At 60.1% G+C, this 54,398-nt stretch carries 61 protein-coding genes, 1 tRNA gene and 1 pseudogene (1 of these 63 running past the window's edge); 31 read left to right on the top strand and 32 right to left on the bottom strand.

Features of this window, described 5'->3' with window-relative positions; translation table 11 throughout:
- The 5 genes from AC1RMX_RS29115 to minC all read right to left on the bottom strand — a co-directional run.
- Positions 1-738 carry the 5' portion of a hypothetical protein gene (locus tag AC1RMX_RS29115; protein WP_192560140.1) on the bottom strand. The gene continues 363 nt to the left of window position 1, outside the view, so the window shows 738 of its 1,101 coding nt (coding positions 1-738); it begins with the start codon at positions 736-738; the stop codon falls past the left edge of the window.
- A 46-nt stretch (positions 739-784) separates the two neighbouring features.
- Entirely contained in the window at positions 785-1,420 is a 636-nt protein-coding gene (locus tag AC1RMX_RS29110; RefSeq protein WP_085732336.1) for an RluA family pseudouridine synthase, read from the bottom strand.
- A 91-nt stretch (positions 1,421-1,511) separates the two neighbouring features.
- Positions 1,512-1,766 (bottom strand): cell division topological specificity factor MinE, encoded by a 255-nt coding sequence (gene minE, locus AC1RMX_RS29105; protein WP_003223146.1) that lies wholly within the window; start codon positions 1,764-1,766, stop codon positions 1,512-1,514.
- Positions 1,766-2,578, bottom strand: a complete 813-nt coding sequence (minD, locus tag AC1RMX_RS29100) for a septum site-determining protein MinD (RefSeq protein WP_096822931.1) — start codon at positions 2,576-2,578, stop codon at positions 1,766-1,768. The genes minE and minD overlap by 1 nt, the downstream gene beginning before the upstream one ends.
- A gap of 169 nt (positions 2,579-2,747) precedes the next feature.
- The gene (gene minC, locus AC1RMX_RS29095; protein WP_096822970.1) at positions 2,748-3,485 is read right to left on the bottom strand and encodes a septum site-determining protein MinC; all 738 of its coding nucleotides are present in this window, start codon (positions 3,483-3,485) and stop codon (positions 2,748-2,750) included.
- A gap of 117 nt (positions 3,486-3,602) precedes the next feature.
- Here minC and AC1RMX_RS29090 point away from each other — a divergent pair, with 117 nt between their 5' ends.
- Both AC1RMX_RS29090 and AC1RMX_RS29085 read left to right on the top strand, forming a co-directional pair.
- Positions 3,603-4,535, top strand: coding sequence for a lipid A biosynthesis lauroyl acyltransferase (locus AC1RMX_RS29090; protein WP_096822932.1), 933 nt, complete (start codon positions 3,603-3,605; stop codon positions 4,533-4,535).
- 35 nt (positions 4,536-4,570) lie between these two features.
- On the top strand, positions 4,571-5,743 hold the full coding sequence (locus AC1RMX_RS29085; protein WP_102622512.1) for a patatin-like phospholipase family protein: 1,173 nt from the start codon (positions 4,571-4,573) through the stop codon (positions 5,741-5,743).
- 38 nt (positions 5,744-5,781) lie between these two features.
- On the opposite strand, the gene AC1RMX_RS29080 is transcribed toward AC1RMX_RS29085, so the two are convergent.
- From AC1RMX_RS29080 to puuE, 8 genes are all read right to left on the bottom strand, one after another.
- Positions 5,782-6,567, bottom strand: coding sequence for an outer membrane protein OmpK (locus AC1RMX_RS29080; protein ID WP_096822934.1), 786 nt, complete (start codon positions 6,565-6,567; stop codon positions 5,782-5,784).
- 372 nt (positions 6,568-6,939) lie between these two features.
- On the bottom strand, positions 6,940-7,725 hold the full coding sequence (locus tag AC1RMX_RS29075; RefSeq protein WP_096822935.1) for an outer membrane protein OmpK: 786 nt from the start codon (positions 7,723-7,725) through the stop codon (positions 6,940-6,942).
- Positions 7,726-7,810: 85 nt separating this feature from the next.
- Positions 7,811-9,169: a nucleobase:cation symporter-2 family protein gene (locus AC1RMX_RS29070; RefSeq protein ID WP_085608811.1), complete on the bottom strand. Its 1,359-nt coding sequence runs from the start codon at positions 9,167-9,169 to the stop codon at positions 7,811-7,813.
- A 169-nt stretch (positions 9,170-9,338) separates the two neighbouring features.
- On the bottom strand, positions 9,339-10,652 hold the full coding sequence (locus tag AC1RMX_RS29065; protein WP_134825964.1) for a urate hydroxylase PuuD: 1,314 nt from the start codon (positions 10,650-10,652) through the stop codon (positions 9,339-9,341).
- A gap of 51 nt (positions 10,653-10,703) precedes the next feature.
- A complete protein-coding gene (locus AC1RMX_RS29060; protein WP_007960046.1) occupies positions 10,704-11,207 on the bottom strand; it encodes an ureidoglycolate lyase in 504 nt (167 codons plus the stop codon).
- A 120-nt stretch (positions 11,208-11,327) separates the two neighbouring features.
- The gene (alc, locus tag AC1RMX_RS29055; RefSeq protein WP_007960036.1) at positions 11,328-12,323 is read right to left on the bottom strand and encodes an allantoicase; all 996 of its coding nucleotides are present in this window, start codon (positions 12,321-12,323) and stop codon (positions 11,328-11,330) included.
- 87 nt (positions 12,324-12,410) lie between these two features.
- Positions 12,411-12,926, bottom strand: coding sequence for a 2-oxo-4-hydroxy-4-carboxy-5-ureidoimidazoline decarboxylase (gene uraD / locus AC1RMX_RS29050; RefSeq protein ID WP_493073844.1), 516 nt, complete (start codon positions 12,924-12,926; stop codon positions 12,411-12,413).
- The gene (puuE, locus tag AC1RMX_RS29045) at positions 12,923-13,849 is read right to left on the bottom strand and encodes an allantoinase PuuE (RefSeq protein ID WP_007960032.1); all 927 of its coding nucleotides are present in this window, start codon (positions 13,847-13,849) and stop codon (positions 12,923-12,925) included. Before puuE ends, uraD begins: the two co-directional genes overlap by 4 nt.
- A 420-nt stretch (positions 13,850-14,269) precedes the next feature.
- On the opposite strand from puuE, the gene uraH reads away from it, so the two are divergent.
- The gene (uraH, locus tag AC1RMX_RS29040; protein ID WP_011333195.1) at positions 14,270-14,623 is read left to right on the top strand and encodes a hydroxyisourate hydrolase; all 354 of its coding nucleotides are present in this window, start codon (positions 14,270-14,272) and stop codon (positions 14,621-14,623) included.
- 338 nt (positions 14,624-14,961) lie between these two features.
- Here uraH and AC1RMX_RS29035 read toward each other — a convergent pair whose 3' ends face one another.
- From AC1RMX_RS29035 to AC1RMX_RS29020, 4 genes are all read right to left on the bottom strand, one after another.
- Positions 14,962-15,153: a hypothetical protein gene (locus AC1RMX_RS29035; protein ID WP_493073842.1), complete on the bottom strand. Its 192-nt coding sequence runs from the start codon at positions 15,151-15,153 to the stop codon at positions 14,962-14,964.
- Positions 15,154-15,409: 256 nt separating this feature from the next.
- Positions 15,410-16,039 carry a LysE family translocator gene (locus AC1RMX_RS29030; protein WP_096822940.1) on the bottom strand — a complete coding sequence of 210 codons (630 nt, stop codon included), beginning with the start codon at positions 16,037-16,039 and terminating at the stop codon, positions 15,410-15,412.
- 87 nt (positions 16,040-16,126) lie between these two features.
- Positions 16,127-17,476 (bottom strand): NCS2 family permease, encoded by a 1,350-nt coding sequence (locus AC1RMX_RS29025; protein WP_085710637.1) that lies wholly within the window; start codon positions 17,474-17,476, stop codon positions 16,127-16,129.
- A gap of 198 nt (positions 17,477-17,674) precedes the next feature.
- A complete protein-coding gene (locus AC1RMX_RS29020; RefSeq protein ID WP_493073841.1) occupies positions 17,675-18,118 on the bottom strand; it encodes a MarR family winged helix-turn-helix transcriptional regulator in 444 nt (147 codons plus the stop codon).
- An 82-nt stretch (positions 18,119-18,200) separates the two neighbouring features.
- Here AC1RMX_RS29020 and AC1RMX_RS29015 point away from each other — a divergent pair, with 82 nt between their 5' ends.
- Complete coding sequence (locus AC1RMX_RS29015) at positions 18,201-19,367, top strand: aminotransferase-like domain-containing protein (protein WP_493073840.1); 1,167 nt, start codon at positions 18,201-18,203, stop codon at positions 19,365-19,367.
- A 30-nt stretch (positions 19,368-19,397) separates the two neighbouring features.
- On the opposite strand, the gene AC1RMX_RS29010 is transcribed toward AC1RMX_RS29015, so the two are convergent.
- From AC1RMX_RS29010 to AC1RMX_RS28990, 5 genes are all read right to left on the bottom strand, one after another.
- Positions 19,398-19,769 (bottom strand): glutathione S-transferase N-terminal domain-containing protein, encoded by a 372-nt coding sequence (locus tag AC1RMX_RS29010; RefSeq protein WP_493073839.1) that lies wholly within the window; start codon positions 19,767-19,769, stop codon positions 19,398-19,400.
- Between the two features lie 102 nt (positions 19,770-19,871).
- Positions 19,872-20,417, bottom strand: a complete 546-nt coding sequence (folE, locus tag AC1RMX_RS29005; RefSeq protein ID WP_003204506.1) for a GTP cyclohydrolase I FolE — start codon at positions 20,415-20,417, stop codon at positions 19,872-19,874.
- A gap of 77 nt (positions 20,418-20,494) precedes the next feature.
- On the bottom strand, positions 20,495-21,052 hold the full coding sequence (locus AC1RMX_RS29000; protein ID WP_085732349.1) for a Smr/MutS family protein: 558 nt from the start codon (positions 21,050-21,052) through the stop codon (positions 20,495-20,497).
- Positions 21,053-21,126: 74 nt separating this feature from the next.
- Positions 21,127-21,447, bottom strand: coding sequence for a hypothetical protein (locus AC1RMX_RS28995; RefSeq protein ID WP_096822944.1), 321 nt, complete (start codon positions 21,445-21,447; stop codon positions 21,127-21,129).
- A gap of 131 nt (positions 21,448-21,578) precedes the next feature.
- Positions 21,579-22,169, bottom strand: a complete 591-nt coding sequence (locus AC1RMX_RS28990) for a cysteine hydrolase family protein (RefSeq protein ID WP_096822945.1) — start codon at positions 22,167-22,169, stop codon at positions 21,579-21,581.
- 239 nt (positions 22,170-22,408) lie between these two features.
- On the opposite strand from AC1RMX_RS28990, the gene prmB reads away from it, so the two are divergent.
- Positions 22,409-23,317 carry a 50S ribosomal protein L3 N(5)-glutamine methyltransferase gene (prmB, locus tag AC1RMX_RS28985; RefSeq protein WP_096822946.1) on the top strand — a complete coding sequence of 303 codons (909 nt, stop codon included), beginning with the start codon at positions 22,409-22,411 and terminating at the stop codon, positions 23,315-23,317.
- A 42-nt stretch (positions 23,318-23,359) separates the two neighbouring features.
- Here prmB and AC1RMX_RS28980 read toward each other — a convergent pair whose 3' ends face one another.
- A complete protein-coding gene (locus AC1RMX_RS28980) occupies positions 23,360-24,151 on the bottom strand; it encodes a hypothetical protein (RefSeq protein ID WP_096822947.1) in 792 nt (263 codons plus the stop codon).
- Positions 24,152-24,248: 97 nt separating this feature from the next.
- Positions 24,249-25,202 carry an alpha/beta hydrolase gene (locus AC1RMX_RS28975; protein ID WP_096822948.1) on the bottom strand — a complete coding sequence of 318 codons (954 nt, stop codon included), beginning with the start codon at positions 25,200-25,202 and terminating at the stop codon, positions 24,249-24,251.
- A 130-nt stretch (positions 25,203-25,332) separates the two neighbouring features.
- On the opposite strand from AC1RMX_RS28975, the gene aroC reads away from it, so the two are divergent.
- The 5 genes from aroC (at position 25,333) to mtnC (ending at position 29,551) form a co-directional block, all read left to right on the top strand.
- On the top strand, positions 25,333-26,424 hold the full coding sequence (aroC, locus tag AC1RMX_RS28970) for a chorismate synthase (RefSeq protein WP_096822949.1): 1,092 nt from the start codon (positions 25,333-25,335) through the stop codon (positions 26,422-26,424).
- Positions 26,425-26,455: 31 nt separating this feature from the next.
- The gene (locus tag AC1RMX_RS28965) at positions 26,456-27,601 is read left to right on the top strand and encodes an MFS transporter (protein ID WP_493073837.1); all 1,146 of its coding nucleotides are present in this window, start codon (positions 26,456-26,458) and stop codon (positions 27,599-27,601) included.
- A complete protein-coding gene (locus tag AC1RMX_RS28960; RefSeq protein WP_085710648.1) occupies positions 27,598-28,224 on the top strand; it encodes a methylthioribulose 1-phosphate dehydratase in 627 nt (208 codons plus the stop codon). Before AC1RMX_RS28965 ends, AC1RMX_RS28960 begins: the two co-directional genes overlap by 4 nt.
- 93 nt (positions 28,225-28,317) lie before the next feature.
- Positions 28,318-28,863: a 1,2-dihydroxy-3-keto-5-methylthiopentene dioxygenase gene (locus AC1RMX_RS28955; RefSeq protein ID WP_007959995.1), complete on the top strand. Its 546-nt coding sequence runs from the start codon at positions 28,318-28,320 to the stop codon at positions 28,861-28,863.
- A gap of 4 nt (positions 28,864-28,867) precedes the next feature.
- A complete protein-coding gene (mtnC, locus tag AC1RMX_RS28950) occupies positions 28,868-29,551 on the top strand; it encodes an acireductone synthase (RefSeq protein ID WP_096822951.1) in 684 nt (227 codons plus the stop codon).
- A 72-nt stretch (positions 29,552-29,623) separates the two neighbouring features.
- Here the strand turns inward: mtnC and AC1RMX_RS28945 are convergent, their stop codons facing one another.
- The gene (locus tag AC1RMX_RS28945; protein ID WP_096822971.1) at positions 29,624-29,902 is read right to left on the bottom strand and encodes a DUF3509 domain-containing protein; all 279 of its coding nucleotides are present in this window, start codon (positions 29,900-29,902) and stop codon (positions 29,624-29,626) included.
- Between the two features lie 389 nt (positions 29,903-30,291).
- On the opposite strand from AC1RMX_RS28945, the gene AC1RMX_RS28940 reads away from it, so the two are divergent.
- The 10 genes from AC1RMX_RS28940 to AC1RMX_RS28895 all read left to right on the top strand — a co-directional run bounded on the left by AC1RMX_RS28940 (position 30,292) and on the right by AC1RMX_RS28895 (position 39,242).
- A complete protein-coding gene (locus tag AC1RMX_RS28940; protein WP_493073836.1) occupies positions 30,292-32,130 on the top strand; it encodes a long-chain-acyl-CoA synthetase in 1,839 nt (612 codons plus the stop codon).
- A 97-nt stretch (positions 32,131-32,227) separates the two neighbouring features.
- Positions 32,228-32,746: an ankyrin repeat domain-containing protein gene (locus tag AC1RMX_RS28935; RefSeq protein ID WP_096822953.1), complete on the top strand. Its 519-nt coding sequence runs from the start codon at positions 32,228-32,230 to the stop codon at positions 32,744-32,746.
- Positions 32,747-32,836: 90 nt separating this feature from the next.
- A complete protein-coding gene (locus AC1RMX_RS28930; protein ID WP_096822954.1) occupies positions 32,837-33,367 on the top strand; it encodes a hypothetical protein in 531 nt (176 codons plus the stop codon).
- Positions 33,368-33,438: 71 nt separating this feature from the next.
- Entirely contained in the window at positions 33,439-33,630 is a 192-nt protein-coding gene (locus AC1RMX_RS28925; RefSeq protein ID WP_102622501.1) for a PLDc N-terminal domain-containing protein, read from the top strand.
- 136 nt (positions 33,631-33,766) lie between these two features.
- A complete protein-coding gene (gene speE, locus AC1RMX_RS28920; protein ID WP_085690505.1) occupies positions 33,767-34,642 on the top strand; it encodes a polyamine aminopropyltransferase in 876 nt (291 codons plus the stop codon).
- A 154-nt stretch (positions 34,643-34,796) separates the two neighbouring features.
- Positions 34,797-35,030, top strand: coding sequence for a hypothetical protein (locus tag AC1RMX_RS28915; protein ID WP_493073834.1), 234 nt, complete (start codon positions 34,797-34,799; stop codon positions 35,028-35,030).
- Positions 35,031-35,240: 210 nt separating this feature from the next.
- Positions 35,241-35,588 (top strand): ribonuclease E inhibitor RraB, encoded by a 348-nt coding sequence (locus AC1RMX_RS28910; RefSeq protein WP_096822957.1) that lies wholly within the window; start codon positions 35,241-35,243, stop codon positions 35,586-35,588.
- A 475-nt stretch (positions 35,589-36,063) separates the two neighbouring features.
- Positions 36,064-37,473, top strand: coding sequence for a circularly permuted type 2 ATP-grasp protein (locus tag AC1RMX_RS28905; RefSeq protein WP_025113343.1), 1,410 nt, complete (start codon positions 36,064-36,066; stop codon positions 37,471-37,473).
- A 12-nt stretch (positions 37,474-37,485) separates the two neighbouring features.
- Positions 37,486-38,436 (top strand): alpha-E domain-containing protein, encoded by a 951-nt coding sequence (locus tag AC1RMX_RS28900; RefSeq protein ID WP_096822958.1) that lies wholly within the window; start codon positions 37,486-37,488, stop codon positions 38,434-38,436.
- Positions 38,433-39,242, top strand: coding sequence for a transglutaminase family protein (locus tag AC1RMX_RS28895; RefSeq protein ID WP_085710657.1), 810 nt, complete (start codon positions 38,433-38,435; stop codon positions 39,240-39,242). Before AC1RMX_RS28900 ends, AC1RMX_RS28895 begins: the two co-directional genes overlap by 4 nt.
- A 14-nt stretch (positions 39,243-39,256) precedes the next feature.
- Here AC1RMX_RS28895 and AC1RMX_RS28890 read toward each other — a convergent pair whose 3' ends face one another.
- Positions 39,257-40,084, bottom strand: a complete 828-nt coding sequence (locus AC1RMX_RS28890) for a c-type cytochrome (protein WP_493073851.1) — start codon at positions 40,082-40,084, stop codon at positions 39,257-39,259.
- Positions 40,085-40,667: 583 nt separating this feature from the next.
- Here AC1RMX_RS28890 and AC1RMX_RS28885 point away from each other — a divergent pair.
- From AC1RMX_RS28885 to AC1RMX_RS28875, 3 genes are all read left to right on the top strand, one after another.
- The gene (locus AC1RMX_RS28885; protein ID WP_102622499.1) at positions 40,668-41,873 is read left to right on the top strand and encodes an acetyl-CoA C-acetyltransferase; all 1,206 of its coding nucleotides are present in this window, start codon (positions 40,668-40,670) and stop codon (positions 41,871-41,873) included.
- A 17-nt stretch (positions 41,874-41,890) separates the two neighbouring features.
- Positions 41,891-44,035 carry a 3-hydroxyacyl-CoA dehydrogenase NAD-binding domain-containing protein gene (locus AC1RMX_RS28880; RefSeq protein WP_493073833.1) on the top strand — a complete coding sequence of 715 codons (2,145 nt, stop codon included), beginning with the start codon at positions 41,891-41,893 and terminating at the stop codon, positions 44,033-44,035.
- A 94-nt stretch (positions 44,036-44,129) separates the two neighbouring features.
- Positions 44,130-44,852 carry an amidotransferase gene (locus AC1RMX_RS28875; protein WP_096822962.1) on the top strand — a complete coding sequence of 241 codons (723 nt, stop codon included), beginning with the start codon at positions 44,130-44,132 and terminating at the stop codon, positions 44,850-44,852.
- A 42-nt stretch (positions 44,853-44,894) separates the two neighbouring features.
- Here AC1RMX_RS28875 and AC1RMX_RS28870 read toward each other — a convergent pair whose 3' ends face one another.
- From AC1RMX_RS28870 to AC1RMX_RS28860, 3 genes are all read right to left on the bottom strand, one after another.
- Complete coding sequence (locus tag AC1RMX_RS28870; RefSeq protein WP_096822963.1) at positions 44,895-45,866, bottom strand: magnesium and cobalt transport protein CorA; 972 nt, start codon at positions 45,864-45,866, stop codon at positions 44,895-44,897.
- Between the two features lie 134 nt (positions 45,867-46,000).
- Entirely contained in the window at positions 46,001-46,723 is a 723-nt protein-coding gene (locus tag AC1RMX_RS28865) for a 1-acylglycerol-3-phosphate O-acyltransferase (RefSeq protein WP_096822964.1), read from the bottom strand.
- 216 nt (positions 46,724-46,939) lie between these two features.
- Complete coding sequence (locus AC1RMX_RS28860; protein ID WP_085732367.1) at positions 46,940-47,629, bottom strand: crotonase/enoyl-CoA hydratase family protein; 690 nt, start codon at positions 47,627-47,629, stop codon at positions 46,940-46,942.
- 64 nt (positions 47,630-47,693) lie between these two features.
- Here AC1RMX_RS28860 and AC1RMX_RS28855 point away from each other — a divergent pair, with 64 nt between their 5' ends.
- From AC1RMX_RS28855 to AC1RMX_RS28840, 4 genes are all read left to right on the top strand, one after another.
- Positions 47,694-47,852 carry a hypothetical protein gene (locus AC1RMX_RS28855; protein ID WP_176504912.1) on the top strand — a complete coding sequence of 53 codons (159 nt, stop codon included), beginning with the start codon at positions 47,694-47,696 and terminating at the stop codon, positions 47,850-47,852.
- Between the two features lie 84 nt (positions 47,853-47,936).
- Positions 47,937-48,026 (top strand) — tRNA-Ser (locus AC1RMX_RS28850).
- Positions 48,027-48,172: 146 nt separating this feature from the next.
- Entirely contained in the window at positions 48,173-48,991 is an 819-nt protein-coding gene (locus AC1RMX_RS28845; RefSeq protein WP_493073831.1) for a hypothetical protein, read from the top strand.
- A gap of 149 nt (positions 48,992-49,140) precedes the next feature.
- Complete coding sequence (locus AC1RMX_RS28840) at positions 49,141-49,461, top strand: YbjQ family protein (RefSeq protein WP_007959944.1); 321 nt, start codon at positions 49,141-49,143, stop codon at positions 49,459-49,461.
- 53 nt (positions 49,462-49,514) lie between these two features.
- Here the strand turns inward: AC1RMX_RS28840 and AC1RMX_RS28835 are convergent, their stop codons facing one another.
- Complete coding sequence (locus AC1RMX_RS28835; protein ID WP_102622495.1) at positions 49,515-49,799, bottom strand: hypothetical protein; 285 nt, start codon at positions 49,797-49,799, stop codon at positions 49,515-49,517.
- 243 nt (positions 49,800-50,042) lie between these two features.
- On the opposite strand from AC1RMX_RS28835, the gene AC1RMX_RS28830 reads away from it, so the two are divergent.
- From AC1RMX_RS28830 to AC1RMX_RS28815, 4 genes are all read left to right on the top strand, one after another.
- On the top strand, positions 50,043-50,231 hold the full coding sequence (locus AC1RMX_RS28830) for a hypothetical protein (protein ID WP_085701198.1): 189 nt from the start codon (positions 50,043-50,045) through the stop codon (positions 50,229-50,231).
- Positions 50,232-50,543: 312 nt separating this feature from the next.
- Positions 50,544-50,912, top strand: coding sequence for a glycine zipper domain-containing protein (locus tag AC1RMX_RS28825; protein WP_039769955.1), 369 nt, complete (start codon positions 50,544-50,546; stop codon positions 50,910-50,912).
- Positions 50,913-51,048: 136 nt separating this feature from the next.
- Complete coding sequence (locus tag AC1RMX_RS28820) at positions 51,049-51,477, top strand: glycine zipper domain-containing protein (RefSeq protein WP_493073830.1); 429 nt, start codon at positions 51,049-51,051, stop codon at positions 51,475-51,477.
- A 123-nt stretch (positions 51,478-51,600) separates the two neighbouring features.
- On the top strand, positions 51,601-51,768 hold the full coding sequence (locus AC1RMX_RS28815) for a hypothetical protein (RefSeq protein ID WP_167443766.1): 168 nt from the start codon (positions 51,601-51,603) through the stop codon (positions 51,766-51,768).
- A gap of 131 nt (positions 51,769-51,899) precedes the next feature.
- Here AC1RMX_RS28815 and AC1RMX_RS28810 read toward each other — a convergent pair whose 3' ends face one another.
- Positions 51,900-52,220 carry a contact-dependent growth inhibition system immunity protein gene (locus AC1RMX_RS28810; RefSeq protein ID WP_096822968.1) on the bottom strand — a complete coding sequence of 107 codons (321 nt, stop codon included), beginning with the start codon at positions 52,218-52,220 and terminating at the stop codon, positions 51,900-51,902.
- Positions 52,217-54,398 (bottom strand): annotated as a pseudogene (locus AC1RMX_RS28805) (RHS repeat-associated core domain-containing protein); the annotation flags it as partial. The pseudogene AC1RMX_RS28805 and the gene AC1RMX_RS28810, both read right to left, overlap by 4 nt.

The raw sequence follows: 54,398 nt of genomic DNA, 5'->3' as shown, positions 1-54,398 counted from the left end.
GTGCTGGGAGAAGAAGAACGCCTGCATCGCATGGAAGAAACGCTTTTCCGCGAAGTAGTGATAGATGTACTTGCGCGCCTCGACCACCGGCCGCTTGCGCAGGGCGAACGACAGAGCGATCTGTTCGATGGTATGGATCTCGAAACCGTCGGCCGTCCATTCGTCGATCAGACGGATCGACTCTTCGAACAATTTCCCGTCGCTGTCGGTTACGCCGCACAGCCCGCTGTTGTAGAGCTTGAAGCCGTTGTCCGGGGTTACGCCGTGGGTGCTGAGGTCGCGGCCGAGCTTCAGGTAGTCGTCGCGCTCGAAGACGTCTTTCCAGTCGTATTCGAAACGATCCATCACTGATTGCCCCGGGGTGATGTCCTGAAACAGACGGTTCGGGTCACTGGTGAACAGGGTATCGGTGTCGACGAACAAGGTCTTTTCAGCCAGCTGCAGGCCGGCGGCAATCGCGCAAGCCTTGCGTCGGTGGTGATAGCCGTTTTCGCCTTGCCAGCGGGTCAGGGTCGGCTCGTCGAGCAGCACGGTGTCGACCGGCCAGCCTTCGTAGTCCTGCGGCCGGTCAGTGAGAATCCTGATCGCCGGACGTTTGCCGGTCCTGGCCTGAGACAGGGCGGTCAGGATGCTGAACTTGGCTTCGCGCCGGTAAACATCCTGGTTGCCGTAAATCAGGTAGAGCAGTTGATGACGGGTCTTCTTGACGGGTGTTGCCAGGGAATCAGTACAACTCATCCGGAACAAAATCCTTTAAAACAGGCGGCTGCCGGTCAGGCAGTGCTTAAAACGGAGCCGGGCATTCGAAGCGCAAGCGCTCGCCGGACTGTGGGTGGGTAAAGCTGAGCATGCTCGCGTGCAGGCACAGGCGCGGCCAGGCGGCGAGGGCTTGCTCATGAGCATAGAGCCCGTCACCGAGCAGCGGGTGACCGATGGACAGCATGTGCACGCGCAGCTGGTGCGAGCGGCCAGTGATCGGCGTCAGCTCGACGCGGCACCAGTCGCCGCAACGTTCCAGCACGCGCCAGAAGGTCAGGGCGTGTTTGCCGAATTCGTGGTCGACCACGTGGCGTGGCTTGGTTGGCGGGTCGTAGCGCAGGGGCAGGTCGATGCTGCCGCTGTCCAGTTCCGGCTGACCCCAGCACAGGGCGGTGTAGGCTTTTTCGGTTTCGCGGTCATGAAATTGGCGCGACAGTTCGCGGTGGGTGTCCGCGTCGCGAGCCAGCAGAATGATGCCGGAGGTTTCCCAGTCCAGACGATGGACGATACGCGCTTCCGGGTAGCCGTTTTCCTGCAGGCGAGTGATCAGGCAGTCCTTGTTGTCGTCGGCCCGGCCGGGCACCGAGAGCAACAGGGTCGGTTTGTTCACCACCAGAACGGCGGCGTCCTGATGGATGATGTGGATGTTGGACAGCGGCATTAAAACAGCCTCGTAACAAATGCCAACGGCGGCTCAGGGCCCCTCCGGTGTCGGAAGGGCCCTGAGCCGCCGTCGTTCCTGCCGGATCGACTCAGCGATCTGGCAGGGTGATGTTGAGTTCCAGAATCGAGCAACTGCCCTGGCTCTCCAGTGCAACATGTACGTCGTCGTTGCCGATATTGACGTACTTGCGGATCACGTCCACCAGTTCCTTCTGCAAGGCTGGCAGGTAATCCGGCGTGCTGCGCTGGCCGCGCTCATGCGCCACGATGATCTGTAGACGCTCTTTCGCTACCGAGGCAGTGCTTGGCTTTTTGTTGGCACGAAAGAAGTCAAAAAGGTTCATTACCTACCTCCAAACAGGCGCTCGAAGAATCCCTTCTTCTCGACATCGAGGAACCGGTGTGCTTTGTCTTTGCCCAGCAGGCGGTCGACGGTGTCGCTGTAGGCCTGGCCGGCATCGCTCTGGTCGTCGAGGATGACCGGGACGCCCTGGTTGGAAGCCTTGAGCACCGCCTGGGATTCCGGGATCACGCCCAGCAGGGTCACCGAGAGGATTTCCTTGACGTCTTCGACGCCGAGCATTTCGCCCTTTTCAACGCGCTCCGGGTGGTAGCGGGTGATCAGCAGGTGTTCCTTGATCGGGTCTTCGCCACGTTCGGCGCGACGGGACTTGCTGGCCAGCAGGCCGAGCATGCGGTCCGAGTCACGTACCGAGGAGACTTCCGGGTTGGTCACGACGATCGCTTCGTCAGCGAAGTACATGGCCAGGTGGGCGCCTTTCTCGATGCCCGCCGGGGAGTCGCAGACCACGAACTCGAATTGTTCCTTGAGCTCCATCAGGACTTTTTCCACGCCTTCGACGGTCAGCGCGTCTTTGTCGCGGGTCTGGCTGGCGGCCAGTACATAGAGGTTTTCCAGGCGCTTGTCTTTGATCAGGGCCTGTTGCAGGTTGGCTTCGCCGTTCACGACGTTGACGAAGTCATACACCACGCGGCGCTCGCAACCCATGATCAGGTCAAGGTTACGCAAGCCCACGTCGAAGTCGACGATCACTGTTTTGTGGCCGCGCAGAGCGAGGCCGGTACCGATAGCGGCGCTGGTGGTGGTCTTACCCACACCACCCTTGCCGGATGTAACCACGAGAATCTTGGCCAAGGTGTTTCACCCCTAAGGAAGAAGGACTGTTCAGCCCCTGAAAAACATCTCTTGAAAACTACTGCAGTCGGACAGCCTTGGCTGGAATTTGGCTTTTGGCCTTTTTCCTACTTCGTTTGAGCCGTTTTCGCTACGTTTTAGAGATGCTTGGAAAATGCGGCAGTATCCGTTAAAGCCGAATGATGTTCAACACGTCGCCCGATAGGCTGACCTGTACACCCGAACCCCACATCGGATCGCGACGCAGGTCTTCGGAAACCTTGTAATGGCCTGCGATGGAGATCAGTTCAGCGCTCAATTGCTGACAGAAAATCCGCGCCTTGGTGTCGCCCTTGACCCCGGCCAGCGCACGACCGCGCATCGGGCCGTATACATGGATGTTGCCATCGGCGAGAAGTTCCGCCCCCGGGCTGACCGAGGAAACCACCACCAGATCGCCACCCTGGGCGTAGATCTGTTGGCCACCACGTACTGGCGTGGTGATGACGCGGGTCTGTTTGACGGTCGGCTCAGGCGGTTTTTCCGGCTTCTTCGGTGCGACGGGTTCAGCGGTTTCCAGCGGTCGCTCGCGGGCGCCGGACGGCGGCAGCACCGGAATGTCGATGGCGATGGCGGCGGCGATGTCTTCGATGCGGCTGGCGCGGATCGCCAGGGTGCGCAGACCGTGCTGGCGGCACACGCGCATCAGGCCCGGCAGGTCGACGGCGCCTTCGCTCGGCGGCAACTTGTCCAGCGCCAGAACCAGCGGCGCGTTGCTGAAGAAATTCGGTGCCTGGGCGACTTTGGCGGCCAATTGCCGATCAAGGCTGTCCAGGTCGTTGCGGGACAGTTCCAGCACCGTAATGGCGAGCATGCTGCCCTTCAGCTGGAACACGGGATCTTGGTCTGGCGATTCGGTTTGGCTCATGTCGGCATACAACGGCTTGTCACTAAAAGTGCCGAGACTTATAACGAGAACGCCCGCCAGCCGCAAGCCGGGTCGAACGATGTAGAATGCGCGGCCACTGTATTTACGGAAGCTTTAATGGATCGCCCGCGTTTTCGAAAAGCATTTCTTGCTCCACGCTTCTGGCCGCTCTGGTGCGGCCTGGGGCTGTTGTGGCTGATCGTGCAACTGCCGTATCCGGCATTGCTGGCCATCGGTCGCTTTCTCGGTGCCTTGATGTATCGCTTCGCCGGCGACCGGCGGCGCATCGCCAAGCGCAATCTGGAACTGTGTTTCCCGGAAAAATCCGCTGCCGAGCGCAAACGCCTGCTCAAGGAAAACTTTGCCTCCACCGGCATCGCCTTCTTTGAAATGGCGATGAGCTGGTGGTGGTCGCGTCAGCGACTGGCGAAACTGGCTCACGTCGAAGGCCTGGAGCACCTGCAACAGGCCCAGCGCGAAGGCAAGGGCGTGATTCTGATGGCGGTGCATTTCACTACCCTGGAAATCGGCGCAGCGCTGCTTGGCCAGCAGCACACCATCGACGGCATGTACCGCGAGCACAAGAACCCATTGTTCGACTTTATCCAGCGTCAGGGCCGCGAGCGGCACAACCTCGATTCGCTGGCAGTGGAGCGTGACGACGTGCGCGGGATGCTCAAGCTGCTGCGTTCCGGGCGTGCGATCTGGTACGCACCGGATCAGGATTACGGCGCCAAGCAAAGCATCTTCGTGCCGTTGTTCGGCATTCAGGCCGCGACGGTCACCGCCACCAGCAAGTTCGCCCGGTTGGGCAAGGCACTGGTGGTGCCGTTCACTCAGGAGCGTCTGGCCGACGGTAGCGGCTATCGTCTGGTGATCCATCCGCCGCTGGAAGGTTTCCCGGGCGAGACTGAAGAAGCCGACTGCATCCGCATCAATCAGTGGGTAGAAGGCGTGTTGCGCGATTGCCCCGAGCAGTACCTGTGGGCGCATCGTCGCTTCAAGAGTCGTCCGCCGGGCGAGCCGAAGCTGTACGCCAAACGTCGTTGATCCACCCAATCCCATAAGCACCACGGAGCGTTGCGATGAGCCCAGCTGAACCGGTCACAGGTTTGATTCTTTCCGGCGGCGGGGCTCGGGCGGCGTATCAGGTGGGGGTGCTGGCGGCGATTGCCGAACTGCTGCCGCTGGGCGCGGACAATCCGTTTCCGGTGATCGTCGGCACCTCGGCCGGGGCGATCAACGCGGTCAGCCTCGCCAGCGGCGCCACGGACTTTCGCGCCGCCATCGAACGCCTGACCCTGTTCTGGCAAGGCTTTCGCAGTCATCGCGTGTTGCGCAGCGACTGGCCGGGGGTGATCCGCCAGGCCAGTCGTTTCGTCAGCCACAGCCTGCTGGGTATGGGCCGGCAACTGCCGGTGGCGCTGCTCAACAGCTCGCCGCTGCGCCATCTGCTCAATGAAAAACTGCACATGCCCGGCATCGCCGAATCCATCGCCCGCAAGCAGTTGCATGCGGTGGCGGTGACCGCGTTCGGCTACGAGTCGGGGCAAGCGGTGACCTTCTATCAGGGCGGCGGCAGCATCGATGCCTGGCTGCGTCATCGGCGCATCGGCGTGCCGACGCAATTGACCGTGGAGCACTTGCTCGCCAGTTCAGCAATTCCGCTGTTGTTCGCGCCAGTGAAAATCGGCGAGGAATTTTTCGGCGATGGCGCGGTGCGGCAGTCGGCACCGATCAGTCCGGCACTGCATTTGGGGGCGAGCCGGGTGCTGGTGGTGGGCGTCAGCGGCAACCCGCGCGGGTTCGACCCGGCACAACCGCTGGAGCGCACTTACACCGGTCAACAGCCGACGCTGGCGCAGATCGGCGGGCACATGCTCAACAGTACGTTCATTGACAGCCTGGAAAGCGACATCGAGCTGCTTCAGCGTCTGAACCAGTTCAGCCATCTGATGCCCGACGGAACGCCAACGCGTGCCTTGGGTGTGGCGCCAGTGGAAGTGCTGGTGATCTCGCCGAGTCAGCCGATCGATGAAATCGCGGCGCGGCATCGTCAGGAATTGCCGGCGGCGTTGCGGCTGTTTTTACGTGGTCCGGGGGCGACCAAAACGAGCGGGGCAGGGGTGTTGAGTTACTTGTTGTTCGAGGCGGGGTATTGCAGTGAACTGATCGACCTGGGGCGGCGCGATGCACTGGCCAAGCGCGATGAGCTGTGCCGGTTTCTCGGAATCGGCGAGGCGGTGGTTCCGGCCTGAAACGGATGGCGCCCTGGCGGGCGCCATCCGCAGCACTATCAGAAGTGGAACTTCACCAGGAAGCTGGTCACGTTCTGATTGGTGGTGAAGGCACGGGTGTCATCGATCCCGTACTTGTCTTTCCAGTAGTCGTATTCAACACCGACGTACAACTGCTTCTCGCCGAAATTCAGCGCCTTGCCCAGGTCGTATTTGACCTGTGGGTTGAAGTGCAGGTTGGCGTGGTATTCGCCTTTGCTGTTGACGTCGTTGTCGACCACCCAGTCCATGTAGCCGTCGATCAGCACGTTCGAATTGCCGACCGGAATGGTGTAGGACCAGACTGGGGTGATCTGCCAGACGTTGTCACCCGGACGCGAGCCTTCGGTGTGACGCTGGTAGAAGTTCAGCTGGAAGTAATCGAAGCCCGGAATCGCCAGGTCGAAGCCCGGGCCGATCAGGTAGGACTCGACGTCACCCTCACCGAACTCGTAAGTCATCGCCAGCAGCACGTCTTTGATCGGGCCGAATTCGATCTTCTGGTCGAGGATCTTGCCGAGCGACAGGCGTGGGCTGAATTCACCGTAATAGGTGTTGTTGCCGACGCCGCCGTCTGGCTTGCCGTTGTAGAAGATCTTGTCGATGAACAGGAAGTTGTCCCCATACTTCCATGCATCGGCGTGCTCGAAGGTGACCGTCTGCTGGATGGCCGGGTTGACCTTGAAATCCTTGCCGTAAAGGTAGGTCAGGCTGTTGTTCTGCCATTGCAGCAGACCGTCGGCCATGGCCTGACCCCCGGCCAGCATGGTTCCCGCAAGCATCAGGCTGGTGCTCATACGTTTCATTCGGTTGCTCCCAAAGTAGGTGTTCCACGTTTATTTTTTTGAGTCGGCGCTCTGGTGTGGCGCCTTTTTTCGTTGCTGCAAAAATCATCCATCCGGTCAGCTTTCATGCTGTTAGCAAGAGCTGAGCCAAGGCTTTTCGAAAAGCAAAAAAACGCCCGTCGGCTGCTGAAAAACAGTCGACTGAGCGTGTTTTCGGGACGCCTCGGTACTGACCGGGGCCGGGATAAGTTGGCCCGTTGGTCAGGAATTAAATCCGGGCTTTTTTTTAGACCGAATTCAGAAGGCCGCGGAGAATACTGACTCAACGGCCAGGTCTCAAGTGCCCCGCAACAGAGCACCGACGACAGGTAGGGGGCACGGTTGCGGGTCATCTTAGAAGTGCACCTTCACCAGCAGGCTGGCGGTGTTCTGATTGGTGTCGAGGTTGTGGCTGCTTTCGACCCCGTATTTGTTCTTCCAGTAGCTGTACTCGGTGCCGACATACAACTGCTTCTGGCTCCAGCCGAGGGCTTTGCCCAGGTCGTATTTGATCTGCGGATTGATGTGCAGGTTGGCGTGATAGGTGCCGCGCGAGTTTTCGTCGTTGTCGACGACCCAGTCGAGGTAGCCATCGATCAGCACATCGGAATTGCCCACTGGAATGCTGTAGGACCAGCCCGGGGTGATCTGCCAGACGCCATCACCGGGGCGCGGGCCTTCGGTCTGGCGGCGGAAGATGTTCAGGGTGACGTAGTTGAAGCCCGGTACTTTCAGGTCGAAACCCGGGCCGATCAGATAGGCCTCGCTCTCGCCTTCGCCATACTCGTAGGTCATCGCCAGCAGCACGTCCTTGATCGGCCCGAACTCGAGCTTGCGGTCGAAGATCTTGCCGAACGAGAAGCGCGGGGTGAATTCGCCGTAGAAGGTGTGCGGGCCTTTGTTGCGGTCTTCCTGGCCGTTGTAGAAGATCTTGTCGACGAACAGGAAGTTGTCGCCGTACTTCCACTTGTCGGCGTGCTCGAACGTCACCGTCTGCTGGATCGACGGGTTGATCGCGAAGTTCTTGCCGTACAGATAGCTCAGGCTGTTGGTCTGCCACAGCAATAAATCGCCGGCCATGGCTTGCGATGCGGCCAGCAGGCCGCCGCTCAACAACACGTTGGTTTGAGTCCGGATCATCTGTTGCTCCCTCTTGTTTTTATTGTTTGAGGCAAAGCTGTCGCGAGGGGGCTGGCGTTGGCGAGCCCCTCTTTTACTCTTCGGATCAGTGCGGGTGTGCGTGACAGTCGTTGATGGCCGCGCGTTCGGCGCCGCCCAGGATGTTGAACAACAGGTTCAGCGTCAGCGCGCTGAGGGTGGCCATGGCGATCCCGCTGTGGGTGATCGGACTCATCCACAATGGCAAGTGGGCGAAGAATTCCGGGCGCACCACCGGGATCAGGCCCATGCCGATGCTTACCGCTACCAGCAACTGATTGCGCCGGTCGCCGATGTCGGCCTCTTGCAGGATCTTGATACCGGTAGCCGCCACCATGCCGAACATCGCAATCGCTGCGCCGCCGAGTACCGCCGGTGGAATCGATGCCACCAGGAACGCCGCTTTCGGCAGAAGGCTGAGGACGATCAGCAAACCGCCGGCGACGATGGTCACCGAGCGGCAGCGCACGCCGGTCATCTGCACCAGGCCGATGTTCTGCGCGAAGGAGGAGTGGGTGAAGGTGTTGAAGAAACCGGCAACGAACGATGCGCCGGCATCACACAGCAAGCCGCGACGCAGCATGCGCGGGCAGACTTCCTGGCCGGTGATCTTGCCCAGTGCGAGGAACATCCCGGTGGACTCGACGAAGATGATCACCACCACCAGACACATCGACAGGATCGGCGCCAGTTCGAACTTCGGCATGCCGAAATGCAGCGGGGTGACGAATTGAACCCATGGCGCGTTGGCCATGCCGCTCAGATCGACCATGCCGATGGCGCCGCAGAGCACGTAGCCCAGGCACATGCCGATCAGCACGGAAATGTTGACCCAGAAACCGCGCATGAAGCGGTGGATCAACAGAATGGTGGCCAGCACCAGCGCAGCGATGGCCAGGTAAATCGGTGAACCGAATTGAGCGGCGCCAGCGCCGCCACCGGCCCAGTTCACGGCCACGGGGAACAACGATAAACCGATCGAGGTGATGACCGTGCCGGTCACGAGAGGAGGGAAGAAGCGCACGACCTTGGACATGAACGGCGCGATGATCATGCCGAAGAACCCGGCGGCGATGGTAGCGCCGAAGATCCCCTGCAGACCGATGCCGGGCATGCCGGCCATGGCGACCATGCTGCCGACAGCGGCGAAACTGGCCCCCATCATCACCGGCATGCGAATGCCCATCGGGCCGATCCCTAAGGACTGCACGATGGTGGCGATGCCGGCGACCAGCAGGTCGGCGTTGATCAGGAAGGCGATTTCTTCACGACTCAGGCCAGCGGCCTGTCCGATGATCAGCGGTACCGCGATGGCGCCGCCGTACATCAGCAGAACATGTTGCAAACCGACCAGGATCAGTTGCAAAAGGGGCAAACGCTGAATGGCGGGTGCGTCGGGGATGCGCGCTTTGGACAGCTCGGACATGCAACACCTCGGATCTTTTTTATTCTTGTGATGAACAGCGGCCGGGTTGCTTGCCGCTGTCCTCTTTGCATCAGGCAGACCGCTTATGCGGCCAATCGCAGGCAAGCCAGCGCCCACAGGATCCGGATGATCCGTGTGGGCGCGAGCCTGCGCGCGAGGTTTTTGCGGCTTAGTTGGTCTGGGCTCCCTGCGCGATCCATGCACCGATCAGGTCACGTTCCTGCTGGGTCATCTGCGTGATGTTGCCCAGTGGCATGATCTGCGTGGTGATGGCTTGCGCCTGGATCCGCGCCGCGTTCTGGCGGATCTGCTCGGGGGTGTCGAACATCACACCGGCCGGTGCCGCGCTGAACAGCGGGCTGGTCGGTTTGGCCGAATGGCAGACCGCGCAGCGTTCCTGGATCACGTTGTGCACCTTGTCGAACGCAGGGCCGGCGTTGGACGCCTGAGCCGGAGCGGCGGCCGGTGCAGCAGGTGCGGCCGGTTGTGCCGCTTCAGCCGGTTTCGCGCCACCACCCAGGGCCGTTTCCGGCAGCGGCTGGTACTCGATTTTCGCAGGTGCCTTGGCCACTTCCGGCGCGGTCGGCATCGGCGCAGGGCCGGTGACGTAAGCCAGGGTGATCATGCCTACCGCTGCCACTGGCAGAGTCCAGGCAAACTTGTGGCTGTCGTGACGGGTGTTGAAGTAGTGACGCACCAACACCGCCAACACTGCGATCCCGGCCAGGATCAACCAGTTGTACTGGCTGCCGTAAGTGCTCGGGAAGTGGTTGCTGATCATGATGAACAGCACCGGCAGGGTGAAGTAGTTGTTGTGACGCGAACGCAGCAGGCCTTTGGCCGGCAGGGCCGGATCCGGCGTGCGGTTCTCGGCGATCGCAGCCACCAGTGCGCGTTGCGCCGGCATGATGATGCGGAACACGTTGCCGACCATGATGGTGCCGATGATCGCGCCGACGTGCAGGTACGCACCACGACCGCTGAACACCTTGCTGAAGCCATACGCCGCGCCGATGATCAGCACGAACAGGATGAAGCCGAGCAGGGCGGGTTTCTTGCCGAGTGGCGAATCGCAGAGGAAGTCGTAGATGAACCAGCCGGCGATCAGCGAACCGATGCCGATGGCCACGCCTTCAGGACCGGTCAGGCCGCTGCCGGGTGCCACGAGGTAGAGCACGGGGTTGGAGTAGAACACCACGCACAGCAGCGCGATCCCCGACATCCAGGTGAAGTAGGCTTCCCATTTGAACCAGTGCAGGTTCTCCGGCATCGACGGAGGGGCCAGTTTGTATTTTTCCAGGTGATAGATACCGCCGCCGTGGATCGCCCACAGATCACCGGCAAGACCGGTTTTCGGGTTGACGCGGTTGAGGTTGTTCTCCAGCCAGACGAAGTAGAACGACGCGCCGATCCAGGCCACGCCAGTGATCATGTGAACCCAGCGCACGCTCAGGTTCAGCCATTCCAACAGATGTGCTTCCACAGTCTTTACCTCTCGCCCGTCACTCTTGTTGTCGAGTGATCGGACCTTCTCTTATTGGTGGGGGGCGAGGATCAAACGCTCATCCTCTTTGAAAAAATGCTCATCGCAGTTATTGCCTGTGCCACTGCGATCAACCACCAGGAAGTCATCCCGCTTTTCGATCGTCAGCACCGGATGGTGCCAGACGCCGCGATGGTAATTGATGCCCTGCCTGCCGTTGGTGACGAAGGCGCGGACCAAGCCTGATACAGGTTCATCGCCAAGTGGCGCGACCACGATCAGAAAGGGGTTGCCGAGCAGCGGAATGAAAGCCTGGCTGCCCAGCGGATGGCGTTCCAGCATGCTCACGGTCAGCGGCATGTCCTGCGCGTCGGCGCGGAAGATGCTGATGATCGCGTTGTCCTCAGGCGTCGCGGTTTCGACCGTCGCCAGTTTGTGGAAGCGCATGGTCGAACCGTTGTTGATCATGAAGTGATCGCTGCCGTCGGTTTCGATCACGTCACCGAAAGGGGCGAAGGCTTCTTTGGTCAGCGGTTCAATCGTCAGTGTGCGCATGCTGTTCTTCTTATCCGAATTCTGTGTTGTTGGTTCTGTTGCTATCGCTGGCAGGCCAGCTCCCACATCTGGAATACATTCCCTTGTGGGAGCCAGCCTGCTGGCGATCGGGTTCAGCGCTTATTTAGCGACTTTGCCCAGTACGCGCAGGCGGCTCACACCACCATCCGGGAACACGTTCAGACGGATGTGGGTGATCGGGCCCAGAGCCTTGATCTGCTCGACGAAAGTGTGTTCGGCGTGCATTTCCAGCTTCTGGCTCGGCAGCAGTTCGCGCCAGAACAGCGACTGGGTTTCGATCTGGCTGTCGGTGCCGCCCTTGACGAACGCGCCCTGGATCGAGCAGGTGTCCGGGTAGTTGCCCTTGAAGTGCAGGGTGTCGACGATGATTTTCTCGATCTCGCCCGGGTGGCCCAGCGCGACGATTACCCAGTCATTGCCTGGCGTGCGACGACGTGCGGTTTCCCAGCCGTCGCCCATGTTGATGCCACGGCCCGGGTTGAGGATGTTGCTCATGCGGCCGAAGTGTTCGTCGGAGCAGGCGAGGGCGCGGCCACCGTTGAGGGCTGCTGCCAGGTCCACTTGCTCGTTGTCACCGACTGCCGACCAGTCGCGGAACGGAATGCCGTACACGCGCAGACGGGCAACACCGCCGTCCGGGTAGATGTTGAAGCGCAGGTGGCTGAACGCCTTGTCGTTGCTGATTTCGTGGTAGTGGTGGCTGTTGCCCTGCAGCTCGACGGCCGACAGCACTTCGGTCCACTGGGTGTTTTCGTCCGGCTCGCCCGACGCCAGGAAGCACGCTTCCAGAGAGGCCGATGGCGGGAAGTTGCCGGTGAAGAATGAAGTGTCGATGTCCACGCCTTTGATCGAACCCGGTACGCCCAGGCGGATCACCGCGCTGTCGTAGCCTTCGAAGCGCTTGCGGCGCGATTCCCAGCCGTCCATCCACTTGCCGTTGTCATCGAACACGCCCTCCTTCCACACGGCCGGGGTCGGCTGAAACAGACGATTGGCGTCTGCGAACCAGTCATCGGTGACCGAGATGATTTTGGTGCCCAGGCGGGCATCGGCCAGGTTGACGAACTTCTCGAAAGGTACGGCGTAAGCTTTCATTCTTCTTGTCTGCCTTTAAATAAGTGGCTTGGGATGCTTGCGAGGCCCTGGGCGTTCTCCGCGTCTGACACGCTCGGGCCATGCTCGCTAAAGAGTCAGTAAACGGAACAGGGCAATCTTGTTGATCTCCGCCAGCGCGCACTTGAACTCGGTGTCGACCGGGTTGTGAATGCGCGTTTCGAACGCCGCGAGGATCTGATGCCGGTTGCTGCCTTTTACCGCCATGATGAAGGGAAACTTGAACTTGGCCTTGTAGGCGTCGTTCAGCTCGGTGAAGCGAGAAAACTCTTCGGCCGTGCATTGGTGAATACCGGCGCCAGCCTGTTCATTGGTGCTGGCTTCGGTCAACTCGCCCTGGACGGCAGCTTTGCCGGCCAGGTCCGGGTGAGCGTTGATCAGTGCCAGCTGACTGGCGTGATCGGCGCTCAACAGGATGTCGCTCATGCGCTGGTGCAGGGTTTCGATCTGGTCGATCGATGGGTCCTGGCCCAGGTTGAAGGCCTTTTCGGCCACCCATGGCGAATGTTCGTAGATGTCGGCGAAGGCTTTGACGAAGGCGTCGCGGCTCAGGGTCGACGGTTTCAGGGTTTGAAAGGTGCTCATTTGGCAGCCCCTTGGTACGGGTGGGTTTCGTGCCAGTGACGCGCGATGTCGACGCGACGGCTGAACCACACCTGTTCATGACTTTTGGCGTATTCGATAAAACGCTTGAGCGAAGCCAGACGCGCCGGACGGCCCACCAGACGGCAGTGCAGGCCGATCGACAGCATTTTCGGCGCTTCAGCGCCTTCGGCGTAGAGCACGTCGAAGGCGTCTTTGAGGTATTCGAAGAAATCGTCGCCCTTGTTGAAACCCTGGACCTGGGTGAAGCGCATGTCGTTGGTGTCCAGGGTGTACGGGATCACCAGGTGCGGCTTGCCGGTCGGGTTGTTCGGTTCCCAGTAGGGCAGGTCGTCGTCGTAGGTGTCGCAGTCGTAGAGGAAACCGCCTTCTTCCATCACCAGACGACGGGTGTTCGGGCCGGTGCGACCGGTGTACCAGCCCAGTGGGCGCTCGCCGGTGAGTTCGGTGAGGATGCGGATCGCTTCGAGCATGTGCTCACGTTCCTGCGCCTCGTCCATGTACTGGTAGTCGATCCAGCGGTAGCCGTGGCTGCAGATCTCGTGGCCGGCCTCGACCATCGCGCGGATCACGTCCGGGTGGCGCTGGGCGGCCATGGCCACGGCGAAGATGGTCAGCGGAATGTCGAATTCCTTGAACAGTTTCAGGATCCGCCAGACGCCGGCACGGCTGCCATACTCGTAAAGCGATTCCATGCTCATGTTGCGCGCGCCTTGCAGAGGCTGGGCCGCGACCATTTCCGAGAGGAAGGCTTCCGATTCTTTGTCGCCGTGCAGAATGTTGCGCTCGCCGCCTTCTTCGTAATTGAGTACGAACGACAGGGCGATCCGGGCATTGCCCGGCCAGTGTGGGTGAGGAGGGTTACTGCCGTAACCGATCAGGTCGCGTGGGTAGTCAGCGCTCACTGCAGTCTTCCTTCTTATTCGTTGACAGGTTGTGTAACGGCCTGCACAGGCTGGCGTCACAGCGATGGGCTGATTGTATACAACTTTATTCTCAATTTGTAAGCCTGAATTTTCGCATTTTTCACCGGCTGTCATCTTTTACTGCTAATGGCGTGAGCCTGCAAGAAACCTGCCTGACCAGTCAGCTAATGGACTGGGGGTTCAATGAATGCATGGTGCAAGGGCAGATCACCGGGAAATCGGAGGATGGCGGGAGTAAGAGGAAAAATGTCGTTTTTATTGTGTACAATTTTTTTGAAAAGTGTCTTAATCAATCGCTCGCCGCAGCTTTTCGTGCTCCGAAACGGTGCGGTCTCCTTTTCAACTGACTTCGGGAGGCGCGAAGTCTGACTGCTCCACGCAGGCAGGCGCGCAGAATCAATGGGACGTTTGACAACACACGTTTTGGACGCTGCACACGGTTGCCCGGGCAGCTCGATCAAGGTCGAGCTGTACCGCGTTGAAGGTTCGCACCTGGAATTGGTCGCCAGTGCGCTTACCAACAGCGATGGCCGGGTCGATGCGCCGCTGCTGCAAGGCGATGACTACCGTACCGGTGTCTATCAGGTTCAGTTCCACGCCGGCGATTACTACCGCGCCCGTGGCGTCCAGTTGCCGGAGCCGGCATTTCTGGACGTGGTGGTGCTGCGGTTCGGCATCTCCGCCGAGCAGGATCATTACCACGTACCGTTGCTGATCTCGCCTTACAGCTATTCCACCTATCGGGGCAGCTGACCCCCAAGCAGCTGCCCCTACCGGGAAGCGACTGCGCATATAGCTTCTTTGGTCTTTCGCCCGCTCACACTGCGGGCTTTTTTTCGTCCCTCGTTTAGTCGGTTGCAATCACAGCCGTGCATGTCCGTCGCGCACGATAAACACCGTGTCTGTGCATCCGGTCCGATCTGCACCGTTCCGCCCTCGACAAGATCGACATAGGCATGGCGGCCCGCTGAGCGAATGCCGTTCAGCAGGTCGGGAGGTGGCAATCGGTTGACCAGTCCGGGTGCGAGAAAATAACTGCCGATCGGCCTTTGTACGGTGCTGTCCCGGACGTGCGTCTCGGCAGGGAGGTCTTAGGTTTCGATCATCTGCCGGCGGGTCACAGGTGGCTCAGGCAACTGCCAGGCCGGGTGGGTCAAGGTCGGATCGATCAAGGTGTCGGGCGTCAGGCGCGGTGGTGTTGGAGTGTCCGGCGGGGTGTCCCGTACGACAGGCGTGGTATCCGGCGTATCTGTTTTCGGTCGGGTGGGGCGTTTGGGGCTCATTGATTGTTTGGCTCTGTCAGGCAATCGATTATCTGGAGGGCACCGCCTCCGTGCGCCAGATGAGGCGCACGATGCACAGAAATGATCGTCAAGCCGGGGTTTTGACGGGTGGTACATATGTATAGCGAAGACAGATGGACCCGATCGGGCAATCGTTCATCAGAAGAGGCGGGGGGTAGCGAAGCGTTTGCCGCCCTCGCATGGCGATTCGAGGGCGGCAGTCAGTTGCAAATCTGGGCAGTCAGGACGCGATATTTCAGTGACCGCTCAGCAACGATGCCGCACCTGCGCCGCCAAACAGACCGGCGCTGATCCGGTTGAACCAGCTCTGACCCTTGCCGCTGCGCAGGTAGCGCGCCGCACCATGGGCACCGAGCCCGTAGGTCAACTTGCACAGCAGATCGAGCACCGTCCATGTGGCGATCATCACCAGCAGTTGTGGGAGGAACGGTTGTTGCGCACTGAGGAACTGCGGCAGAAACGCGGCAAAGAACAAGATGTCTTTCGGATTGCTCGCGCCCAGCACGAAGGCCCGGCTGAACAATGCGCGGAATTTCGGAACCGGCGCCGCTTGCGGAACCTCGGCGCCGGTCGATGGCTGGCGTGATTGCTGCCAGCTCTGCCAGGCGAGGTAGAACAGGTAGATCGCGCCGATGATTTTCAGGGCGCTGAACAGTTTTTCGGACGCCAGCAGCAGGGCACCCAGCCCCAGCGCCGAGGCACTGAGCAGGCAGATCGAGGCGAATACGCCACCGAGAAATGCCGGGTACGAACGGCGCAAACCGTAATTCAGACTGTTGCTGATCATCAGCAATGACAGCGGCCCCGGAATCAGGATCACCACCAGCGCAGCGCCGCTGAACAGCAGCCAGGTTTCCAGACTCATCACTTTCTCCTTTTTATCGTTATCAAGAATGTGCAAAAGCCCCACCCGCAAGGGTGAGGCTGTTTTGACGCTCGAACCGCGTGACGCTTACAAGAAGATGAACTTGGCGATGAAGATCGCGCAGAGCACCCACAGGCTGACGGAGATCTCTTTGTATTTACCGGTGCCGGCCTTCAGCGCGACATAGGTAATGAAGCCCAGCGCGATACCGTCGGCGACCGAGAAGGTCAACGGCATCATGATCGCGGTGACGATGGCCGGAATACTGTCGGTCGCTTCGTCCCATTCGATGTGCGCCATGCCGCCCATCATCAGCATCGCTACATAAATCAGCGCGCCAGCGGTGGCGTAGGCGGGAATCATGCCGGCCAGCGGTGCAAAGAACATCGCGGCTATAAATAGCACACCGACGGTGACTGCGGTAAGACCAGTCCGACCACCAGCCGCTACACCGGCGGCACTTTCCACATAGCTGGTGACCGGCGGAACGCCGACGACCGCACCGAATACGCTGGAGGCGGAGTCGGCTTTCATGGCGCGGGAGAGGTTTTCGATGCGGCCGTCAGCGCCTACCAGATTGGCGCGCTGGGCAACGCCCATCAGGGTGCCGGCGGTGTCGAACATGTGCACGAAAAGGAAGGCGAGCACGACGCTGATCATGCTGACGTTGAACACGCCGGCGACGTTCATGGCCATGAACGTCGGCGCCAGGCTTGGCGGGGCGGACATGATGCCCTCGTAGTGCACCAGACCGATGCCCCAACCAGCCAGGGTCACGGTGATGATGCTGATGAGGATTGCACCGAACACCTTGTGGTAGCTGAGGATCGCGATCATCAGGAAGCAGATGGCGGCGAGCAGCGGGCCCGGTTCACGCAGCGAGCCAAGCTTGATCAGCGTGGCCGGGCTGTCGACGACAATGCCGGCGGTCTTCAGGCCGATCAGCCCGAGAAACAGACCCACACCGGCACCCATCGCAAAGCGCAGGCTGACCGGAATGCTGTTGAGCAGCCATTCGCGAATCCGCGAAAAGGTCAGGATCATGAACAGCACACCCGAGACGAACACCGCACCCAGCGCGGTTTCCCAGTTGTAGCCCATGGTGCCGACCACGGTGTAGGTGAAGAATGCGTTGAGGCCCATGCCCGGCGCCAGGCCCACCGGCCAGTTGGCGTACAGACCCATCAGCAGGCAGCCCAGCGCGGCGGCGATACAGGTGGCGACGAAGGCAGCACCGTGATCGATCCCGGCATCGGCCATGATGTTCGGGTTGACGAAAATGATGTAGGCCATGGTGATGAAGGTTGTCAGACCGGCGATCAGCTCGGTCTTCACCGTGGTGCCATGCAAGCTGAGTTTAAAGAGGCGCTCAAGCAGGCCATTGCGTAACGGCGGCGAGAGTTCCAGCGTCGATGCTTCGGATTTGCGGCTTTCCACAGCGAGTACTCCTCAAGAGTTTTATTGTTATTTCCAGGGCCGGACCCTATGAGGGGGTGGCAGCGGCCCTTTGAGGCATACGCGAATTTGTTGACCATGCGGTCAGGAACTCGCACGCTGTGGATTATGCTTTTGTATACAAATAAAGCAAATAATGTTTTTGGTTTTGTCGACGAAAGTTTTGAGGATCGGGCTATATCACTCGGCCGCGCGGTTTTTTGCCAACGCCAGATTCACCGCCAGCCAGCCGTTGACCGCCGTTTCGCCCGCTTCGGCAAACACCCGCTCCAGCAATTTCACCTGCTCGCGGCGCAATGCCTGTTCAAATCTCGCGCCTTCGACGGTCAACGTCAGAAGCCGCTTACGTTTGTCTTCTTCGGACGCCACGCTGTCCACCAGGTGCATTTCCTGTAACTGACGCAACGGCATGTTCAACGCTTGTTTGCTCACACCGAGTAGCGCGAGCAACTCCTTGACGCTCAGGTTCGGGTAGCGGGCGATGAAAAACACGATGCGCTGATGCACGCGGGACAGGCCGCGACGCTCAAGCATTTCGTCAGCCTTGGCGGTGAACGCCTGGTAACCGAAGAAGAACGCTTCCATGGCTTGCTGTTGGCTGGCGCAGTTTTTAAGGTCAATCATATTGACGTTTCCGCTGAGGTTGTCGTAATTTCAGTCAACAAGTTTGACTCATTTTTCTCATGCCTCGCTAGCGGTGACTTCCATGGCTTTTTCCGAACGTGTCTCGCGTCTCAAAAGTTCTCTGATCCGTGAAATCCTGGCCGCAGCTCAGCGCCCGGAAGTCATGTCCTTCGCGGGCGGTTTGCCTGCTGAAGCCATGCTGCCGAAGGTCGAATGGGCCGACATGCCGCTGTCTCTCGGCCAGTACGGCATGAGCGAAGGCGAGCCCGCGTTGCGCGAAGCCCTGGCGGCAGAGGCGAGGGCGCTGGGGTTGCCGTGTGAGGCGAGTCAGGTGTTGGTGGTCAGCGGTTCCCAGCAAACTCTCGATCTGGCGGCCAAGCTGTACATCGACAAGGGCACCGAAATCCTGCTGGAAGCGCCGACTTATCTGGCGGCGTTGCAGATCTTCCAGCTGTTCGGCGCCGATTGCCTGACCGTGCCGCTGGAGGCCGATGGACCAAATCTGGCACAACTGCGTCAGCGCCTGGAGCAGCATCGCCCAGCGTTCATCTATTTGATTCCGACCTTCCAGAACCCGTCCGCCGTGCGCTACAGCGAAGCCAAGCGCGAGGCCGTCGCAGCACTGCTCGACGAATTCGGCGTAACCCTGATCGAAGACGAGCCTTACCGCGAACTGACCTTCGACGGCGGCAGCGCCCAACCGATTGCCGGTCGTTTGAAGAAATCCAACTGGATCTACACCGGCACTGTGTCGAAAACCCTGTTGCCGGGTCTGCGCGTCGGCTACCTGATCGCCAGCCCCGATCTGTTTCTGCACCTGCTCAAACTCAAACAATCGGCGGATCTGCACACCAACCGCATCGGTCAGTGGCAGGCGTTGCAGTGGATCGGCAGCGAGAAATATCAACAGCACTTGAGTGAATTGCGCGGCTTCTACCGTCAGCGTCGCGATGCTTTTCAATCAGCGCTGGAAACTCACTTCGCCGATCTGGCTGACTGGAATACACCCCAGGGCGGGCTGTTTTTCTGGCTGACGCTGAAGCAACCACTGGACACACGTACCTTGCTGAACACCGCGCTGGCCAACGATGTGGCGTTCATGCCGGGCGAGCCGTTTTTCCCCGACCCGGATCGCAACCACGGTCATCTGCGCCTGAACTTCAGTCACATCGACCCCGCCCGGCTGGACGAAGGCCTCAAACGTCTGGCAGCGGTGGTGCGCCAGGCGCAGGCCGCACAGGCGGCATAAAAAAACCGGCCATCAGGCCGGTTTTTTTATTCAGACTGTGGCGAACCGCTTGTTCAGGTATTCGATGATCGTGTTGGACTCATACATCCAGGTGGTCTGACCGTTCTCTTCGATGCGCAGGCACGGCACCTTGATCTTGCCACCCTGTTCCAGCAGGGTCTGGCGATCCTGCTCGTTGTTCTTCGCATCCTTCAGGGCCACCGGCACATTCAGGCGACGCAGGCTGCGGCGGGTCTTCACGCAGAACGGGCAGGCGTGGAACTGATACAGGGTCAGGTCTTTCGCGGCGGTATCCACCTGAGCCTGGGCAGCGGCGGGGCGCTGTTTCTTGCCCGGACGGGTCAGGAAATCAACGAAGATGATCAGTTGGCCGAGGCCGACACGAAGCGCTTTGACGAACACGTTACAAGCCTCACAGGGACATTGAAGAAGGCGCGCAGCTTACCCGATTTTTCACGGACGAAAAAAAACCGGCGATCAACGCCGGTTTTTTTGTGTCACGAATTACTTGATCAGGCTGAGAAACTCGCTGCGGGTCGCCGCGTTTTCGCGGAACTCACCGAGCATCACCGAGGTGATCATCGACGAATTCTGCTTCTCCACACCGCGCATCATCATGCACATGTGCTTGGCCTCGATCACCACGGCCACGCCCAGCGCGCCGGTGACCTGCTGGACCGCATCGGCGATCTGGCGACTTAGGTTTTCCTGTATCTGCAGGCGGCGGGCGTACATGTCGACGATTCGTGCGACCTTCGACAGGCCCAGCACTTTGCCGCTCGGGATATACGCGACGTGGGCCTTGCCGATGAACGGCAGCAGGTGGTGTTCGCACAACGAGTAGAGCTCGATGTCCTTGACCAGCACCATTTCGCTGTTGTCGGAGCTGAACAGGGCACCGTTTGTGACCTCTTCGAGCGTCTGTTCATAACCGCGGCAGAGGTACTGCATGGCTTTGGCGGCACGCTTTGGCGTGTCGAGCAGGCCCTCGCGGGACACGTCCTCGCCCAGTTGGCCGAGAATCGCGGTGTAATTCTGTTCCAGGGACATGAAACTACCTGTGGGGATTTTCGCAAAGGGCAAGGGTACGGTGGCGGACACGACCCTGCAAGTTCGGTGTGACGGGATTATTCGTCACGGCCTTCCATCATGGTGCGTTTGAGCATCACGTAAACCGCGCCGGCGCCGCCGTGTTTCGCCTGGCACGAGCAGAAACCGAGCACTTGCGCATGCTGGCGCAGCCAGGTGTTGACGTGGCTCTTGATCATTGGCCGCTTGCCGTCCAGCCGCACAGCCTTGCCGTGGGTGACGCGCACGCAGCGGATTTCGAATTTGGTCGCTTCGGCGAGAAACGCCCAAAGGGTTTCCCGGGCCTTTTCGACGCTCATGCCGTGCAGGTCGAGGCTGCCTTCGAACGGGATCTGCCCGACCTTGAGCTTGCGCATCTGGCTTTCCTGCACCCCGTCGCGGGCCCACATCAGCTCGTCTTCGGGCCCGACGTCGATCACGAACTGATCGGACAGACCGTCAACCGTGGTGGTTTCGGTACGGATGGTCGCGGACTGGCGCAGCTTGGCGATCTGTGCACGGTCAGCCTTGGGTTTGCCGGTGTCGGCGCGGTCGTGCTTGATCGGCTTGACGCCTTGGATCGCGCTTTTGAACAGGGAAAAATCGTCGTCTTGCATATCAGCCTCCGCGAAGGGCGGCCAGTTTACCCAAACAGACACAAAACGGCCCGGCAAAAAGCCAGGCCGTCGATTCAGTCGTGTTTTTTCATCAGGTGCGGGGACATGTTCAGTTCCCGCGATTGCCGTGCGCGACGCCGGCAACGACGCCACAGGGCCACGCCGAAATACAGGAACAACAGGCCGACGGCGAGAATGATCGCCGAGCCCATCGGGGTTGCGTTCAAGTCGCCGAGTGCCGGTGGGTGCCCCAGCAGGCTGGCGGCCCCGGCCAGAGCCAGCAGCACGCCGAACGTCGCCAGAATGGCGGCGATCGCTGCGCCGAAACGAAAACGCCAGTTGCTTTGGCCTTTGGGCCGCAAGCGGCGTGCGTCAAATCCATCGGATAACTTCATTCCGACCTTCCTCAATGGGTATCGGCCCTTCGACCGGGAGTTGACCGGGTTGTTCCTGAGGCTAGGGTAATTGAAGCAAATGCGAGGTCTTTGCAGATGAGCGGCGGGCTGAGCCGCTCATTTACGCTCGATCAGATCAGATCCTGGGTCAGCGCGAGGGTGGCGAAGTTGTCGGCCATGATCGCCATTTCCGCCTCCTGAACCTGTTCGGCACTGAGCACGCGACCCTTGAACGGCAGGTCACGGGTGGCGCAGGCGTCTTCGACCAGGGTGCAGCGGAAACCCAGGTTCTTCGCCGCACGCACGGTGGTGCTGACGCTGGAGTGGCTCATGAAACCGCAGACGATCAGGTCCAGCGAACCGATGGTTTGCAGACGATCGTAGAGTTCGGTGCCGTGGAAAGCGCTCGGCAGCAGTTTGCCGATGATGGTTTCATCGCCCAGGGGTTCCAGGCCGGGGATGAATTCGCCGCGTTCGCCTTGCGGGTCGAACAGACCGCCGACGGTGCCGAGGTGGCGTACGTGCACGATCGGACGGCCGGCTGCGCGGGCGGCGGCAACCAGTTGTTTGATGTTCGCGACAGCCGCGTCCATGCCGCTCAGGGCCAGCGGGCCGCTGAGGTACTCTTTCTGGGCATCGATGATGACCACGGTGGCATGGCTCAACGTGGCCGCTGCGTAACCGCGACCGCTGAGTTGAAACATCGTTTTTGGAACGGACATTCTGGGGCTCCTTGGGGTGGGGCTTTTGCGACATTGTCCTCTGGCTGAGCGGTTCTGTGAATCGCTACCATCGTAGGCACCGTCGTTACTGGCCTGCAGCCTCGTCAAGTTACACGTTCTGTTCAATAGCTGATAAAGAATTCGGAACACTCCTACCGTCGCCCCGGGATTTTTCCTGCGTCGTCGTGGCGCGTTTTGGCTGGTAGAATCGCCAGTCGTTTTTTCTGGAGTTCTGCCCCGTGATCACTTCCCGACTTCGTACCCTGCGCGACCACATCCGTTGGGCCGTCAGCCGCTTCCATGGGGAGGATCTGTTTTTCGGCCATGGCACCGACAATGCCTGGGACGAAGCCCGGCAACTTGTGCTCGGCGCTTTGCACCTGCCATGGGAAATCGCCGACAGCTATCTGGACTGCGCGCTGGAAGACGACGAACTGGTCAACCTGCAACGCCTGCTCAAGCGCCGCATCGAAGAACGCATTCCGACCGCTTACCTGCTGGGCGAGGCGTGGTTCTGCGGCATGTCGTTCATCGTCGATGAGCGCGTGCTGATCCCGCGTTCGCCGATTGGCGAGTTGATCGAAAACCGTTTTGCACCGTGGATCGGCGACGAACCGGCGCGGATTCTCGACCTGTGCACCGGCTCCGGCTGCATCGGCATCGCGTGCGCCTACGAATTCCAGAACGCCGAAGTGGTGCTGGCGGACCTGTCGTTCGAAGCGCTGGAAGTGGCGAACCAGAACATCGAGCGTCATGGCGTCGATGAGCGTGTGTTCACTGTGCAGGGCGATGGTTTTGAGGGTTTGCCGGGTCAACGTTTCGACCTGATCGTGTCGAACCCGCCCTACGTCGACGCGGAAGATTTCGCCGACATGCCGGACGAATATCAACACGAGCCGGAACTGGGTCTGGCCTGTGGCGATGACGGTTTGAACCTGGTGCGCCGGATGCTCGCCGAAGCGGCGGATCACCTGACCGAGAAAGGTTTGCTGATTGTCGAGGTGGGCAACAGCCAGGTACACGTCGAAGCGTTGTACCCGGAAGTCGATTTCGCCTGGCTGGAATTCCAGCGCGGCGGGCATGGCGTGTTCATGCTGACCGCCGAACAGTGCCGCGATCATCAGGCCCTGTTCGCTTCCCGCGTCTGACCTGAACCGATCGTTCCCACCTCGGTGGGAACGATCATTGGCTTAGCGGTGTGTGGCAATCCAGATCAGCAAGCCGGCCTGGAACACTGCAAACGCCACCAGACACGTAATGGTGAAGCGCAAACCCGCGTCTTCACGCTTGAACTTGCTGACCTTGTCTTCCTGCTTTTTCAGCTTCACTTCCTGCTCGGCCAGGTTCTGCTCGGCCTGCTGCAACATCTGCGCAGCTTCGAGAATCTCGACAATCTGCAGTTTTTCGCTGTTCCAGTCGCCCAGCAAGTCACCGACCTGCACTTCCTTGACGCTGCCCTTCAAATGCTGGGCGTCGGCGTAAACCACATCAAAGCCATGCACGCGCAGAAAGTGATCGCGGCGCAGGCGCGTGTCTTCGTTCAGCGCGTCCTTGTTGTTCAAGTCCATGCCGTCGACGGTGTAGGTAGGCCAGCGCTTTTTCGCCCAGTTGATGCCCTGGGCGGCCATGAAGCGGCCGATGCCACGGTTCAGCGGTTCGATCTGCAAACCGCTGTCCGGACCGAAGTGCACGCGTTTGGTCTTGTGGTCGACCCACACGTCGAGCTGGTTCTGCTCTTTGCGCACACGCTGCGCCGGCAGTTTGATCGACATGCGCATCAGGCTGTGTTCTTTGCTGTTGCGCTCGGCGTAACCGAATTCGACAAAGCGCAACGGCCGCCCGCCGGTGTTGCGATCGGTCTGCAACGGCGCCAGGCGGAGCATCTTGTGGTGCTCGACGTGGACATCCGCCCATGGCAGCTCGACCGCTGGCGGTGCGTCTTTTTCAGCGGTGGTGTCGGGTGAAGTCTGGGTATCAGTCATAACGGCGAGATCCTGTCCAAGCTGCTTGCCGCCAGCCAGTACGCTGGCGACAAAGGCTTATCGGCCGTTTTCTACAGGACTAGAGGGCAAAAAGAGCTTAACGGGTGCGAAGTCCGTCAATAAATTCGAGGATGCGTGTCCCCAATTCCGCCGCCAGCGGCAAATTCGGGTCCTTGTAAGAGGCCATTTGCCGCTTCACGTCGTTGGGCACGATGCGCATCACGTGGTTCATGCCTTCGATCAATGCCAGCGTCGCGTCGGGTTTTGCCGCCTTGAGCAGGTTGGCGTCATCGACTTGAACCTGAATGTCGTTGCTGCCCTGAACGATCAAGGCCGGCATTTTCAGATGGGCGAAGGCTGCGGACGGATCCTGACGGAACAACGAAATCAGATACGGCTGCACGCTAGGGCGAAATATTGGCTGCAAGGGCGCCGGGACATTGTCGTCGGTGTGGCCGGCCTTGAGGCTGTCGAGCAGCTCGTTGCTGCGCTGCATCAGTGGCGGGGGTAGGCTGCGGGCCAGTTGCCGGCGCAAAACCTGATCGATCGGCCGGGCGGTGCCGGACAGTGAAATGACCGCAGCGGCGTCGACTTTCGGTGCAGCCAGACTGGCAATCAGTGCGCCCTCGCTGTGACCCAACAGGATCAACGGGCCGAAACGCGGGTCAGCCTTGAGCTTCTGGCCCCAGGCCACGGCGTCCGCGACGTAGGCATCCACCGACAGATTGCGCTCATCCGGCGTCGCGGCCAGGCTCGCCGCCACCCCGCGTTTATCGAAGCGGACGCTGGCGATATTGTGCTTGGCCAATACCCAGGCCAGTCGCTTGAGGCTGTCGTTGCGCCCGCCGTCCGGGTTGTTTCCGTCACGATCCGTAGGACCCGAGCCAGAAAGAATGAGGACAACCGGCACCGGATTGTCAGACTTTGGCAGCAACAGCGAGCCGAAAAGTTCGCCGCTGCCGGTGTCCAAAGTCACCGGGCGTTGCAGGACGGTCGCCTGGACAAAGCCAGTAAACAGGGTAAGGCTCAAGATCAAAACTCGCAGCATCATCACGCCATCATTTGCAAAGGTGCCGGTTGGACTCACCAACACCGCCAAGGTTCGAGGATGAACTACTCGGTTAGCCTGCGTATACTGGCGCGCATCATGAATTTGGGTTTGATTTCACGGAGCGTCCTGCATGTCCGGCAATACCTACGGCAAGCTGTTCACTGTCACCACCGCGGGCGAAAGCCATGGTCCGGCGTTGGTCGCCATTGTCGACGGCTGCCCGCCGGGCCTGGAGATTTCCCTTGAGGACCTGCAACGCGATCTCGATCGCCGCAAGCCGGGCACCAGCCGCCACACCACCCAGCGTCAGGAGGCCGACGAAGTCGAAATCCTCTCCGGCGTGTTCGAGGGCCGCACCACCGGCTGCTCCATCGGCCTGCTGATCCGCAACACTGACCAGAAGTCCAAGGACTACTCGGCGATCAAGGATCTGTTCCGTCCGGCCCACGCCGACTACACCTACCACCACAAATACGGCGAGCGCGATTACCGCGGCGGCGGTCGCAGCTCGGCGCGGGAAACCGCGATGCGCGTGGCGGCCGGTGCGATTGCCAAGAAATACCTGGCGACGCAGGGCATCGTCATTCGCGGCTACATGAGCCAGCTCGGCCCGATCGAAATCCCGTTCAAGACCTGGGAATCGGTCGAGCAGAACGCTTTCTTCAGCCCGGACCCGGACAAGGTGCCGGAACTGGAAGCCTACATGGACCAGTTGCGCCGCGATCAGGACTCGGTCGGGGCCAAGATCACGGTGGTCGCCGAAGGCGTGATGCCGGGCCTGGGCGAGCCGATCTTCGACCGTCTCGACGCCGAACTGGCCCACGCGCTGATGAGCATCAACGCGGTCAAAGGCGTGGAAATCGGCGCCGGTTTCGCCTCGGTCGCCCAACGTGGCACCGAGCACCGCGATGAAATGACCCCGGAAGGTTTCCTCAGCAACAACGCCGGCGGCATCCTCGGCGGAATTTCGTCCGGTCAGCCGATCGTCGCGCACCTGGCGCTGAAGCCGACGTCGAGCATCACCACACCGGGCCGTTCGATCGACATTCATGGCAACCCAGCGGAAGTGATCACCAAGGGGCGTCACGATCCGTGCGTCGGCATCCGCGCCACGCCGATTGCCGAGGCGATGATGGCCATCGTGCTGATGGATCACCTGCTGCGTCACCGTGGTCAGAACGCCGACGTGCGTGTCAGCACGCCGGTCCTGGGTCAGCTCTGATGGGTCAACTCACAGCCGCTGCGGTCTGACCGTGGCGGCGCTCCCGTACTGGCGGCTGTCCAGTTTCTATCTGTTCTATTTCGCCTTGCTCGGTTCGACGGCGCCGTTTCTGGCGCTGTACTTCGATCACCTCGGATTCAGCGCCGCACGCATCGGCGAGTTGGTGGCGATCCCGATGCTGATGCGCTGCGTGGCGCCGAACATCTGGGGCTGGCTCGGCGACTACACCGGCAGACGCCTGGCCATCGTGCGTTTTGGCGCGGTGTGTACGCTACTGACCTTCTCGTTGATCTTCGTCAGCAAGACCTACGCCTGGCTGGCGATGGTCATGGCGTTGCATGCGTTCTTCTGGCACGCGGTGTTGCCGCAGTTCGAAGTCATTACCCTCGCGCATCTGCAGGGCCAGACCTCCCGCTACAGCCAGATTCGGTTGTGGGGTTCCATCGGTTTCATCATCACCGTGGTGGCACTGGGGCGATTGTTCGAACGGCTCAGCCTCGACATCTACCCGGCGGCGCTGGTGTTGATCATGGCCGGCATCGTGCTCAGCAGTCTGTGGGTGCCGAATGCGCAGCCGCCGCAGGGCAACCGGCCGACGGGCGAGGGTTTTCTCAAGCAGTTGCGCAATCCCGGGGTCCTGGCGTTCTACGGTTGCGTGGCGCTGATGCAGATGAGCCACGGGCCGTATTACACGTTTCTGACCTTGCACCTCGAACGCCTGGGTTACAGCCGTGGTGTGATCGGCATGCTCTGGGCCGTTGGCGTGGTGGCGGAAGTGCTGATGTTCATGGCCATGAGCCGGATCCTCGCGCGTTTTTCCCTGCGTCGTGTGCTGATGGCGAGTTTTCTGCTGGCGGCGCTGCGCTGGTTGCTGCTAGGTTCGTTCGCCGAATTCCTGTGGGTGCTGCTGTTTGCCCAGGTGCTGCACGCCGCGACGTTCGGCAGCTTTCATGCCGCTGCCATCCAGTTCGTGCAACGTAGCTTCGGCGCGCGTCAGCAAGGGCAGGGCCAGGCGTTGTACGCCGCACTGGCCGGCACCGGCGGTGCGCTGGGCGCGTTGTATTCCGGCTACAGCTGGAATGCCCTCGGCGCGACATTGACCTTTAGTATTGCCAGTCTCGCGGCGCTCGCTGCTGCCGTTATCATTGCCACACGTATGCAAGAGGACAGGCCATGAGCCTTACGCGTGAACAGCTTGCCCAGCAAATCGTCGACGCCGGGCGTTTTCTTTACGGTCGCGGCTGGTCGCCGGCCACCAGCAGCAACTACTCGACGCGCCTGTCGCCGAGCGAAGCGCTGCTGACCGTGTCCGGCAAGCACAAGGGCCAGTTGGGTCTGGACGATGTACTGGCGACCGATCTTTCCGGCAACAGCCTGGAACCGGGCAAAAAGCCGTCCGCCGAAACTTTGCTGCACACCCAGCTCTACAGCTGGCGCCCGGAAATCGGCGCGGTGCTGCACACCCACTCGGTGAACGCCACGGTGCTGTCGCGCCTGACGCCGGAAGATTTCATCGAGTTCGAAGACTACGAACTGCAAAAAGCCTTCAGCGGCATTTCGACCCACGAATCCCGGGTGCGAGTGCCGATCTTCGACAACGATCAGGACATTGCGCGCCTCGCCGCCAAGGTGCAGCCTTGGCTCGACGCCCATCCCGATTGCGTCGGTTATCTGATTCGCGGTCATGGCCTCTATACCTGGGGCGCGCAGATGAGCGACGCGTTGCGCCAGATCGAGGCCTTTGAATTTCTGTTTGAATGCGAGTTGAAGACCCGCAGCGTCATGAACCGCCAAGGCTGACTTCACCAGAACCAGCCCATTTGCCTGATGAATGCAGTGCCCGACCGGTCTCGAAGAACCGGACGGCAAGGCCGATACCGAGGAATTGCCCCCATGAGCAGCCTGTCCGTCTATCACGTTTCCAGCCCTGAAATTCCGAACAAGGTGCTGACCCATTTCGAAGACATCGCCTCGACCCTGGCCGAGCAGGGCGTGCGCTTCGACCGCTGGCAAGCCGCCGCGAAGATTCAGCCCGGTGCCAGCCAGGAAGAAGTGATCGGCGCCTACAAAGAGCAGATCGACAAGCTGATGACCGAGCGTGGTTACATCACCGTCGATGTGATCAGCCTCAACAGCGATCACCCGCAAAAAGCCGAATTCCGCGCCAAGTTCCTCGAAGAACATCGCCATGGCGAAGACGAAGTACGCTTTTTCGTCGCCGGCCGTGGCCTGTTTACCCTGCACATCGACGATTACGTTTACGCCGTGCTGTGCGAGAAGAACGACCTGATTTCGGTACCGGCCGGCACCAAACACTGGTTCGACATGGGCGAGAACCCGCATTTCGTGGCGATCCGCTTGTTCAACAACCCTGAAGGCTGGGTCGCCAACTTCACCGGCGAAGACATCGCCGGCCGCTTCCCGCGCCTGGAGGACTGAGCCGATGTCGATCAAGGTCATTCTCACCGACATCGAAGGCACCACCAGCGCGGTGAGTTTTGTGTTCGACGTGCTGTTCCCGTATGCCGCCAAACACCTGCCGGACTTCGTTCGCCAGAACGCCACCCGCGCCGATGTCGCCGAGCAACTGGACGCCGTGCGCCGTGACAGCAACGAATCGCAGGCCGACGTTGAACGGGTCGTGGAAATTCTGCTGGCCTGGATCGCCGAAGACCGCAAAGCCACTCCGCTGAAAGCATTACAAGGCATGGTCTGGGAGCAGGGTTATCAGGCCGGGCAGTTGAAGGGGCATGTTTACCCGGACGCCGTCGAAGCGCTCCAGCGCTGGCATCAGGCCGGGTATCAACTGTTTGTTTATTCGTCTGGTTCGATTCAGGCGCAGAAGCTGATTTTCGGCTGCTCGGAAGCGGGGGATCTGACACCGCTGTTCAGCGGCTATTTCGACACCACGTCGGGCCCGAAGCGCGAAGCGCAGTCGTACAGCACTATTCAGCAGGCCATCGGGGTCGAACCGCAGGAAATCCTGTTCCTGTCCGACATCGTGCAGGAACTCGACGCCGCCCAGGCCGCCGGCCTGCAAACCTGCGGCCTGGCCCGTGAGGGTGGAGAGCTGGAAGGGCATGTGACCGTCGACAGCTTTACCGGGATCGAACCGGAAGCGTTCTGATTCCACACAATCGATGCGCAAAAAAACAGGCCGTGAAGCGAAAGCTCCACGGCCTGTTTGTTTATACGGTGTTTACATCGAGTGATAGGTCGGCAGGGCAAAACGCTGCTGGCTTTGCAGCATGCCGATTTGCGGTAGCTCGCTGGCTTGTTCGGCCAGGTCACGACGGATCGCGCTGATCGCCCACGACAGTTGGTCGCCGGCATGCAGTTGCTGATAGGTGAGCGCACGTTTGAACACTTTGCCGTCGGCACTCTTCAGCGTCAGCAGGATCCCGCCATCGGGACGCGGTTGGGTGGTGACGTTGAAGTTGGAGAACAGGGAGGTAAATTTTTCTTGGATCAGGCTCATGTCTTTCAGCTCCGTATGCACTTGAATGGCAAGCATGCAGAGGGAGTTGCAGTGATTGTGCCAGTATTCTATTTTTATAAAATCGTTATAAATCAATAAGTTAGAGATTATGCAAATTCAAGTCGTCGTGCAATCTGCATGAATGGCCATCGTGCATCCTGCATTTTGCGGGATCGCTGTCGATCCGATGGAACCATTCCATCCGGCTGCAATCGCGTTTCGCCTTGTAGCGTTGGCGGATACAAAACATTGCAAAAACCGCGTGTACAGCCCGAGAAGCCCTGACGTATTTTCGGCCTCGACCCTCGCTCAAGAAGCGCCGGTTGCCTTACCCGATTGCCCGACAATAAAAAATCCGGCCTGCACGCCAAGGTCGAACGGGAGCTGCCATGAGCCACGCGCCTAGCGACACGATAACCTGGAGCATGATGCTCCGCAAACTGCCGATGATTGCCAAAGCCATCCCTCGGGTGGTGAAAGGCATGAAGGTGGCCAACGTCAAGGATCCGACCCAAACCTGTGGCCTGGGCTGGACCTTCGAGCAAGCGACCCTGCGCAATCCCGAGGGCCCCGCGCTGCTGTCGGGTGAGGTGGTGCTGAGTTATTCACAGGTCAACCAGTGGGCCAACCGCATTGCCCACTACCTGATCGGGCAGGGCATCGGGAAGGGCGATGTGGTGGCGGTGTTCATCGAAAACCGCCCGGAACTGCTGGTGACGATTCTGGCGCTGGCCAAGGTCGGCGCCGTCAGCGCGCTGCTCAACACTTCGCAGACCCGCGACACGCTGATTCACAGCATCAATCTGGTGGCGCCGGTGGCGATTGTCGTCGGTGAAGAATTGCTGCCAGCCTTCACCGCGGTGCGCGAGCAAGTGACGATTGCGCCGGCCCGCACCTGGTTCGTGGCGGATCAGGACACCTTCAGCCAGCCGGGCATCGCCCCGGAGGGTTACACCAATCTGATCAGCGCCAGCGCCGATGCGCCAAGCGACAACCCGGCCAGCAGCCGGCAGATTTTTTTCGATGACCCGTGCTTCTACATCTACACCTCAGGCACCACCGGTTTGCCCAAGGCCGGCGTGTTCAAGCACGGACGCTGGATGCGCAGCTCGGCGAGCTTCGGCATGATCGCCCTCGACATGCGCCCGGACGACATCGTCTATTGCACCTTGCCGCTGTATCACGCCACCGGGCTTTGCGTGTGCTGGGGATCGGCGGTCAATGGCGCCTCGGGTTTCGCGATTCGCCGCAAGTTCAGCGCCCGGCAGTTCTGGAGCGACGTACGCCGCTACCGCGCAACCACCATCGGCTACGTCGGTGAATTGTGCCGTTATCTGGTGGATCAGCCGGTCAGCAGCGATGACAGCCGCCATGACGTGCGCAAGATGATCGGCAACGGTTTGCGGCCCGGTGCCTGGGCTGAATTCAAGACCCGGTTTGCGGTGGATCACATCTGCGAACTGTACGCGGCGAGCGACGGCAATATCGGCTTCACCAATATCCTCAACTTCGACAACACCATCGGATTCTCGCTGATGGCCTGGGAACTGGTCGCCTACGATCAGGACAGCGGCGAACCGATTCGTGGTGCTGACGGGTTCATGCGCAAGGTCGACCGGGGCGAGCGCGGCCTGTTGCTGGCGCGGATCGACGACAAGGCGCCGCTGGATGGCTACACCGATCCGCAGAAAACCGCGAAAGTCGTGCTGCAGGACGTATTCACCAAGGGCGACCGCTTCTTCAACACCGGCGATCTGCTGCGCAACATCGGTTTCGGTCATGCGCAGTTTGTCGATCGCCTCGGCGACACCTACCGCTGGAAGGGCGAAAACGTCTCGACCACCGAGGTCGAGAACCTGTTGCTCCAGCATCCGCACATTTCCGAAGCCGTGGCCTATGGCGTGGAAATTCCCAACACCAACGGTCGCGCCGGCATGGCGGCGATCACGCCGGCCGAGTCTCTGGCGACGCTGGACTTCACCGAGCTGCTGGCCTTCGCCCGCCAGCGCATGCCGGCCTATGCGGTGCCGTTGTTCCTGCGGGTCAAAGTGAAAATGGAAACCACCGGCACCTTCAAATACCAGAAGACGCGCTTGAAAAACGAAGGCTTCGACCCCGGCCAGACAGGTGATGACCCGATCTATGCCTGGCTGCCGGGTACTGAAACCTACGTGCAGGTCACGGATGAAATCCTGGCGGACATTCGCGCCGGCAAGTTCCGTTATTGATATTGGCTATCGACTGTCTTGGAAAAAAGGGGGTGACAGCTATCGCCGCGCTCGGGAAACTATCGGCTTTCCGATTGACCGAAAGTGGAGTTGCCCCATGTCCGACCAAAGCCGCCAGATGACCCCCGAAGAAGCTGCCGAATTCACCGAGCAGGTATTCAACAAGGCGCGCGACGGCGATGCGGCGATGCTGGATCGCCTGATCACGGCCGGTCTGCCGGTCAACCTGACCAACAGCAAGGGCGACACCCTGTTGATGCTCGCCAGTTACTACGGTCACGTAGATGCGGTGCAAGTGCTGCTCAAGCACAAGGCCGACCCGGAACAACGCAACGGCAACGGCCAGAGCCCGATTGCCGGCGCGGCGTTCAAGGGTGACCTGGCCGTGGTCAAGGCATTGGTGGCCGGTGGGGCGCAGATTGAAGGCGCTTCCTTCGACGGCCGCACGGCGCTGATGATGGCGGCGATGTTCAACCGGGTTGAAATTGTCGAGTTCCTGATCGACCAGGGCGCGGACCCGAAAGCCAAGGACGCCAACGGCATCACCGCGCTGGACGCGGCCCGCACCATGGGCGCTGTGGACACCACCGCGCAGCTGGAAAAACTGCTGGGCTGAACCGTCGGGCCGGAACCCGCTCTGTGGCGAAGGCGAGAATGCGCTATCCTTCGCGCCCTCAAAATTCTCTTCGTCACAGGATCCGCCCCCATGAAAGCCGCACTCGCCGAACTCATCAGCAAAATCAGCTCCGGCTGCATGGGCGACGACGAGATTCAGAAGGTCGCTGATGAAGCGGCGCAGGCCTACGCCGATGCCGACGCTTTTCTGACCGCCAATCCGGACATCAACTACGACGACACTTTCCCGATTCCTTTGGGCGAATGGGTCGTGGTCGGCAGTCTGCCGGAAACCGTTCTGTTCCAGGCCGACACCTACGTTGACCTGTTCGCGCAGATCGTGGCTTCGTTCGGCCCGGGCGTGGAGTTCAACCTCAAGCCCAAGCAACTGGCCAAGACCGAAGCGCTGACCGCACTCAACCGCATCCAGGTGCAGATGAGCAGCATGAACAAGGAAAACGGCGGCTACACGCTGATGAACTTCAGCCAGTTGCTCGACGACGAACTGCAAGTGGTGCTGGTCTACGGCAACGACGTGCCGCGCGTGCTGGAACTGTGTGCCGAAGTCGGCATCGCCGCTGCGCCGTCGCTGGAAGCCTTGAAGGTCGCCGTTCACGTCTGAGCGCAATAAAAGGGAACCCTGCGCGCGACCGTCTATCCTAAAAGTGCATGCCACTATTCTGGAGTGACACCATGGGTTCCACGTTCAACGGCCTGATCGGCCTGATCATTCTTGCCCTCGACATCTGGGCGATCATCAACGTGCTGAAAAGCGGTGCCGAGACCGGGATGAAAATCCTCTGGGTGCTGTTGATCATCTTCCTGCCGGTGCTGGGCCTGATCATCTGGGCGATTGCCGGGCCGCGGGGCAATGTGCGGATCTGACCGTTCGCGCCAATGGATTGTGCCGGGCCGATGAAGTGAGGTTCGACCTGTCATCTTCGGCAACGTAGAATGCGCGCCTTTCCCGGGCAATCGAACCTGACGATTGGCGCCCGCGCATTCATCGGAGCACTTCACCATGACCGTCACCAAGACCAGCGAATACCTGGAAACCCTCTACGAAGGCTACGGCCAGCGTTTTCGCATGGAAAAACTGCTGCACGAAGTGCGCACCGAACACCAGCACCTGGTGATCTTCCAGAACCCGCGCATGGGCCGGGTGATGGCGCTGGACGGCGTGATCCAGACCACCGAAGCCGATGAATTCATCTACCACGAAATGCTCACCCACGTGCCGATCCTCGCCCACGGCACCGCCAAGCGCGTGCTGATCATCGGCGGCGGCGACGGCGGCATGCTGCGCGAAGTGACCAAGCACGCCAGCGTCGAGCACATCACCATGGTCGAAATCGACGGCACCGTGGTCGACATGTGCAAGGAATTCCTGCCGAACCACTCCAAGGGCGCCTACGACGACCCACGCCTGAACCTGGTGATCGACGACGGCATGCGCTTCGTCGCAACCACCACTGAAAAGTTCGACGTGATCATTTCCGACTCCACCGACCCGATCGGCCCGGGCGAAGTGCTGTTCTCGGAAAACTTCTACCAGGCCTGCCACCGCTGCCTGAACGAGGGCGGCATCCTCGTGACCCAGAACGGCACACCGTTCATGCAGATCGAAGAAGTGAAAACCACCGCCGGTCGCCTGCGCAGCCTGTTCCCGGACTGGCACTTCTATCAGGCGGCCGTGCCGACCTACATCGGCGGTTCGATGACCTTCGCCTGGGGCTCGACCAACCCGGCCTACCGCAAACTGAGCCGTGAAACCCTGCAACAGCGCTTCATCGGCAGCGGCATCGTCACCCGTTACTACAACCCGGAAATCCACATCGGCGCCTTCGCCCTGCCGCAATACGTGCTGCAAGCGGTGAACAAGCCAAGCAACGACTGATCACTCAGCCGTTATCACTGCGGGAGCGAGCGGCTTCGTTCCCGCAGATGAAATGTTTTTCATGTTTCATCGGTGTAAAGCTTTTGAACGATCAATCCTGACAAAAGTCGAGATAGATATGAGCCCATTTGCGGGTTTGTTCGAGGAGGCACCAATGCAAAAGTGGAAAGTCACTTTCGTGGATGATCACGGTGAAATTGTCGATGAAATCTTCGAGCGCGCGGAATGCCCCAGCGACGATGAGGCCGCTCGATTGATCAAGGAACGACTCCTTCCTGTCGTCGCCGCACTGGATCTGAACGATCTGGAAGGGCGCACCTCCGATGCAGGCGCCAAAAGCCTGAAAACCCAGAACAGCATCGAAATCCGCAGCATCACGCCCATCTGAAAATCTTCTTGTCCGTAACGTACCAGGCCTTGGCAGCGGCTCTATCTTGGGGCTACTCTGCAAGCGAGATCAGCGAACGGATCGCTAAGGTCTGGTCTTGTCAGCTACATGCTTGTTTCCCGCCGGCAACACGGTTGTCGTAGCGCCTGAGCCGTTCGGCTAGGTGCAGGGAATACGGAAAGTCTATCCATCTATGCGAGGGGGACGTTCATGAGCACAGCCTATCAAGAAGACATCAGCAGCAGCGTGCTGCGCCGCATGAAAGAAGGCGGTTTCGATTTTTCCCGATTCCATCCCATCGAGTTCTACGCCATTTTCCCGGACGAGGAGCGGGCGCGCAGGGCGGCAGGCAAGTTTCGCGGTGAATCCATCAATGCCCAGGTCAGTGCGCGCGACGACGGCGCGTGGTCCCTGGAATTGAGCAAGGTGATGTACGCAACCTACGACGACATTGGCGATTTCGAACAGGGCTTTTCGGCGGTGGTCGAGCCACTGGGCGGCATCATCGAAGGCTGGGGCGTAAAGCAGGAGGTGCGCAACCGCCATCGTTTGAACTGATAACCCTCGCAACACGTCGAGCAACGGCTGACCTTCGGGTCGGCCGTTGTCGTTTCTGCACCCTGAACATCGCCCGGCAAAACCCTGAAACAAGAATCCGGCGCAAAAAAAAGCCACCGGGAGAGGTGGCTGAAAGGGAAGACCGGAAGGAGAGGAAACCGGTCAGGGTTACGGCCGGTAGGGCTGCCAGGGCAAGCCGGATCAGTGGGCTGCGCACTTCGTCAGGGACGTTTCGCAGCGGATGTGCGGATTATCCGCAGGCGGCGCCGGGCAGTGAAATCAACTCTGACTATGCTGGTGATAGGCGACTGCACTGCGTCGCAATGAGGCGGGGGCGATCAGGTTGGGGCATTTGCCGCACAGGAATGGTGCGGTGTTTATGGCGTGAATATCCAACCGATTGAAATCAAAGCGTTTATGCCGATGGCACGGGCCTTGCGAAGGCCTGTATGTCCGGGGTGACAAGGAGTACGGCATGATCCGCACCTATTTTGATGAAATGTACGATGCCGGCGGCCAGGTCCGCCCGCATTACCGGGAGTTTGCCCGCTGGCTGGCCGATACGCCTGACGAGCTGTTGGCCCAGCGGCGACGCGAGGCCGATCTGCTGTTCCATCGTGCCGGGATCACTTTCACGCTCTACGGGGACGAGCAAGGGACAGAACGCCTGATTCCCTTCGACACCATTCCGCGCAGCATTCCCGCCAGCGAGTGGCGGATCGTCGAGCGCGGCTGCATCCAGCGCGTCAAGGCGTTGAACATGTTCCTCGCCGACCTCTATCACGAGCAGCGCATCATCAAGGCCGGGATCATTCCCGCCGAGCAGGTGCTGGCCAACGAGCAATACCAGTTGGCGATGCAGGGGCTGGATCTGCACCGCGATATCTATTCGCACATCTCCGGCGTCGATCTGGTGCGCGACGGCGACGGCACGTATTACGTGCTCGAGGACAACCTGCGCACGCCCAGCGGCGTGAGCTACATGCTCGAAGACCGCAAGATGATGATGCGCCTGTTCCCCGAGCTGTTCGCGGCCCAGCGCATCGCCCCGATCGACCATTACCCGAACCTGCTGCTCGACACCCTGAAAAGCTCAAGCCCCATCGACGACCCGAGTGTGGTGGTACTGACGCCGGGCCGCTTCAACAGCGCGTTTTTCGAGCATGCGTTCCTGGCCCGGGAAATGGGCGTCGAGCTGGTCGAAGGTGCCGATCTGTTCGTGCGCGACGACAAGGTCTTCATGCGCACCACTGACGGCCCGAAAGCGGTAGACGTGATCTACCGCCGGCTCGACGACGCCTTCCTCGACCCGTTGGCCTTCCGCCCGGATTCGATGCTCGGCGTGCCGGGTCTGCTGTCGTCGTATCGCTCTGGCAATGTGGTGCTGGCCAATGCGATCGGCACCGGCGTGGCGGACGACAAGTCGGTGTATCCGTTCGTCACCGAGATGATCCGTTTCTACCTCGATGAAGAGCCGATCCTGAAAAACGTGCCGACCTGGCAATGCCGCAATCCGTCTGAACTTTCCCATGTGCTGGCCAATCTTCCGGATCTGGTGGTCAAGGAAACCCAGGGCTCCGGCGGCTACGGAATGCTCGTGGGGCCGGCGGCAACAACGGCGGAAATCGATGCGTTCCGCGAGCGGATCAAGGCCAAGCCCCACGCGTACATCGCGCAACCGACGCTGTCGCTGTCGACCTGTCCGACCTTTGTCGAAAACGGCATTGCGCCGCGCCATATCGACCTGCGTCCGTTCGTATTGTCCGGCCGCGAAACCCGGGTTGTGCCCGGCGGTTTGACCCGTGTCGCCCTGCGTGAAGGCTCTCTGGTGGTGAATTCATCCCAGGGTGGCGGAACCAAGGACACCTGGGTGGTCGAGGATTGAAGGAAGCCTGCCATGTTAAGTAGAACTGCCTCGGATCTGTACTGGATGTCGCGTTACCTGGAGCGGGCGGAAAACCTCGCCCGCATGCTCGATGTCAGCTATTCGCTGTCGCTGATGCCGCAGGACGGCCGTGGCGACGGTCTGCACGAACTGGCGATGCCGCTGCTGATCACCGGCACGCTGGACGACTACCTGGAACGCCACGGCGAGTTGCATGCCGAGCGATTGCTGCACTTCTTCGCGCTCGACGCGGCCAACCCGGCGAGCATCTATAGCTGCCTCGGCGCGGCGCGAGCCAGTGCCCACGCGGTGCGCGGTCGGATCACCGCCGACATGTGGGAGAACATCAACGCCACCTGGCTGGAGATCCGCGGGATCGCCAACCAGGGCCTCAGCCGCTATGGCATGAGCCGTTTCTGTGAGTGGATCAAGGAACGTTCGCACCTGTTCCGCGGGGCGTCCTACGGCACCATCATGCGCAACGATGCGTTTCGTTTCATCCGGTTGGGCACGTTCATCGAGCGGGCCGACAACACTTTGCGCCTGCTAGACGCCCGCTATGAAATGGCCGGCGATCAGGCCGAAGCGGTCAGCGACGGCACCGCCCACGCCTATTACCAATGGAGTGCCTTGTTGCGGGCCTTGTCCTCGTTCGAGGCCTACACCGAAATCTACCGCGACGCGCCCGGCGCCCGGCATGTCGCCGAGCTGCTGCTGTTGCGTGCCGACGTGCCGCGCTCCTTGCGGGCCTGCACCGAAGAAATCGACCAGATCCTCGCGCAACTGCCGGGAGCCAACGGTCGTCCTGCGCAACGACTGGCGGCGGAAATGGACGCACGCCTGCGTTACACCGGCATCCACGAAATCCTCGAGGAAGGGCTGCACGCCTGGCTCACCGAGTTCATCCCGCTGGTGCGCCAGTTGGGCAACGCCATTCACAGTTCCTACCTGGAGGCCGCATGAGACTTTCCATCAGCCACGAGACCACCTATCACTACGAAGATCAGGTGCGGGCGAGCATCCAGTACCTGCGCCTGACACCTCACGACAGCGAGCGTCAGCATGTGCTGAGCTGGCAGCTCGACCTGCCGCGCCCGGTGCGCGCACAGCTCGATCCGTTCGGCAACATTCTGCACGTGCTGACGATGGACGAACCCCACGAAGCGATCATCATCGGCGCTCGTGGGCAGGTCGATATCGACGAGTTGCGCGAGGCGGAACACGAGAGCCAGTCGGCGCTGCCATTCCTGCGCTTCACCCGCCTCACCGAGGCTGACGAGGCGCTGCGGGCGTTTGCCGAGAAGTCCTGCAAGCAACGACGCGACCGCAATGCACTGATCGATCTGATGCATGGCCTGAATCAGCACATGACCTATAAGCCTGGCTCCACCGAAGTCGACACCAGCGCCGCCGAGGCGTTTGCCGGGCGGGCGGGTGTTTGCCAGGATCACGCTCACGCGTTTCTGGCCTGCGCGCGCAGCCTCGGTGTGCCGTCGCGGTATGTGTCGGGTTATCTGTACAGCGAGGATTGCGAGCATCTGGCCAGTCACGCCTGGGCCGAGGCCTGGATCGATGACGCCTGGTACAGCTTTGACGTGACCAATGAACTGGCCCGGCCGGAGCGGCACCTGAAACTGGCGGTGGGCCTGGATTACCTCGACGCCTGCCCGGTGCGGGGCATGCGTCGGGGCGGTGGGTCAGAGCAGATGCACGCGAAAGTGCTGGTGTCGCCGACACCAGCGCCAATCATCTCGGTGCAACAGCAGTAAACGACGTAGTCGGGTTACTTGGCGGGCGCAACCTTGCGCCCGGCCATGTGCTGTAAGTATCCCACCAGTTTCTGCAGATCCGCCTCCGGTAATACCTCGGCGGAAAACCCTGGCATCTTCGCTTGCGGCCACTGGCGCAAACTCTGCGGATCGCGGATGTAGCGCTTGAGGAAGTCCGCGCCGAAATACTCGGTCGGGCTGTAGGGAATATTCAGGTCCGGTCCGAATTGCGCATCCCCCGCGCCATTTAGGCGATGGCAGGCCAGACAGTTCTTCTGGAACAGCGCAAAACCCTGATTCACCGGGTCATCGGCCTTCAACGCAGGATCCGGCAACAGGGCAGGGAAGCGCTCGGCCACCGGCGCCATGCGTTTGATGCTCGCCACTTCGAATGGCCATTGTTCCGGGCTGATATGGCCGGCCTGCGGATCGGTCCACACCAGATAGAACGGTCCGGCGCTGTGCTTGCCTTCCGACAGCGGCGGCCAAGGATGGGCCGGGTCTTCGATGGCCAGCCAGGCGCGGGAACCTTTGGTGTTCAGCAACGGCGCAGCGGCCAGCTCGGCGGCAAAACCATCCAGTGCTACGGCTTGCAGGTGATCGTCCGGTTTGATTCCGGTCAGCAATGCAGCCACCGGCACGGCGCGATAAGTCATGTCCTTCTTGTAGGACACGTCATTCTTGATCGTGAGGGTTTGTACCTGAGGATGCTTGAGCAATTCCTCGGTCTGCCAGGTGCGGCTGTTCGCGCCCAGCTCCAGATTCAGCTGTGCGGCAGACAGGGGCAAGCTCAGCAGCATGGCCCCAAACAGAATGAGCGTTTTCAATTGATCGCCGTCCATGTCGTGGAAGTGCGCAAAGGTTGGCACAGCCACGCTGGCCCGGGTAGCGGGCCAGTCACATTTTCAGTGGCGATGAGCAATACCTGCCGCTTGAATCAGCCGATGACCTTGGTCAGATTCGGCAAAATCAACAACAGCGTCGTGGCGAAAAGAATGAGCCCTGCTTGACGAACTTTCGGTTGTTTGAACATGGCTTGACCGCCTTTTTTGTTATTTCCTGATGCCTGCCTGCATATCCATGATGGCAAGCGCTGCACTTCCTGTTGAAGAACGCCTGCCTCGGCAAAACCCGACGACAACGACGTACATGTTCACCTTAGGGCCCGCGTCACGCTTGGCTTAGATCCATTTCATATGTATTTGCTGCTGAACGCGATTAAAAAGGCATGAGGCCCATTGCCAGCTTCTTTGCCGCCCTTTTGCTAGACAGCTCGCTGACCTGAACCGGTTAACCTGGTCGGGAATGACCGTCCGTCTGAGCGTGCGCGTCAACGTCATTGAGCGCTGTGGTCATTGAATCCGTGACCGTCCCGGCCAAGAGTGGAGGCACGAATTTCACTCACCGCACAGGTTCGAGAACGCCATGACCCAAGCTTTGATTTTCGACGCGTTACGCACGCCCCGTGGCCGAGGCAAGGCCGACGGTTCGCTGCACAGCGTCAAACCGGTGAACCTGGTGGCCGGGCTGCTGACCGCTTTGCAGGCGCGCACTTCGCTGGACACCAGCCAGGTCGATGACGTGGTGCTCGGTTGCGTCACGCCGATTGGCGATCAAGGCTCGGACATCGCGAAAACCGCCGTGCAGGTGGCCGATTGGGACGTCAGCGTTGCCGGCGTGCAGATCAACCGGTTCTGCGCCTCGGGCCTGGAAGCGGTGAACCTGGGGGCGATGAAAGTGCGCTCCGGGTTCGAAGACCTGGTGGTGGTTGGCGGTGTCGAATCCATGTCCCGCGTACCGATGGGCAGTGATGGCGGTGCCTGGGCGCTGGACCCGCAGACCAACCTGCACAGCCATTTCACCCCTCAAGGCGTCGGCGCCGACCTGATCGCCACGCTTGAAGGCTTCAGTCGTCAGGACGTCGATGCTTACGCGCTGCACTCGCAACAAAAAGCCGCCCGGGCTCGGGCCGACGGTTCGTTCAACAAGTCGTTGGTGCCGGTGCAGGACCAGAACGGCATCATTCTGCTCGATCACGATGAGTTCATTCGCGCCGAGTCGACCCTCGAAGGCCTGGGCAAGCTCAAGCCGAGTTTCGAAATGATCGGCCAGATGGGTTTCGATGCCACGGCGCTGCGGGTCTACAGCCATGTCGAGCGGATCAACCATGTGCATACACCGGGCAACAGCTCGGGCATCGTCGACGGTGCGGCGCTGATGCTTATCGGTTCCGAAGCCAAGGGCCGGGCGTTGGGCCTGCAACCTCGGGCGCGGATTGTCGCCACGGCGGTCACCAGCACCGACCCGACCATCATGCTCACCGGCCCGGCGCCGGCCACTCGCAAGGCGCTGGCCAAGGCCGGGCTGCGGGTCGAAGACATCGACCTGTTTGAAGTCAACGAGGCGTTCGCCTCGGTGGTGCTGAAATTCATCAAGGACATGGCCGTCGACCCGGACAAGGTCAACGTCAATGGCGGCTCGATTGCGATGGGCCATCCGCTGGGCGCCACCGGTTGCGCGATTCTTGGCACCTTGCTCGATGAACTGGAAGCCCGGCGCCTGCGCTATGGCCTGGCGACGCTGTGCGTCGGCGGCGGCATGGGCATCGCCACCATCATCGAACGCCTCTGACCCCAAGGAACTTTGTCATGACCCAAGCCATTCGTTACGAAAAAGGCCAGGACGGCATCGTCCTCCTGACCATCGACATGCCGGGCCAGAGCGCCAACACCATGAACGCGGTGTACCGCGAAGCCATGGCTGACAGCGTCGCCCGACTGCTCGCGGAAAAAGATGACATCGCCGGGGTGATCATCACTTCGGCCAAAAAGACCTTCTTCGCCGGCGGCGACCTGAATGAACTGATCAAGGTCGGCAAGCCTGAAGCCAAGGCTTTCTACGACATGGTGCTGACCCTCAAGGGCCAGTTGCGCACCCTGGAAACCCTCGGCAAACCGGTGGTCGCGGCGATCAACGGCGCGGCGCTCGGCGGTGGCTGGGAAATCTGCCTGGCCTGCCACCACCGCGTGGCGCTGGACGATGCTTCGGTGCAGCTCGGCCTGCCGGAAGTGACCCTCGGCCTGTTGCCGGGCGGTGGTGGCGTGGTGCGGATGGTGCGCATGCTCGGCATCGAAAAAGCCCTGCCGTATCTGCTCGAAGGCAAGAAAGTCCGTCCGCAGCAGGCGTTGCAGGCCGGTTTGATCGATGAACTGGCGGCGGATCGCGATGAGCTGCTGGCCAAGGCCCGGGCCTGGATTCTGGCTAACCCTGCGGCCGTGCAGCGTTGGGATGTGAAGGGCTATCAGATCCCCGGCGGCACGCCGTCGAACCCGAAAGTCGCGCAGATGCTGGCGATTGCGCCGTCGATCCTGCGCAGCAAAACCCAGGGCACGTTGCCGGCGCCGGAGAAGATTCTCTGCGCAGCGGTGGAAGGCGCGCAGGTGGATTTCGATACCGCACACCTGATCGAGACCCGCTACTTCACCGAACTGACCACCGGCCAGATCTCGAAAAACCTGATCGGTACCTTCTGGTTCCAGCTCAATGAAATCAATGCCGGCGGTTCGCGTCCGCAGGGCTTTGCGCCTTATGTGACGAAACGCGTGGGCGTCCTCGGGGCGGGCATGATGGGCGCCGGCATCGCCTATGTCAGCGCCTCGGCCGGGATCGACGTGGTGCTCAAGGACATCAACCTTGCTGCCGCCGAAAAGGGCAAGGCGCATTCGGCGGCGCTGCTGGACAAGAAAGTCGCTCGCGGGCAAATGTCTGCGCAGCAGCGTGAAGCGGTGCTGGCGCGGATCAAGACCACTGAAAGCGATGCCGATCTGGCGGGTTGCGATCTGATCATCGAAGCGGTGTTCGAGGATCGTCAGCTCAAGGCCAAAGTCTCGGCAGCGGCGCAACAGGTGGTCGGTGCCGACGCGGTGATCGCCTCCAATACTTCGACCTTGCCCATCACCGGCCTGGCGGCTGCGGTGCCGGATCAGAGCAAGTTCATCGGCCTGCACTTCTTCAGTCCGGTGGAAAAAATGCCGTTGGTAGAAATCATCAAAGGCGCGCAAACCAGCGATGAAACCCTCGCACGCGGGTTCGATTTCGTCCTGCAAATCAAGAAAACGCCGATCGTGGTCAACGACAGTCGCGGCTTCTTCACCTCGCGGGTGTTTGGCACCTTCACCAACGAAGGCATTGCCATGCTCGGCGAAGGCGTCAGTGCGCCGATGATCGAAACCGAAGCACGCAAGGCCGGCATGCCCATCGGGCCTCTGGCGATCTCTGACGAAGTTTCCCTCAGCCTGATGAGCCATATCCGTCAGCAAACGGCCAAAGACCTGCAAGCGGAAGGGAAACCGCTGATTGAGCACCCCGCGTTCGCCGTGATTGACTTGCTGCTCAACGAATACAAGCGGCCGGGCAAGGCGGCGGGGGGCGGTTTTTACGAGTACCCGGCGGGAGGCCAGAAACACCTGTGGCCCGAGCTGAAATCTCGCTTCGAGACAGCCGACGGGCAGATTTCGCCGAAGGATGTGCGTGACCGGTTGCTGTTTGTACAGGCTATCGAAACCGTGCGCTGTGTGGAGGAGGGCGTGCTGACCTCGACGGCGGACGCCAACGTCGGCTCGATCTTCGGCATCGGTTTCGCGGCATGGACGGGCGGCGCGTTGCAGTTCATCAATCAATATGGCGTGAAGGACTTTGTCGCGCGGGCGCAGTACCTGGCTGAGCAATACGGCGAACGTTTCGCGCCGCCAGCGCTGCTGCTGGAAAAGGCTGCGAAGGGCGAGTTGTTCTAACGGGCGGGGACGCATTTCGGGGCTTGCCTTGCCGGGTGGTTTCAAGGCAGGCTCTGGGGTGTGCATTATTCCCATCACGTGTCAGGTATTTTTTATGTCGCTACGCATCTGCATTCTGGAAACCGACATCCTGCGTCCGGAACTGGTCGATCAATATCAGGGTTACGGGCAGATGTTCCAGCGCCTGTTCTCGCAACAGCCGATCGCCGCCGAGTTCACGGTATACAACGTGATGCAGGGCGACTATCCGAGTGATGACCTGACGTTCGATGCGTACCTGGTCACTGGCAGCAAGGCCGACTCGTTCGGCACCGACCCGTGGATCCAGACCCTCAAGCAGTACCTGCTGACCCGCTATGAGCGTGGCGACAAACTGCTCGGCGTGTGCTTCGGCCATCAGCTGCTGGCGTTGCTGCTGGGCGGCAAGAGCGAGCGCGCGACCCAGGGTTGGGGCGTCGGCATTCACAACTACAAACTGGCGGCCAAGGCACCTTGGATGAACCCGGTGCGCGAAGAGTTGACACTGCTGATCAGCCACCAGGATCAGGTCACGGCGTTGCCGGAGAACGCCACGGTGATCGCCTCCAGCGATTTCTGCCCGTTCGCCGCGTACCACATCAACGATCAGGTGCTGTGCTTCCAGGGGCATCCGGAATTCATTCACGATTACTCGCGGGCACTGCTGGAACTTCGCCAGGAAGCACTGGGCGAGCAGATCTACAGCAAGGGTGTGGCCAGCCTTGAAAACGATCACCACGGCGCTACGGTGGCCGAATGGATGATGCGTTTCGTGGCGCACAAACCGAACGCCGCTTGAACCCAAACGCCCTCGTGCCGTACACGGGGGCGTTTTTTTAACTTACAGCCAGCCCGATTTCTTGAAGCTCGCCCACAGTCCCACGCAGCCCACCGTGATAAAGCTCAGCACGGCGAAATAGCCGTAGTGCCAGCTCAGCTCCGGCATGTTCTGGAAGTTCATCCCGTAGATCCCGGCGACCGCCGTCGGGAACGCCAGAATCGCTGCCCATGCCGCAAACTTGCGCTGCACCACGCTTTGCCGTGACGCCTCCAGCAACACACCGATCTCGATGGTCTGGCTCGCAATGTCGGCCAGGGTGGTCAGGTCTTCCATCTGCCGCGTGACATGGATCTGCACATCCCTGAAGTAAGGACGCATGTTCTTGTCGATGAACGGGAAGCTCAGCTTCTGCAGTTCCTCGCCGATTTCCACCATCGGCGCCGCGTATCGACGCAAGCGCAAAACATCGCGGCGCAGGCCATGAAGCTTCTGGATGTCGTGCTCGTTCAGCGCGCTACACAACACGTTGCGCTCCAGTTCATCGATCTCGGCGTGGATCGCTTCACCCACCGGCTGATAGTTTTCGATGACGAAATCCAGCAACGCATACAGTACGAAATCTTCCCCGTGCTCCAGCAACAGCGGCCGCGCCTCACAGCGCTGACGGACATGGGCGTAGGACGCCGAATGGCCGTTGCGGGCAGTGATGATGTAGCCCTTGCCGGCGAAGATGTGGGTTTCGATGAACTGCAGGATGCCGTGCTCGCGCACGGGGGAGTAGGTGACGATGAACAGGGCGTCGCCGAAGGTTTCCAGTTTTGGGCGACTGTGTTTTTCCAGGGCGTCTTCGATGGCCAGTTCGTGCAGGTTGAACTGGCGTTGCAGGTTGGCCAGCTCCTGGGCATTCGGCTCTTCGAGGCCGATCCAGACGAAGTGCCCGGTCTTGGCGGCCCAGGCGGCGCCTTCATCGAGGGAAATATTGGTGACTTTCTTACCGGCGCTGTAAACCGCAGCAGCAACAACTCGACCCATGGTGGTGGTTCACTTCTTATTGGCAGATGGCAGGGGAGACATGGCTTCAGCTTAGCCGTGTCGCTGCTTGAGAGTCAGTGAAATCTGCACAGTTCACCGGGCAAAAGAAAACCCGCACAGGGCGGGTTTCTTTTTCACGCAGCTTGAAGTTGCCGATCCATTGCATCGATGCACTCGCGCATCTGCTCCCGGCACTGGGTGATGAGCATGGGCATGTCGTCCATGGTCAGGCCAGCGGTAGGAATTGCCGGCAGCGAACGGATGAGAATTTTCCCGCTGCGCCAGCGGTTCAGGCGCATGTGCTTGATGTAGCTGCTGACACACACTGGAACGATCGGCACACCGGCGGCGATGGCCATCTGGAACGCGCCTTTCTTGAACGGCAGCAGTTCTTCACCCAGGTTGCGCGTGCCTTCCGGGAAGACCCAGATCGAGGTGTCTTTGTGCTGCAAGGTGTCGGTGGTCGTCAGCATCGACTGGCGCGCCTTGTGCGCGTTCCCACGATCGATCAACACGTTGCCGGCCAGCCAGAACAACTGCCCGAACAACGGCACCCATTTCAGACTCTTTTTGCCAATGCACACGGTCCGACGCGGCACCACATTGCCGAACACGAACAGGTCGTAGTTGGACTGATGGTTGGCGATGATCACGCAGCTGTCAGGCTTGCTCATCAGCTGACCGACGTCGGCCTTCACTCGCAGGCGCAGGATGCACATGGCCGGCAGTGCGTACAGCCGGGCGCACAGACGACTGTTGTCCGGATTGAATGGCCGGCACAGCCCGAGGATCACCCCGAGCACACCCGCCAGAATAAAGTGCAGGCCCATCAATAACATACGAAACACGAACAGCATTTTCAGGCCCCACCGGGACAAAAGGTGGCGCAGTGTACGGATGTGCACTGTTTTCGGCAATTGCCGCTATAGAGTCAGGAGATGGGCGATGTTTAAGCGCATGTTTCCGACTTGTCGGTCAGAGGCGTCCTAGAGCAGCTGCGGAGTTTTGAAACGTGCGTGCAAGAAAAAGCCCGACACGACGGTCGGGCTTTTCTATAAAGGAGCGAACCGGGTTCAGCCCAGGTGTTCCTGATCCTGAATGATCGCGTTGTCCAGGGTTTCCAGCAGCGCTTTGCGCACTTTCAACTTGGTGTTCTTGTGCGCGGTCATGTTGATCTTCTTCAACTGACGCGCAGCGGCGAGGGCGGCACCTTGCAGCTCTTCGGCCGAAACCACCTTGTCGAGGAAACCGGCATCCACGGCGCTTTGCGGATCGAACATTTCGCCGTTGATCACCGAACGGTGGAAGGCCGAGCGGCGCAGGCGATCACGGGCCAGCTCGATGCCGGCGTGGTGCATGGTCATGCCGATCTGCACTTCGTTCAGACCAATGCTGAACGGGCCATCGACACCGATCCGGTAATCGGCGGACAACAGAATGAACGCGCCTTTGGCCACGGCATGACCCGGGCAGGCAACGATCACCGGGAACGGGTGCGACAGCAGGCGGCGGGCGAGGGTCGAACCGGCAGTTACCAGCGACACGGCTTCTTTAGGGCCGGCGGTCATTACCTTCAAATCGTAGCCGCCGGACAGAATGCCAGGCTGGCCGGTAATGATCACAATGGCGCGATCCGCCACCGCCTGATCCAGCGCCGCGTTGAAGGCCGCGATCACGTCCGGGGAAATGGCATTGACCTTGCCGTTGCTCAGGGTAAGAGTCGCGATACCGTCTTCGAGGTGGTAGGCAATCAGGTCGCTCATGGCGCAATTCCTTATAAGAAAGATGGGCAGACGTTACCCACCGTCGCCGGTCAGGTAAAGCACTGTGACTGACCCGCCGGTCACCCTTGAGCGGCTGATCCGCCGCAACGTGCCCCACGACAAACGCCTGCGCGCCTATATAGAAGGGCCGCGCCCACCCGAGATTGGCCGGATCGCCATGACCCATGGACAGCAGAAACGACTTTTTCTCTTAACCGCATGAAAATTCTGAAAAAAAGTTTGCCATCAGAAAAGCTTTCGACTACATTAGCGCGCCTCGACAGACAGAACATGTTTGAAGAGATACGGTGAAGTGTCCGAGTGGCTTAAGGAGCACGCCTGGAAAGTGTGTATACAGGAAACTGTATCGAGAGTTCGAATCTCTCCTTCACCGCCACATTCAGTAAACACAAACCCCTGATTTTCCTAGAGAAAGTCGGGGGTTTGTGGTTTTTGGCGTCTGGAAAAAGGCGATATGGGAACAGTATGGGACTGGCGCACCATTTCGCTGAGTAAAAAGCAGGCGCGGCTTTTGAGTTTCCAATGAATGTGGGTGAAATTCCCGCGTATCGTCAGTTCCCTTTGGTTATGTTTCTGCGCGATAGTGGCGTTTTGTTATCGACTTCAGGAAACGCTACTTGCCTGGAAGGTCATCGGCAGTTCAACGCAGGAAGCGCAGTGAAGACAATTGTCACGATGGTTCTATTTTTGGGGTTGTGCGGCTGCGGCTCCGACTCTCGCAGTTCTGCGCCGACACTCTGGGCAGACGGCATCATGCTCGAGCAGAAGAAGGTTGTCGTCGATGATCAGCACGCCAAAGTGATCATGCAGGCATCAGGCGATACGGCCAATCCGGTAGATTTTGAAGTGGTTCGAGGTAATGACCCGGACAGGCGTCCCGATCATTTGGGGACGGTAGTCAAACCGTTTCGCAGTAAAGTCGGCGAATGGTTCAGCCGTCTAGACAGCGCGGTCTCCAAGCGTTTCCCCCAATTGGAAATGCAGGCCGATCCTGGCCAGGTTCTGCAAGTGGGCGGCTCGTCGACGGTCAGTAGTCAGGTTCCGGCACCGGGTTATCGGACTCTTTATAACGAAGACTATGTATTCAACCCGTCGAAGAACAAGTATGAGAAAAAGCTAACCGCCAATCCGACCGTCCCGTCGTCTTACTCCTGTGGGCCGATCACAAGCGCCTTTATTCCCGAGAAACAAAAGGTCTATCTGGCGGAGTTTGTCTTCGTGGATCGGGGGGATGGTTGTGAACTGCAGCTCTATGACATCACGCAATCCGAACTGCGTATCCCCGTCGTTGCCATCAAAGGCACGCAGCCCTCGTCCGCCAGGTCGTTCCGTTACCCATAAGTTCATAAACAAACCCCCCGGTTTCGCAAGAAGCCAGGGGGCTTGTGCATTCTGGTGTCCGGATTTCTTTGGTCACAGAGACGGGTTCGGCTTCATTTTGCCGGGGCGGTACAATCGCGGTTTTATCTGTATGTAAAAGGACGACTTCCATGATCATTTCCACTACCCACTCCATCGAAGGCCGGCAGATTACGGCGTATCTGGACATTGTCAGTGCCGAGTCGGTGCAGGGCGTGAATGTGATTCGCGATATGTTCGCCGGGATGCGGGACTTTTTTGGCGGGCGTTCGCAGACGCTGGAGCGGGCGTTGAAGGAGGCGCGTGTTCAGGCGACTGACGAGATCAAGGAGCGGGCGCGGGCCTTGCAGGCGGATGCGGTGGTCGGGGTGGATTTCGAGATCAGCATGCCGGCGGGGAAGGGCGGTATGGTTGTGGTGTTCGCGACCGGCACAGCGGTCAAGTTGCGCTGAGCATTGGTTTCCGCTTGTGAGCCCATTCAAGTGAATGGGCTCGTTACCGGCAATCAGCCCTGCGGCTTGAGCAGGACGGTGCCTTTCGAGTCGTAGGTCAGTGGGGTGTCGATCGCGACGAGTGGAGTGCCGGTGGACTGGCCAGGCTGAACCGGGTCTGGATAGTAGATGACGCCAGGTTTGCCAGGCTGCACCGGACTAGGTCCGTCCAGCGGCTTGATGACGATCTCACCTGAGGCAAGCTTCTCCTTGAATTTTTCCGCCGCGGCTTTACCGGCGGCGATCTGCTCGTCCGTGAGCTTTACAACAGGCATCGGTGGGAATCCTTTGATTTCCATGTTCTCTCCTTGAGATTCATTGCGTAGGAAAAAGGGCAACGGCCAGTCATCGAGAATCTTTAGCTCTGTGGGACCAGCGGTTCATCTTCGCGCCGAGCTTTTTGTAGGCCATTCGTCGGGCTCAGGGCGATCTGAATCACAAGTCCAGGAATGACCGGCTAGTCTCAAAAGCCTTGGAGGTCGATATTTTTTAAGGCAAAAGGGTCTTGCCGGTATCGACCCGCTTTTGAAAGGGGTGAAGAGATGACTGATCCGTACATCGAAGACGACGGGGCTGAATTTCCATTCAACAATTGCGTGCGCTGTGGCCAGACCGAGTATCAAGCGGGCTTTGGCGAAGATCCGGTGCAGACCGGCAAGATCAAGTCGACAGCACCCAAGGGGCCGAAAGCGAAATTTCTGCCCAAGGTGACGACACGTTCCAGGAAGTAATCCGGATGCCAAAGAACCCCGCCAATGAGCGGGGTTTTTTATCCGTGTTTTTCAGAAAGAAACGTCCTACAGAAATTGCGGATTCGTCTGGTTTCTTTCACAAACTTTTCACACCGGTCTACGTAGGGTGAAGCCATCCGTTAGAAAGCAAGTCTCCAGCCCGTCTCCCCAGCGGGCTTTTTTTTGCCTGCCATAAAACCTTTTCCATAATCGCTGTCCAATCGGCGCCAAGTGCGTTGCGACGCTGGACTTTACCGCGGCAACAGCATTCAATCTGCGCCCTTTTTTCTTCCTTCTGTTGAGGTTTTCGTCATGCGTTTAACTCTGCCTGCTCTGGTTCTGGGGCTTCTGGTTGCTCAAGGTGCAATGGCTGGCGACGGTACCGCCGCACTGGGTGGCGGCCTGGGTGGCGCGTTGGGTAATGTGGTCGGCCAGAAAATGGGCGGCAGCACCGGTGCAGCGATTGGTGCTGGTGTAGCGGGCGCGGCCGGCAGTGCGTTGGCTGCGAAGAAAGGTGCTCGTACCAAAGCGGCCATTGGCGGCGGTGTCGGCGCGGCGGGTGGTTCGGTGATCGGCAACAGCCTGGGTGGCAAGACTGGCGCAACCATCGGTGCCGGCCTGGGTGGCGCAGCTGGCGGCGCGGTAGGCAGCAATCTGTCCAAAGGTCACAAGCGTCACTGATTGCGAATGCATGTCTGAAAAGGCCCGGCTTGATGCCGGGCTTTTTCGTTGCTGAACGATTTCCCTGAATGAGCCTCAAATTCCACATAGCCCCTCTCCGGGCATGCCGTCCCGATCCGGGACCTGTGAGGTCTGTATGCGCTCGACTTTAACTGCAACTGCGTTGGTTTTGGGACTGCTCGTGGCTCAAGGCGCCATGGCTGCCGGCGATGGTTCCGCGGCTGTCGGTGGTGGGCTGGGCGGTGTGCTGGGTAACGTGGTCGGCGGTCAGCTCGGCGGCAGCACCGGTGCGGCGGTTGGTGCTGGCGTGGGCGGTGCGGCCGGCAGTGCCGTCGGGGCGAACAAGCGCAATCGTACGGAAGCCGCGATTGGCGGTGGTCTCGGCGCCGCTGGCGGCTCAGTGCTCGGCAACAGCCTCGGAGGCTCCACCGGCTCGGCCATCGGCGCAGGATTGGGTGGCGCGGCGGGTGGCGCGGTCGGCAACAACCTGGGTGACGATGGTGGTAGATCGCACTCTGGGGGCGGCCATAAGCACAAGTACAAACACAAGAATCGTCATCATTGAATGATCGGTTCTACAGAAGCCCGGCTTGATGCCGGGTTTTTTGTGCCTGCGTGTCAGGCGCAGGAACGATTAGCGACCATACTTTTCGAACGTCGTATACGAATGCGATTGACGAGGTGCGCCATGACTCCCGAAACCGAAGGCAAGGAAGAAAAAGGCCCGAGTGGATTGCCGTTTATCAATGATCCGGGGAATGAAGATCCGGGGTCGTTGATGGATGACGCGACGGTTCCGCTTTGGGAGGGTGAGGGGGAGGAGCTTGAGTATGAGGATTTTGATGATGATGAGTGATGGGCTTTGAATGCGTGATTTCAAGCTTTGAGTGGGCCTTTGTTACAGGCCCTTTGAGAATGGAGGTCTGGAAAGTTTCTCTCCTATTATTGAGTCGCAACCCAGTGATTTTGGAGGTCGATGGGGAGCTTTTAAACAGCATCACCTGATGATTTTATTTTTTCGTTCAGCTTGCTCTTGATGTGCAGTAGCCATGTTTCGCCAGACACCCAATCATTCCAATAGCAGTAGTAGCAACTGAGTTCGGACAGTAAATAGCTTCTGAGAGCTGACTCATTCTTTCCCCAGTTAATCAGCGTTTGCAGGTCGTTCCTGATTAATATCAACTCTGTTTCACCTGCCTCATCAAGAAAATTTGTCAATACAAGGTCGGCACTATCGTGCTCCATCATCCAGTCCTGATGGAAATACGCCCCAAAAAAGTCGTGCAGCTCGGGAAGGTCTTTGTTCATAACTCTGGAAACCCGGTTAGTAAGAAATATCCCAAAGGTAATTGGGCATCCCGTTTTAGCACCAAAAGTAATTTTGTTGCAGGCAAGGAGTGAGGGTGTCCATTGGGCATGCTTACACCCACCGGTATCTGCAACTGATGTGTGATAGTTGTTTTTCCTTTGTTGCTAGCCAAGAAGTCTCTTATTTTCACTGAGTTCGCCGATATAGCTTCCGATACAGCAGCCTCTGCAGTTGCTCGATCACGAAAGGTTGATGCTGCCGGAATGTTCGGCTCGGCGAGCAATCTTTGAGCTAGCTGAGTATCTGTTCTACCCACATGTTTGATAATGAGATGGCCTCCTTGTGCTTCATGAGTCGCCAAACCCCCGCCAGGAACAATCTCACTGTAAGGCCCATCGGCTGTCTTCGATCCCGGGCACGGATTGCAAGTTAACCCCAACGGATCCACCCACCCCGTCGGGTTCGGCACGTACCGGTACTGATTGAGTCCCCCGGCGAGCTTCACCGGATCCGGCGTCAAATACCGCCCCACCTCCGGGTCGTAATACCGGTGCCGGTTGTAATGCAGCCCGCTTTCCGCATCGAAATACTGCCCCTGAAAGCGCAGCGGCTGATCGAGATAATCCTCGGTCGCCAGCTCCAGCGAAGTGACCTTGCCGTAGGCGCTGTACTTGGCTGACCAGACGATGTCGCCGCTGTAGTCGGTCAACTCCTGCGGCGTGCCGAGGTGGTCGAGCTGGTAGTAGAACGGGCAGGCGCGTTTCGGGCCTTTGCCGTCGAGCAGGGCCAGGGGGCGGAAGGTGCCGGGTTCGTAGATGAAACTGCGGTGCTGAGTCGGGCTGCTTTCGGCGATCAGGTGTTCGCCTTGCCAGAAGAACTCGGTGCTCTGGCCGTTGACGGTTTTGCGGATGCGGCGGCCGAAGGCGTCGTATTGATAGGTCGCGGTGGTGCCGTCGGGGCGGGTCAGGCCGATCAGGCGGTGCTGGCTGTCGTAGCGGTATTCGGTGACGAGCTGTTGGGCGCGGCCTCGGCGTTCGCGGATCAGGTTGCCGAAGGCGTCGTAGTCGTAATGACGATCGCCCTGCATCAGCAGGCGGTTGCCTTTGATGTGTGTGGGGCCCGGACGGTCCTGCAGCAGCAGGTTGCCGGCCGGGTCGTGAGCGAAGTTTTCCGGCACATCGTCGCGGGTGTGGCGCACGCGAATCAGCCGGTCGAGGGCGTCGTACTGATAGCTGCGCTGGCCGTGACGGGTGTCGGCGATGTGCTCGAGGTTGCCGTTGGCGCTGTAGGCAAAGTCGCGGCGTTACAGCGCACTGCGTTGATGGCCGACCGCGTGGGAACGTAAGCGACCCTGTTCGTCGTAGGCATATTCGCTGAGCAACAGACCCTGTTGCCGTTGTTGCTCTCGGCCGGACTGGTAGACATGACGGGTGAGCAAGGCGCCGTTGAGGTCGATCGCGGTCAGCGCGCCGCCCTTGGCATAGTGGTAATCGAGCTTGCTGTTGTCCGGCAGACGCATGCGGCTGAGCTGGCCGCAGGCGTCGTAGGTGTAACGCAGGGTGCCCCAGCCCTGGTGCTCGCGGACCAGTCGGTCCTGCAGGTCGTATTCAAAAGCCAGTGGGTGATTCTGGCCGTCATCCACACCGACCAGCCGACCGAGGCGGTCGTAGCGGTAGCTGACCTCAACCCCGTCCGGCAGGGTCTTGAGCAGCAGACGCCCGGCAGCATCACGTTGGTAGCCGGTGACTAGCGTCGAGCCGTCATCGCCGTACTCGGTTTTTTCCAGCAAATGACCGTTGCGGTCGTAGGCATACGCGGTGCGCCGTCCATCGAAGCCGGTTTCCTGTCGGATCAATCCGGTCGGCGTGTAGTCCAGCCGGTATTTTTCCCCTAACTCGTTCTCGATTTCCGTGAGCAACAGCTGCGCATGGTCGTAGCGGTACTGCAGCCGCGTGCCGTCAGGGTTGATCCGCCGGCTGACCAGGTGCAGGTCGTCGTCATACTCGTAGCGGGTGATGCGCCCCAGTTCATCGCGCTCGGCGGTGATCTGGCCGTAGGCGCTGTAGGACCAGGCGCGGGTAGCGCCGGTCGGCGAGGTGCTCTGGATCAGTCGGCCCACGGCGTCCCAGGCGTGACGGGTAACCGCGCCGTGTTCATCCTGCGCAGTAATCCGCCGC

This window comes from Pseudomonas sp. GW822-FHT03F04, from assembly GCF_058801405.1.
This window is presented reverse-complemented; position numbering and strand designations above follow the sequence as displayed.

Excerpts from the sequence above, each read along its gene's own strand:
- AC1RMX_RS28825 (WP_039769955.1), top strand. The coding sequence starts at position 50,544 with ATGCGTTTAACTCTGCCTGCTCTGGTTCTGGGGCTTCTGGTTGCTCAA.
- AC1RMX_RS28905 (WP_025113343.1), top strand. The coding sequence starts at position 36,064 with ATGATCCGCACCTATTTTGATGAAATGTACGATGCCGGCGGCCAGGTC.
- AC1RMX_RS29000 (WP_085732349.1), bottom strand. The coding sequence starts at position 21,052 with ATGCAAGACGACGATTTTTCCCTGTTCAAAAGCGCGATCCAAGGCGTC.
- AC1RMX_RS28995 (WP_096822944.1), bottom strand. The coding sequence starts at position 21,447 with ATGAAGTTATCCGATGGATTTGACGCACGCCGCTTGCGGCCCAAAGGC.
- aroC (WP_096822949.1), top strand. The coding sequence starts at position 25,333 with ATGTCCGGCAATACCTACGGCAAGCTGTTCACTGTCACCACCGCGGGC.
- AC1RMX_RS29035 (WP_493073842.1), bottom strand. The coding sequence starts at position 15,153 with ATGAGCCCCAAACGCCCCACCCGACCGAAAACAGATACGCCGGATACC.
- AC1RMX_RS28930 (WP_096822954.1), top strand. The coding sequence starts at position 32,837 with ATGAAAGCCGCACTCGCCGAACTCATCAGCAAAATCAGCTCCGGCTGC.
- AC1RMX_RS28940 (WP_493073836.1), top strand. The coding sequence starts at position 30,292 with ATGAGCCACGCGCCTAGCGACACGATAACCTGGAGCATGATGCTCCGC.
- AC1RMX_RS28810 (WP_096822968.1), bottom strand. The coding sequence starts at position 52,220 with ATGAACAAAGACCTTCCCGAGCTGCACGACTTTTTTGGGGCGTATTTC.
- AC1RMX_RS29030 (WP_096822940.1), bottom strand. The coding sequence starts at position 16,039 with ATGAGTCTGGAAACCTGGCTGCTGTTCAGCGGCGCTGCGCTGGTGGTG.
- AC1RMX_RS29085 (WP_102622512.1), top strand. The coding sequence starts at position 4,571 with ATGAGCCCAGCTGAACCGGTCACAGGTTTGATTCTTTCCGGCGGCGGG.
- AC1RMX_RS29060 (WP_007960046.1), bottom strand. The coding sequence starts at position 11,207 with ATGCGCACACTGACGATTGAACCGCTGACCAAAGAAGCCTTCGCCCCT.
- AC1RMX_RS28875 (WP_096822962.1), top strand. The coding sequence starts at position 44,130 with ATGTCGCTACGCATCTGCATTCTGGAAACCGACATCCTGCGTCCGGAA.
- AC1RMX_RS28935 (WP_096822953.1), top strand. The coding sequence starts at position 32,228 with ATGTCCGACCAAAGCCGCCAGATGACCCCCGAAGAAGCTGCCGAATTC.
- AC1RMX_RS28835 (WP_102622495.1), bottom strand. The coding sequence starts at position 49,799 with ATGGAAATCAAAGGATTCCCACCGATGCCTGTTGTAAAGCTCACGGAC.
- AC1RMX_RS28865 (WP_096822964.1), bottom strand. The coding sequence starts at position 46,723 with ATGCTGTTCGTGTTTCGTATGTTATTGATGGGCCTGCACTTTATTCTG.
- AC1RMX_RS28990 (WP_096822945.1), bottom strand. The coding sequence starts at position 22,169 with ATGTCCGTTCCAAAAACGATGTTTCAACTCAGCGGTCGCGGTTACGCA.
- AC1RMX_RS29080 (WP_096822934.1), bottom strand. The coding sequence starts at position 6,567 with ATGAAACGTATGAGCACCAGCCTGATGCTTGCGGGAACCATGCTGGCC.
- minE (WP_003223146.1), bottom strand. The coding sequence starts at position 1,766 with ATGAACCTTTTTGACTTCTTTCGTGCCAACAAAAAGCCAAGCACTGCC.
- AC1RMX_RS29075 (WP_096822935.1), bottom strand. The coding sequence starts at position 7,725 with ATGATCCGGACTCAAACCAACGTGTTGTTGAGCGGCGGCCTGCTGGCC.
- speE (WP_085690505.1), top strand. The coding sequence starts at position 33,767 with ATGACCGTCACCAAGACCAGCGAATACCTGGAAACCCTCTACGAAGGC.
- AC1RMX_RS28820 (WP_493073830.1), top strand. The coding sequence starts at position 51,049 with ATGCGCTCGACTTTAACTGCAACTGCGTTGGTTTTGGGACTGCTCGTG.
- AC1RMX_RS29020 (WP_493073841.1), bottom strand. The coding sequence starts at position 18,118 with ATGATTGACCTTAAAAACTGCGCCAGCCAACAGCAAGCCATGGAAGCG.
- AC1RMX_RS29110 (WP_085732336.1), bottom strand. The coding sequence starts at position 1,420 with ATGCCGCTGTCCAACATCCACATCATCCATCAGGACGCCGCCGTTCTG.
- AC1RMX_RS28880 (WP_493073833.1), top strand. The coding sequence starts at position 41,891 with ATGACCCAAGCCATTCGTTACGAAAAAGGCCAGGACGGCATCGTCCTC.
- AC1RMX_RS28885 (WP_102622499.1), top strand. The coding sequence starts at position 40,668 with ATGACCCAAGCTTTGATTTTCGACGCGTTACGCACGCCCCGTGGCCGA.
- uraH (WP_011333195.1), top strand. The coding sequence starts at position 14,270 with ATGGGACGTTTGACAACACACGTTTTGGACGCTGCACACGGTTGCCCG.
- AC1RMX_RS28910 (WP_096822957.1), top strand. The coding sequence starts at position 35,241 with ATGAGCACAGCCTATCAAGAAGACATCAGCAGCAGCGTGCTGCGCCGC.
- AC1RMX_RS28925 (WP_102622501.1), top strand. The coding sequence starts at position 33,439 with ATGGGTTCCACGTTCAACGGCCTGATCGGCCTGATCATTCTTGCCCTC.
- AC1RMX_RS29070 (WP_085608811.1), bottom strand. The coding sequence starts at position 9,169 with ATGTCCGAGCTGTCCAAAGCGCGCATCCCCGACGCACCCGCCATTCAG.
- AC1RMX_RS28815 (WP_167443766.1), top strand. The coding sequence starts at position 51,601 with ATGACTCCCGAAACCGAAGGCAAGGAAGAAAAAGGCCCGAGTGGATTG.
- AC1RMX_RS28890 (WP_493073851.1), bottom strand. The coding sequence starts at position 40,084 with ATGGACGGCGATCAATTGAAAACGCTCATTCTGTTTGGGGCCATGCTG.
- AC1RMX_RS28895 (WP_085710657.1), top strand. The coding sequence starts at position 38,433 with ATGAGACTTTCCATCAGCCACGAGACCACCTATCACTACGAAGATCAG.
- mtnC (WP_096822951.1), top strand. The coding sequence starts at position 28,868 with ATGTCGATCAAGGTCATTCTCACCGACATCGAAGGCACCACCAGCGCG.
- AC1RMX_RS28955 (WP_007959995.1), top strand. The coding sequence starts at position 28,318 with ATGAGCAGCCTGTCCGTCTATCACGTTTCCAGCCCTGAAATTCCGAAC.
- AC1RMX_RS28975 (WP_096822948.1), bottom strand. The coding sequence starts at position 25,202 with ATGATGCTGCGAGTTTTGATCTTGAGCCTTACCCTGTTTACTGGCTTT.
- AC1RMX_RS28870 (WP_096822963.1), bottom strand. The coding sequence starts at position 45,866 with ATGGGTCGAGTTGTTGCTGCTGCGGTTTACAGCGCCGGTAAGAAAGTC.
- AC1RMX_RS28845 (WP_493073831.1), top strand. The coding sequence starts at position 48,173 with ATGAATGTGGGTGAAATTCCCGCGTATCGTCAGTTCCCTTTGGTTATG.
- AC1RMX_RS29015 (WP_493073840.1), top strand. The coding sequence starts at position 18,201 with ATGGCTTTTTCCGAACGTGTCTCGCGTCTCAAAAGTTCTCTGATCCGT.
- uraD (WP_493073844.1), bottom strand. The coding sequence starts at position 12,926 with ATGAGCACCTTTCAAACCCTGAAACCGTCGACCCTGAGCCGCGACGCC.
- AC1RMX_RS28830 (WP_085701198.1), top strand. The coding sequence starts at position 50,043 with ATGACTGATCCGTACATCGAAGACGACGGGGCTGAATTTCCATTCAAC.
- minC (WP_096822970.1), bottom strand. The coding sequence starts at position 3,485 with ATGAGCCAAACCGAATCGCCAGACCAAGATCCCGTGTTCCAGCTGAAG.
- folE (WP_003204506.1), bottom strand. The coding sequence starts at position 20,417 with ATGTCCCTGGAACAGAATTACACCGCGATTCTCGGCCAACTGGGCGAG.
- AC1RMX_RS28945 (WP_096822971.1), bottom strand. The coding sequence starts at position 29,902 with ATGAGCCTGATCCAAGAAAAATTTACCTCCCTGTTCTCCAACTTCAAC.
- alc (WP_007960036.1), bottom strand. The coding sequence starts at position 12,323 with ATGAAAGCTTACGCCGTACCTTTCGAGAAGTTCGTCAACCTGGCCGAT.
- AC1RMX_RS28960 (WP_085710648.1), top strand. The coding sequence starts at position 27,598 with ATGAGCCTTACGCGTGAACAGCTTGCCCAGCAAATCGTCGACGCCGGG.
- AC1RMX_RS28840 (WP_007959944.1), top strand. The coding sequence starts at position 49,141 with ATGATCATTTCCACTACCCACTCCATCGAAGGCCGGCAGATTACGGCG.
- AC1RMX_RS28860 (WP_085732367.1), bottom strand. The coding sequence starts at position 47,629 with ATGAGCGACCTGATTGCCTACCACCTCGAAGACGGTATCGCGACTCTT.
- AC1RMX_RS28915 (WP_493073834.1), top strand. The coding sequence starts at position 34,797 with ATGCAAAAGTGGAAAGTCACTTTCGTGGATGATCACGGTGAAATTGTC.
- AC1RMX_RS28900 (WP_096822958.1), top strand. The coding sequence starts at position 37,486 with ATGTTAAGTAGAACTGCCTCGGATCTGTACTGGATGTCGCGTTACCTG.
- AC1RMX_RS28980 (WP_096822947.1), bottom strand. The coding sequence starts at position 24,151 with ATGACTGATACCCAGACTTCACCCGACACCACCGCTGAAAAAGACGCA.
- AC1RMX_RS29090 (WP_096822932.1), top strand. The coding sequence starts at position 3,603 with ATGGATCGCCCGCGTTTTCGAAAAGCATTTCTTGCTCCACGCTTCTGG.